Consider the following 42,955-nt stretch of genomic DNA (forward strand, 5'->3'; position numbering starts at 1 on the left):
CGACCGCCAAAGACATCCTGGCCCAGATCAAGGAGAAGGACGTCAAATACGTCGACGTGCGCTTCACCGACATCCGCGGAAAGATGCAGCACGTGACCTTCGACATCGACCTGGTCGATGACGACTTCCTGACCGACGGCACCATGTTCGACGGCAGCTCGATCGCCGGCTGGAAAGCCATCAACGAGAGCGACATGAAGCTGCGTCCGGACCTGGACTCCGCGATCATCGACCCGTTCTACCAGCAGACCACGATGGCGATCTTCTGCGACGTGGTGAACCCCGACACTGGGACCCCCTACGAGCGCGACCCGCGCTCCATCGCCAAGGCCGCGCTGAACTTCGTGAAGGCGTCGGGTATCGGCGACACGGTGTTCTTCGGGCCGGAAGCCGAGTTCTTCATCTTCGACGACGTGCGCTGGTCGGTTCAACCGAACAACACCGGCTACTCCTACGACTCCGTCGAGCTGCCGATCAACACGGCCAAGGAGTATGAAGAAGGCAACATGGGCCACCGCCCGGGGCCCAAGGGCGGCTACTTCCCGGTGAATCCGGTCGACTCGGCCCAGGACCTGCGCGGCGAGATGCTGGCGGTGATGGGCGATCTCGGCATGAAGCCGGAAAAGCACCACCACGAGGTGGCGCCGGCTCAGCACGAGCTCGGCCTGAAGTTCGACACCATGGTGGTCATGGCCGACCGGCTGCAGCTCTATAAGTACGTCATCCAGAACGTCGCCCACGCCTACGGCAAGACCGCGACCTTCATGGCCAAGCCGATGTTCGCCGACAACGGCTCGGGGATGCACGTGCACCAGTCGATCTGGGGCGGCGGCAAGCCGCTGTTCGCCGGCGACAAGTACGCGGGCCTCTCCCAGATGTGCCTCTGGTACATCGGCGGGATCATCAAGCACGCCAAGGCGATCAACGCCTTCTCGAACTCGACCACCAACTCCTACAAGCGCCTGGTGCCCGGCTATGAAGCCCCGGTGAAGCTGGCCTATTCGGCCCGCAACCGCTCGGCCTCAATCCGCATCCCGCACACCGACAGCCCGAAGGGCAAGCGCCTGGAAGCCCGCTTCCCGGACCCGATGGGCAACCCCTACCTGACCTTCACCGCCCTGCTGATGGCCGGTCTCGACGGCATCATCAACCAGATCGATCCGGGCGGCCCGGCCGACAAGAACCTCTATGACCTGCCGCCGCGCGAGCAGAAGAAGATCCCCGAGGTCTGCGGCTCGCTGAAGGAGGCCCTCGACAACCTCGACAAGGACCGCGCCTTCCTGAAGGCTGGCGGCGTCATGACAGACGACTTCATCGACAGCTACATCGAGCTGAAGATGGAAGAGGTGATGCGTCTCGCCCTGCACCCGCACCCGGTCGAGTTCGACATGTATTTCAAATGCTAAGGGCCCTCCCCGAAAGCTAAACTTGAAGGGCCGTGGGGCGAACCCGCGGCCCTTTTTTCGTCAGCCCTTCGGGACCTTGCACTTCCCCTTCGTCGCAACGTTCGCCCCAGCGCCGCTCGCCACGCAGGCGTTGCTGTAGGTCTTGCCGTCGCAACCGCAGACCGGCGCGAAAAGCTCCGGGCATATCTTGGGTTTGCGGGTGCACACGCCCTTAGCGTCGGCCACCTTGCACACCCCGGTCTTAGTCTTGCAGTAGTCGCCTTCGGAAGCGCACTTCAGGCCGGCGATCGTGCCGCATGTTCCACCTGTTGGAACCCCGGCGGCCGGGGCAGCCACGGCTGCCATGCCGGCGCTGGCGATGCCCAGGGCCGCAACGAAAGCGATGAGTCCCAATGATCTGGTCATGTCTCCACCCCTCGCGTGATCGTAATGGTTGTGTTTGTAGCGCCAACAACCATCGATGAATAGCGGTGTTCGCCGACCATAGCTCTTAGACGGATCGCACGAGGAGCGGCGCTTACAATCCGTCAGCTCGCACCCACCTTTGAGTCATGACTGCCTGGCTCGGCTATCTCCTGGCCCTCGCGGCTCTGATCGTCCTGGCGCCGCTGATCGGCTGGCTGGGTCACCAGCATGCCCGGTCGATCAAGGGCGGGGTGGCGCTGGCGTCGATCCTGCTGGGCTTCGGGGTCCCGATGGACCCGCCGAGCAAACATCTGATCGAGGCCAAGGAGAGCCGCGTCGCCGGCGACGACGAGAGCGGCGCCCCGCCCGATCCGGACATTGCACGGACGAAATCATCCGACGGTTGAGCTTTGCCTCAAACCGGCCCTAGATCGGGAAATCCTTTCCCGAATTGAGGTCGTCACCGTTGAAGCCAGCCCTGTTCGCCTGCGCCGCCGCCCTCGTGCTCGCCACGGCCGCCCCGACCTTCGCCCAGAGCCCGGGTCCGCAGCCCTACCCCATGCCGCCGAAGACCGAGACGCCGCAGGACACGCCCTATTCGGGGCTGCTGAAGGTGCAGGTGGACGCCACCGACCTCGACCATCACATCTTCCGCGTCCATGAGACGATCCCGGTCAGCAAGGCCGGGCCGATGACCATCCTCTATCCGCAGTGGCTGCCCGGCAATCACGCGGCCAGCGGCCCCTTGAAGAACATTGGCGGCATCGAGTTCCGCGCCGGCGGCAAGCCCGTTCCCTGGATGCGCGATCCGGTCGACGTCTTCGCCTTCCACATCGATGTGCCGGCGGGCGCGACCAGCGTCGACGTCGATTTCGATTTCCTCTCGGCGGTGACCGGCGACGAGGGCCGCATCGTCATGACGCCGGAGATGATGAGCCTGCAGTGGATCAACCTGGCCATGTACCCGGCCGGCCACTTCACGCGGCGTATCCAGATCGAGCCCAGCGTGCGCTTCCCCGAAGGCTGGACGCCCTTCTCGGCCCTGGAGACCAACGGGACCTCCGATGGCGTGACCCACTACAAGTCCGTGGATTTCGACGTGCTGGCTGACTCGCCGATGATCGCGGGCCGTTACGCCAAGCGCATCGACCTTGATCCCGGCGCCACGGTTCCGGTGCATCTCGACGTCATCGCCGACCGCCCCGAATTGCTGGAGGCCACGCCCGACCAGATCGAGAAGCACAGGGCGCTCGTGCAGCAGGCCTACAGGCTCTACGGCTCGCACCACTACAACCACTACGATTTCCTGTTCTCGCTGTCGGACCGCATGGGCGGCAGCGGCCTGGAGCACCACCGCTCCAGCGAGGACGGCACCATCCCCGACTACTTCACCGGCTGGGCCAAGAGCCCGGCCTCTCGCGACCTGCTGCCGCACGAATACACCCACTCCTGGAACGGCAAGTTCCGCCGCCCGGCGGACCTCTGGACCCCCAACTTCAACGTGCCCATGCGCGGCTCGCTGCTGTGGGTCTACGAGGGCCAAACGCAGTACTGGGGCTTCGTGCTGTCGGGCCGTTCCGGGCTCCTGACCAAGCAGGAGGCGCTGGACGCCCTGGCCGCCACCGCGGCGACCTACGCCAACCGCGTCGGCCGCGATTGGCGCACCGTCGAGGACACCACCAACGATCCGATCATCGCGTCCCGCCGTCCGCAGCCCTGGCTCTCCTTCCAGCGCAGCGAGGACTATTATTCGGAAGGCCAGCTGGTCTGGCTCGACGCCGACACGCTGATCCGCGAGAAGTCCGGCGGGAAGAAGTCCCTCGACGACTTCGCCAAGGCCTTCTTCGGCGTCGAGGACGGCAACTGGTCGGAGGTGGTCTACACCTTCGACGACGTGGTCGCCGCCCTGAACAAGGTCGAGCCCTACGACTGGGCCAAGTTCCTCAACGAGCGGATCAACCAGGTGGCGCCCAAACCGCCGCTCGACGGCCTGGCCCGCGGCGGCTGGAAACTGGTCTACACCGAGACGCCCACTGACTATTTCAAGTCGGCGGAAAGCCGCCGCCATGCCACCGACCTCACCTATTCCCTGGGTCTGGTGCTCGGCCGCGACGCCGACATCACCCAGGTGCAGTGGGACGGCCCGGCCTACAAGGCCGGGCTGACCGTCGGCGCCAAGCTCCTGGCGGTGAACGGCATCGCCTATGACGCCGATCGGCTGAAAGAGGCGATCAGCGAGGGCAGGAAGGGCGGCGGCCCGCTCAGTCTTCTGGTCAAGAGCGGCGACCACTACAAGACCGTGGCGGTCGACTACCACGGCGGCCTCCGCTACCCGCGCCTGGAGCGGATCGAAGGAACGCCGGACCTGCTGAGCGCGATCTACACGCCGAAGAAGTAGCCGGGGTCGACGCGCGCGGCCCTTACAGCGTCGGGGCCGCTCCGTCCGGCGCCAGGCCATAACGCCGAAACTCCGCGGTCATCGTCGGCGTGATGGCCAGCGCGGCCGCCAGATCGGCGTCGCCTTCGGTCTTCTGTCCCTTCTTCTGCTCCGCCAGCCCGCGGCCATAGAGCGCCCGCGGCGCCCGGGGTTGGGCCTTGATCGCCGCCGTGTACTGGACGATCGCCTCGTCCCACTTGCCGAGCCGGAGCAGTACGAGACCCCGGTTGACCATCACCTCCGCGGTGCGGTCGTGACGCAGCGCCTGATCGCAGTCGGCCAACGCGAGGTCCAGCTGCTGTCCCCACGCGGCGCGGGCGAAGCAGCGGGCGTTCTGCGCACGCGGCAGGTCCTCGTCCCTGGGGTGCGCGGCGATCCAGGTGTCCAGTTCACGGATTGCGCTCTCGTACTGGCCGGCCCGCGCATAGGCCATGCCCGCCTGGGCCACCAGGCTGGAGTCGGCCGGCGCCAGCTTGAACGCCGCGTCGAAGTCCGCCTTGGCGCGGGGGACGTCGCGGTTGGCGAGATAGAGTTCGGCGCGCCGCATCAGCGCCTCGGGGTCGTCCGGCTGACGCTTCAGGGCCTCGTCCAGATCCGCCATGGCCAGCACCGGCTGGCGGGCTTCCAGCCGCGCCATGGCCCGCGCGCGGTAGTGGCGCGGATCGTTGGGCTCCATCTCGATAGCGCGGCTGTAATCGGCGATGGCCAGCTGGAATTCATGCCGCGCCGCCTCCGCCGAGGCTCGTCTGGCGAACTCCCCGCCGGTCTTAGGCTCTTCGCCGGCGATCGCGGGCGCGGGCGCTGTCGCGGCTACCACGGCTCCGGGCGTCGCGCCGGGCGTCGCCACAGGCGCCGATCCGGCCTGCGCCTGCTGCTGACCTGCCTGGTCGAGCCGGAACACCGGTCCGCCGTTGTAGGTGAAATAGACCCGCTTCTGGCTGTTGGAGATCAGGATGCGGTGCGACAGGAAGAAGTCCGCGCCCAGGAGCATGTCGCTGGCCGGCAGGTCGATGTCGGCCACCCGCAGCCGGGTGTTCTTGATCTCCTCGTCGCCGATCGCAAAGCTGGCGAAGGGCGCGAGGAAGGTCTCCATGCCACGGCCGTAGATCCCGTAGGTCGTCCCGGAGCCGACGACCGTCTGGGCGCTGATTCCGATGCCGCCGCGCGCCGCGGCGTTTCGGCTCATCACCGAAACATCCGAGCCGGAGTCGAACGTCACCCGGATCGTATGGCCATCCACCTTGGCGTTGGTGATCACCTTGCTGATGATCTTGGTGGGTTCGATGAGTGGCAACCGCGAGACCGCCAAACCCTGCGACCAGTAGGCCAGATTGGTGTCATATCCGCAGCCATCCGCCTTGAAGTAGCGGATCGCGCCGTGAGCGAAGTCGTACTCCACGTCGAACGGACCCATCAGGTTTTCGCCGATGGCGCCGGCGATGCCCGCGCCGCCGATCCGGCCCAACAGCAGGAACTGGGTGTTGCGGAAGCCGACGCCGGCGAAGGTGAAATTGTCGGCCTCCACGGCCCGGATATCGCGCTTCTGGCCGCCCACGCCCTGCACCATCATGCCGAAGGGCGCGGATGAGCGTTTCATGCCGTACTTCGCCACCGTCTCCGGCGAGACCGCGCCAAAGAACGCGCCGGTGTCGATCAAGAATCTGGCGTCCTGGCCGTTGATCTGGGCTGTGATCGTCGGGCGCAGGCCTTCCATGGTCACCGCCACCTCGGCGAACTTCTGGAACTTGCACTCCGCCTGAGCCGCTCCAGCGGTCAGCAGGCCGCCCGCCACGAGGCCCGCAGCAAGCGCCGAAGTCGCGACGGAAGGCTTCATTCTACAACCCTTTGGCGAGATTGCCGGCGCAACACGTGGCAGTTATGGATTGCGGTCAAATTTCACCCACCCAGCTTGCCGTCCATCCACGCCCCGGCCGTGGCGATCGCCCGCCGCGCCGCCCCAAGCTGGCCGCCGAAGGCATGCCAGACGTGGATCATCTCGGGCCAGACCTCCAGGCGCACCTCGACGCGGGCATGGCCGGCGCGTTCGGCCAGCATCAGGCTGTCGCCCAGCAAGGTCTCCTCGGAGCCCACCTGGATCAGCAGGGGCGCGAGGCCCTCGAAATCTCCGAACACCGGCGAAGCCAGCGGATGCCTGGCGTCGGCGCCGCCCAGGTACTCCGCTGCGCTCTCGTTGCCCCGATCGCGGGCGATCATCGGGTCGTCGGCGGCCTTGGTGTCATAGGTGGCGTGGCTCTGGGTGAGGTCGGCCCACGGGCTGATGACGAACAGGCCCGCCGGCTGTGGCAGGCCCTCGTCCTTCAGCTTCAGGGCCACGCCCAGCGTCAGGCCGCCGCCCGCGGAGTCGCCGGCGATGATGGTCCGCTCTGGCCAGACGCCCTGGGCCATCAGGTCGCGATAGGCCTCTACCGCGTCGTCCACCGCGGCCGGGAACGGGTGCTCCGGCGCCAGGCGGTAGTCCAGCGACACCGCGGCCGAGCGCGCGGCGTCGGCCAGGCGCGCCACCAGGGGCCGGTGACTGCGCGGACTGCCGCCCACGTAGGCGCCGCCATGCAGATAGAGGATGCGGCGGCCCTCGATGGCGCTGACCGGCGCGATCCGTTCGGCCTTTACCCCACCGAGCGTCGTGGGCTCGTGCTGACAGCCGGGCGGCAGTGAGCCCATCTCGCCAAAGGCGTCCATCGCAGCACGCCGCTCCGCCCGGCTCGGCAGGGGCTCGCCCGGCGCCGGCCGGCGCGAGGCCAGCAGGGCGCGAACACCGGCGATCTCAGGGTCCTTCCAACTGGACATGCCCTTCCACCCTTTTTTCTTTGGATAGGAGCCCGGCCGTGAGCGACTGTCGAGGGGGATTGCGACCACGCCGCATTGCGTTCGCCTGCTGGGCGATTCATATCGGGCGGGCCCCAGGAATCGTCCCACCCTAGCGACCAGATGTCCCCGCCTTCCAAGTCCTCCGCCCAGCCGCTTCCCGACCTGTTCGACAGCGCGATGAATCCTGCGCCGGCGTCGCCGCTGGTCGAGAGCCATGAGCCGCGTCCGGCGCTTGCCGCGCCAACGGTGACGGGCGGCTATTCGGCCAAGGACATCGAGGTCCTCGAGGGCCTGGAGCCTGTGCGCAAGCGGCCGGGCATGTACATCGGCGGCACCGACGAACGCGCCCTGCACCACCTGTTCGCCGAGGTGCTGGACAACGCCATGGACGAGGCCGTGGCCGGCCACGCCAAACTCATCTCTGTCAGGCTGGACGCCGACGGGACGCTCACCGTCACCGACGACGGCCGCGGCATTCCCGTCGACCCACACCCCAAGCACCCGGGCAAGTCGGCGCTGGAGGTCATCATGACCGTCCTGCACTCCGGCGGGAAATTCTCCGGCAAGGCCTACGAGACCTCCGGCGGCCTGCACGGCGTCGGCGTATCGGTGGTCAACGCGCTCTCGGAGCGGGTCGAAGTCACCGCTTGGAAGGACGGCTTCGAGTGGCGCCAGGCCTTCACCCGCGGCAAGCCGATCGGCGGCATAGAGAAGCTGGGCGCGACCCGCAAGCACGGCACCGCCATCGCCTTCAACCCCGACCCGGTGATCTTCGGCGAGGGTGTGGCGTTCAAGCCGGCGCGCCTCTACCGCATGGCGCGGTCGAAGGCCTATCTTTTCGGCGGCGTCGAGATCCGCTGGTCCTGCGACCCCAGCCGCATCCACGACCAGACGCCCGCGGAGGCGACCTTCCGCTTCCCCAACGGTCTGGCCGATTTCCTGGCCGAGCGGATTAAGGACATCGAGACCGTCACGCCGGAGCCCTTCGCGGGCCGCTATTCCAGGCCGGGCGAGAGCGGCAAGGTCGAGTGGGCCATCGCCTGGACCCCGGCCGGCTTCGGCGAGGCCGACGGCTTCATGCAGTCCTACTGCAACACCGTGCCGACGCCGGAAGGCGGCACCCACGAAGCCGGCCTGCGCGCCGCCCTCACCCGCGGCCTGAAGGCCTATGCGGAGCTGACGGGCGAGAAGCGGGGCGCAATCCTCACCGCCGACGACGTGATCGCCCAGGCCGGCGCCCTGGTCAGCGTGTTCGTCCGCGATCCGGAGTTCCAGGGGCAGACCAAGGAACGCCTCTCTTCCGCCGAGGCCCAGCGGCTGGTGGAAAACGCCCTGCGCGACCCCTTCGACCACTGGCTGACCGCCCAGCCGAAGGTGGCCTCGGCCCTGCTCGAGTTCGTCATCGAGCGTGCCGAGGAGCGGCTGAAACGCCGCAAGGACAAGGAAGTCGCCCGCGCCAGCGCCACGCGGAAACTTCGCCTGCCCGGCAAGCTCGCCGACTGCTCCAACTCGGGCACGGAAGACAGCGAGATCTTCCTGGTCGAGGGCGATAGCGCCGGCGGTTCGGCGAAACAGGCCCGCAACCGCAAGACCCAGGCGATCCTGCCCTTGCGCGGCAAGATCCTCAACGTCGCCTCGGCCACATTAGATAAGCTCGGTCAAAACAAGGAGTTGAGTGATCTTCTTCTGGCGCTTGGCGTCCAGGGCGGGGCGAAGTTCAAGGAAGAGGACCTGCGCTACGAGCGCGTGGTGATCATGACCGACGCCGACGTCGACGGCGCCCACATCGCGAGCCTCTTGATCACCTTCTTCTACCGGACCATGCCCAATATGATCCGCTCGGGCCGGCTCTTCCTGGCCCTGCCACCGCTCTATCGCCTGAGCCACGGGACCAAGATCGTCTACGTCCGCGACGACGCCCACCGCGACGAACTGCTGGCCGGAGAATTCAAAGGCAAGACGCCGGAGATCAGCCGCTTCAAGGGCCTGGGCGAAATGATGCCGGCGCAGCTGAAGGAAACCACCATGGATCCTTCCAAGCGCACCCTGGCCCGCGTCACCCTGCCCCGCGCCGAGGAGCTCGTAGAGGAGCTGGTGGAGAACCTCATGGGCCGCAAACCCGAGAGCCGTTTCCGCTTTATCCAGGAAAACGCCGAGTTCGCCACGGCCGACCTCGACGTCTGAAGCGGCTTACCAAGCGTCAGGACCTCGGCTACCAATTCCCCGCTGAGCGGTGGGGATGTGTGAATGACGATCTGGCGGATGGCGATGGCCGCGGGCGTGCTCGCGGCGGCCCTGGTTGCGGGCGGCGTTCAGGCTCAGCCGCCGGCGCCCAAGCCGGCCCTCGCCACGCCGGCCCTATCGCCCGACGGCTCGGAGATCGCCTTCGCCTCGGGCGGCGACATCTGGACCGTGCCCTCCACCGGCGGCGTCGCGCGCCTGCTGGTCACCGACCCGGCCACCGAGGACCGGCCGATCTATTCGCCGGACGGCAAGCAGCTGGCCTTCACCTCGACCCGCAACGGTGCGGCCAACATCTACATCCTGACCTTGGCCACGGGTCAGATCCGCCGCCTGACCTGGTCGGACTCGGCTGAGCAGCTCGACGCCTGGTCGCGCGACGGCAAGTGGATCTACTTCTCCTCCAACGCCAATGACGTGCGCCGCACGACTGACGTTTTTCGCGTCGCCGCGACCGGCGGCACGCCGCTGGAAGTCAGCCGCGAGCGGTTCCTGTCCGAATTCAACGCCGCGCCCTCGCCCGACGGCCAGACCCTGGCGGTGATGGCCAAGGGCAACTCAGGCGTCCAGTGGTGGCGCAACGGCCACGCCCATATCGACGAGGCGGAGCTGTGGCTGAAGCCGGTGGCCGCCGGCGCGCGCTACCGCCGCCTGCTGGGCCCCGACGCCAAGCACCTGTGGCCCATGTGGAGCCCCGACGGAAAGACCGTCTTCTACATGAGCGACCAGAGCGGTTCGGAGAACCTGTGGCGCCTGCCCGCGGCGGGCGGCGCGCCAATCCAGATCACCCATTTCACAAGCGGCCGCGTGCTGTTCCCCGCCATCGCCCTGGACGGCTCGGCCATCGTCTTCGAACGCGACTTCGGCCTTTGGAAGCTCGACCTGAAGTCCGGCCAGGCGTCGCCGCTCTCAGTCACCCTGCGCGGCGCGCCGGCCTCGGCCGGCGACCGCCACCTGCGCGAGACCGAGTTCCAGCAGATGGCGCTCTCGCCCGACGGCAAGAAGGTCGCCATCGTCTCCCACGGCGAAGTCTTCGCCGCGCCCGCCAAGGACGGTGGCCCGGCGCAGCGGATCACCGACGCCGGCGGCATCCAGAGCGACCTCTATTGGGCCCCTGACAGCCGCCGGCTGGTCTATGTGGCCCAGCGCGGACTCTCCAGCCACCTGATGGCCTACGACTTCGCTGCGCGCCGCGAGCGCGCGCTCACCAAGGGCGAGGCCTATGACGGCTCGCCCTCCTGGTCGCCGGACGGCAAGTCCCTAGCCTATGTCCGGGGCCGCAAGGAGCTGCACATCATCGCCTTCAGCGAGGCCGGAGAGCCGCAGAAGGATGCGGTGATCTACACGGGCCAGATCGCCGGTTTCGGCGGTTCGGCCCTGGCCTGGTCGCCGGACAGCCACTGGCTGGCGTTCGCGATCACCGACGCCAAGTCGTTCCGCAATGTCCACGTGATCCCGGTTGCGGGCGGCGAGCCCAGGGCCGTCAGCTTCCTGGCCAATGGCGACACCGCCTCCTCCATCGCCTGGTCGAAGGACGGCAAATATCTGCTGTTCCCGACCTCGCAGCGTTCGGAGGACACCCACATCGTCCGTGTCGATCTGCTGCCGCACGTGCCGCGCTACCGCGAGGACGAGTTCCGCGAACTCTTCAAGTCACCGGAGAGCCCCGACCGCAAGGCCCCGCCCACGACCCCCGCGTCGACACCGGGCGCCCGGCCCGCCCCGGCCACGGGCCCCACACCGCCGACGCCGCCCGCGCCCACGGCCCAGGACACCGAAACCAAGCCGGCCGACGAAGCCGCCGCCGGCGACAAACCCGCGACACTAGGCGCCAAGCCCAAGATCGAGCCGGTGAAGATCGTCTTCGAGGGCATCCGCGAGCGCGCCACCTTCCTGCCGCTCGGCATGTCGGCGGACTCCCCAGTGATCAGCCCGGACGGCAAGACCCTGGTCTTCCGCTCCGACGTCGACACCCGCCACGCCATCTACAAGTACGACCTGGACGAACTGGCCAAGGAGCCGCCGACGCCGCAGCAGTTGGCCAGCACACGTCGCGCCAAGCGCTTCATCGCTTTCACCCCGGATTCCAAGCGGATCTACTATCTCGAGGGCGGCTTCGTGACCGCCACGCCGCTCGACACGCCGCGTCAGGAGTACGTCAACATCGCCGCCGAGATGGACGTCGCCTTCGACCAGGAGAAGCTGACGACATTCGACCAAGCCTGGAGCCTGCTGGACCGCAGGTTCTTCGACCCGAAATTCCACGGCCAGGACTGGGCCGCGCTGCACGACCGCTTCGAGCCTTATATCGAAGGCGCCCACACGCCCGACGAGATGCGCCGGATCACCAATCTGATGATCGGCGAGCTCAACGCCTCGCACTCCGGCATCAACCCGGCCAACCCTACAGCCCGCCGGGTCGCCGACCTGGGCCTGCGGTTCGACCGCGAGGCCTATGAGGCCGGCAAGGGCCTTGTGGTGCGCGAAATCATCAACCTGGGCCCCGCCTCCATCGAGGGCTCGATCAAGCCGGGCGATGTGCTGGTCGCCGTGGAGGGTCACGCCATCGGCCCCAGCGTCGATCTCGACCAGCTGATGCTCGACCGGGCGGAGAAACGCACCGTGCTGACCGTGCGCACGGGAAACGCGACGCGCCAGGCCGTGGTGCGTCCGGTGTCCTCCGCCGTCGCCTCGGGCCTGCTCTACCGCCACTGGATCGGGCAGCAGCGCGCCTATGTGGACCGCCTCAGCAATGGCCGCCTGGGCTACGTCCACATCGCCGACATGTCCTCTGACGCCCTGGACCAGCTCTATCTGGACCTGGACGCCCAGAACCAGGGCAAGGAAGGCGTGGTCGTCGATGTGCGCAACAACAACGGCGGCTTCGTGAACGGCTATGTCCTCGACGTCTTCACCCGCAGGAACTACCTGACGATGACCGGGCGCGGCGAAGCCGGCGTGCCGAGCCGCCAGGCCCTGGGGCAACGCGCGCTGGGGCTGCCGACGGTGCTGTTGACCAACGAGTCGTCGCTCTCCGACGCCGAGGACTTCACCGAGGGCTACCGCGCCCTGAAGCTGGGCAAGGTGGTGGGCGTGCCAACCGCCGGCTGGATCATCTTCACCAGCGACGTCCCGCTCGTGGATGGCGCCTCGGTCGTGCGCGTGCCGTTCTCCCGCATCCAGGGTGCGGCGGGCGACGACATGGAGCTGCATCCGCGGCCGGTGGACGTGACGGTGGAGCGACCGCTCGGCGAAAGCCTCACTGGCAAGGACGCCCAGCTGGAGGCCGCCGTCGCCGAACTGCTGAAGGGGCTGGGGCCGAAGCCGGCCGCCCACTGAGGCTTCGCTTGCCCCGCGTGAAATCCGCCCGCAATCTCACGGGCAAAGATTTCAAAGAAAAGCATTTCGGGGGAAGCGATTATGAGACCACCCATTTGGATGGCGGCGTTAGCCGCCCTGGCCTTGCCTGTGGCGGCGCCCCTGGCGGCTCACGCCCAGGACGCCGGCGAAGGCGTCTTCAACACCCGCTGCAAGGCCTGCCACGACCCCAATATCGACCGGGCGCCCAGCAAGGCGACCCTGGCGACGTATCCCGCGGCCCAGATCGTCGACGCCCTGACCAATGGCGTCATGAAGCCCATGGCCGCCGGTCTCTCGGACGTGGACAAGCAGGCGGTCGCCGCCTACCTGACCGGCGCCAGGCCCGCCCAGACCGCCGCGGCCGCGCCGGCCGGCCGTGCGGCGCCCGCGGCGGTCGGCATCGACGTGAAGTGCGCGGTCAATCCTCCGATCCACGCCACCGGCGGCGACTGGACCAGTGTCGGCTTCGACCCGACCTCGCACCGCTACCAACCCAAGCCGGGCCTCACCAAAGCCGACGTGCCGAAGCTGAAGGTGAAATGGTCCTTCGCCATGCCCGGCGGCATGCCCACGGTGATCGGTGACTGGCTGTTCGTCACCAACCGTTCGGGCAAGTTCTACGCCCTCGACGCCGCCACCGGCTGCGTGCGCTGGGTGGTCGAGGGCGCGGTCTCACGCACCACGCCGATGGTGGTGAAGTCCGACATTTCGCCCAGCGGTTGGCTGACCGTGATCGGCGAGCGCAACAAGACGGCGCGGGCCTTCGACGCCCAGACCGGCAAGGAGATCTGGCGCTCGGCCCCGCTGGAAGCCAACCCGGTGGCGGGGATCACCGGCGCGCCGGTGATCTCCGGCGATCAGGTCTTCGTGCCGCTCACCTCGGGTGAGGAAGGCGCCGCGCGTCAGCCCACCTATGCCTGCTGCAGTTTCCGCGGCTCGGTCGTCGCCCTCGATCTCAAGACCGGCAAGACCCAATGGCAAACCTATGTGATCGACCAGCCGCCACACCCGACTCATAAGAACTCCGCCGGGACCCAGATGCTGGGTCCCGCCGGCGGGGCGATCTGGTCGGCGCCCAGCGTCGACGCCAAGCGCGGCCTGGTCTACGTCGCCACCGGCGACAGCTACACCGAGGTCGACACCAAGGGCGCCGACGCGATCTTCGCCATGGATATGAAGACCGGCAAGGTTCGCTGGTCGAACCAGGTGACCGAGGCCGACAACTTCATCGTCGGCTGCAACGCGGCAACCAAGCCGGCCAACTGCCCGAGCCCCGATGGGCCCGACTACGACTTCGGCGCCTCGCCGATCCTGTTCCACCTCGCCTCTGGAAAGGACGTGGTGCTGTCCGGCCAGAAGTCCGGCGTCGCCTTCGGCATGGACCCCGACACCGGCAAGACGCTCTGGAGCCAGCGCGTGGGCTCCGGCTCCTCACTCGGCGGCATCGAGTGGGGCATGGCGGCGGACACGAGCCGCCTCTACGTCGCCAACGCCGACACCGTGAACCTCCTGGAAGAGAACCTGAAGAAGCTCGGCCGGTCAGCGGTGGCGACAGTGCTCGGGCCGCCGAAGCCCGGCCTCACGGCGATCGATCCCGCCACCGGAAAGGTGCTCTGGAACGTCCCCGCCCCAGTCGCGGACTGTCATTACGCCGGCGACCGGTCCCGTGATCGTGGCGGCGGCGCCTGTGTGCGGGCCCAGTCCCAGGCGCCCTCGGTGATGCCGGGCGTGGTGTTCTCCGGGACCATGGACGGCTGGCTGCGCGCCTACGACGCAGCCACCGGCAAGGTCCTGTGGGCCGACTCGACGACCGACCGCACCTACGACACCGTCAACCAGGTGAAGGGCCAGCCTGGCGGCAGCCTGGACGGCCTGGGCGCCGCCATCGCCGGCGGCCGGGTCTTCGTGATGAGCGGCTTCAACGGCGCGGCCAACACCGGCGGCAATGGCACGAACGTGCTGCTGGCCTATTCGGTCGATGGCAAATAGCCAGGCTTTCGGGCGCCGGTCCCGGCGGGACCGGCGTCAATTCCTACTAAAAGTTTAGTTGACGATTCCGCCTCACCGGGGCGATGACTCCGAAAGTCTTAGGAGTCCCAGCCATGGCGGCCTCGCCCCGCGCCAAATCGACCGGCGTGCTGACGCCCCTGGAGCTGCAGATCATGCAGGTCCTGTGGGACGCCGGCCCTAGCACGGTCTCCGCCGTGCAGGAGAAGCTGGGCTCGGACCTGGCCTACACCACCGTCCAGACCATGCTGAACGTGCTGCTGCGCAAGAAGAAGGTGCGCCGCGCCGCCGTCGGCCGCGCCTTCGCCTACCAGGCCGCGGTCAGCCGCGAACGCGCCGTCGGCACGGCGCTGAAGGACCTGGTCTCGCGGATGTTCGGCGGCTCCGGCGAGGCCTTGTTGATGGCCTTGATCGACGCCGAGCAGATCACCCCGGAAGAGATCGCGCGGGCCTCGAAGTTGGTGGCCCGCGACGACAAGACGGAGGACAAGTGATGCGCGACCTGCTCGTCGCCTACCTGCTGAACGCCGCCTGGCAGATCCCCCTGGCCGCGATCGGCGCGCCGCTGGTCTGCCGCTTCGCCGGCCTGACGCCCAAAGCCCGCAATCGCGTCTGGCTGGGCTTCCTGCTGGCCGCCACCCTGCTGCCGGCTTTCGTCTTCAAGGCCCCGGCGCCGCCCGCCGTCGCCGTGCAAGCCGCGTCCGACCCGGCGCGCTTCGCCCTGGTCGAGACCGCGCCGTCGCCCAGCCTGCTTTCCGAAGAGTGGCAGGCGCTCCAGGGCATGATCGCCGGCCTCACCGCCCACGCCGCCCCGTTCCTGATGGCCCTCTTCGCCCTGGCGGCTCTGATCGTCGGCGTGCGCCTGATGATCGCCGGCCTCGCCGCACGTCGTCTGCTGCAACGTTCGCGGCCAGCCACCCTGGCCGATGAGATCACGGCCGCGCTCGACGTGTTCGCCGCGTCGCACGGCCGCCGCGCGCCGCCGGTCCGCTGCTCCCCGGATATCCGCACCCCGGCCGTGGTCGGCGCGCTGAGACCCGTGATCCTGATCCCCGAGCGCCTGGCGGTCGGCCGCGAGGCGCTGCGCGCGGCCCTGCTGCACGAAGCCGCCCACGTGGTGCGCCGTGACTACGCCATCAACCTGGCCTGCGAGGTCCTCACCCTGCCGGTCAGCTGGCACCCGGCGCTGATCGCCCTCAAAGGCGGCGTGCGCCGCAGCCGCGAGCTCGCCTGCGACGCCATGGCCGCCTCTGCGATGACCTCCGACCAGGCCTACGCCAAATGCCTGCTCGCCCTCGCCCGCGCCCTCGGCGCCAACCCGCCTGTCCGTGACGCCGCCCTGCTGGTCGGCCTCTTTGGCCGCACCGACCTGGAAGACCGCGTCATGCATCTGATGAACCCCGCCCGCGCCGTGCGCGGCCCGCTCCATGCCGCGCGCCTCTGCGGCGCCGGCGTCCTCGCTACCGGCCTGCTGACCACGGCCCTCGTGCTGCACGTCTCGCCCGCCGCCGCCCAGCAGCCGGTGGTCAGCCGCACCGCCCTGCCCGCATCCGCCGCCGCGATCCCGGCCGCCGCCGTCGAAGCCGAGCCCGCGGAACCCGCGGCTCCGGCGGAACCCGCCAAGCCTTCGCCGAACCACCACCGCTCGGTGACCATTTCGCACCGCGGCGTGATCCTCAACGACGACGGCGGCTACGAGCGCCGCTGGACCTCCGCCAACGGCCGCGAGATCACCATCTTCACCAGGAGCGACAAGGACCTGACGCCGGACCAGAAGGCCCGCCTGGAAGCCTCCGTCGCCGAGGCCGAGAAGGAAGGCGAAGCGGCCCGCGCCCTGGTCGAAAGCCCCGAGTTCAAGGCCAAGATCGCCAAGGCGAAGGAGGCGGGAGAGGCCGCCCGCAAGTACACGGAGTCCGCCGAGTTCAAGGCGCAGATCGCCAAGGCCAGGGAAGCCGGCGAAGCGGCTCGGAAGCTGACGGAATCTCCGGAATTCAGGGCGCAGATCGCCGCCGCGCGGGCGGCCGGGGAAGCGGCGCGGGCGTCCGGCGACGCCGCGCGGGCCGCCGGCGAAGCCGCTCGCAAGATGACCGAGAGCCCCGAGTTCAAGGCCCAGATCGCGCAAGCCCGGCTATCCGGCGAGATGGCGCGCAAGATGACGGAATCCCCGGAATTCAAAGCCCGCATGGACGCGGCCCGCCAGGCCGGCGAGGCCGCCCGCCAGCTGACCCAATCGCCGGAGTTCAAGGCCAGCGTCGCCCGCGCCCGGGCCGCCGCCGAACGCCTGCAACACGAAGTCGACGAGCTGGACGAACAACCCTCCCGCGCCACGCCCTGATCACCGTCAGGGTGTCGGGCCGCCGCCGTTCTGGAATTCGAATGCCGGCTCCTTGGGCTTCCCGCCGCCGAACGACCAGCTGAAGCCGACGCGGAACTGGCGAGTGTCGAAGTCCGCCTTGGTCCGCTCGATCAACACCGGCGTGTCGGCGCGGTAGAAGCTGTAGAAGCTGTGGAACACGTCCTGGGCGGTGACCACCAGGAACAGCTTGTCGGTGAGCTTGCGGCGATAGCCGAGGTCGAAGCCCAGCAAGGGCGATTGCGCGCCCTGCGGGGTCAGCTCCTTGCCCTGCACGAAACCGTTGAACTGGACGAGGTCGTTCGGCGTCGCCTGCCAGGAGATGCTGCCGTGCCCCTCTCCGCTGACGAGCGAGCGCCGTGGCGCGAACATCGGTCCCAGGCTGTCGAGCTGGTTCCAGCGCAGGTTGACGCTCAGGTTGTAGCTGATCTTCGAGGTGATCTTGCCGCTAGCCACCTCTTCCACGCCGGCGAAACGGCTTTGCGCGGCATTGTCCCGTTCGTTCAGGAAGACGCCGCCGCCGAGGTCGTGCAGCACCTGGGCGAAGCCGTCGCGGTTCTCGCGATAGTAGAGGGTTGTGACCAGCACCAGCGGTGACTGCCGATACTCGTAGCCCAGCTCGAACGACTGGGTCTGCTGCGGCTTCAGATGTGCGTTACCGGATTGGAAATTCAGCGGGTCGAGTTCCAGGCGGAATGAATTGAACGCACCGGGGTCCGGACGCTGGATGCGGTGGCTATAGCTGGCGGTGAACTGCTGGGTGTCGGCGAGCTTCCAGCTCAGGTGCAGGGTCGGATAGGCCCGCAGGTAATCGATCTGGTTCTCCTGCCCGAGTGTCGCCTGGTCGAGATGGATCTGCATGTCCTCGACCCGCAGGCCCGCCAGCAAGGTCACCGGCCCCACCGGCCGCTCATAGGTCACGTAGGCCGCGGCGACCGTCTGGCGGAATTCAAAGAGATTGGTCAGCGTCGGATCGGGCGCCTCCGTATCCAGCGCGCCGCCCGCGAACCCGCGGTTGCGGTAGCTGTTGTCCACGTGGTCGACGTCGAAGCCGGCCTTGAGCTTCGACATATCCGCCAGCGGCTGGGTCCAGTCGCCCTTCAGTTCGATGTGGTGCTGGTGGTTGTTGATTGCCTGCCGGTCGAATTCCTCCGGTGCGGACGGGACCTGATCGAGGGTGTGGCCCGAGCGGGTGCGCGCGTCGTTGATCTCCTCGAGGCTCAGGCTCGTGGCGAAGTCGCCCTCGCCGGCCAACTTCTGGCGCAGGTTGACGCTCACCCCGCCCAGGGCCCGCTTCTGATGGATATCGAGGTCGCGCTCGAAACGCGCAGCGGGCGCGCCACCAGGGCCGAACTCGCCGATCCGCGAAGGCCCGTTCAGCAGGAAGTCCGTGAAGTTGCCGTGGGTCTCGAAGCCGACGCGGGTCTTAGGCGTCAGGTCGTAGTCGACGCCGAGCCGCGCGTTCACCGACTCCGCCAGGAAGTGCTGGACCTGCTCCTGATCGACGCCGTCGAAGCCGCCGGCCGGATCGGGCGTCAGCCGGTCGTCGGCCTGGTTCAGCTTCTGCTTGTCGCGCCGCACGCTGAGATCGCTGGAGACCGTCAGCTTGTCGGAATTGTAGCCCAGGCTGACCCCGGTGTTGGCGCGTAGCTCGTCGCCCACCGTGCCCCGCACAGAGCCGGTGAAGCCGAGGCCCTTCGAATGCTTGGTGATCAGGTTGATGATCCCGGCCGAACCGTCGCTCTGGAACTCAGCGGAGGGGTTGGTGATCACCTCCACCCGCGCGATGGAATCCGCCGGCAGCGACTGCAGCGCCTGGGCCTTGTTGTCGCCCTGGAACAGGCTGGAGGGCTTGCCGTCGATCAGGATCGTGACATTGCCATCGCCGCGCAGGCTGACGTTGCCCTGCACGTCGACCTGCACCGAGGGCACGTTGCGCAAGGCGTCGGTGATGGCCCCGGACTGAGCCTGCAGGTCCTTGGTCACGTCGTAGCTCTTGCGGTCGATGGAGGTCTGCACCGGGACCGCCGCCTCGCCGGTCACCACCACTTCGCCGACCGTCCGGCCCGCCGCCCCGTCCGCGGGCTTCGGTTTGGCGGGCGGCGTCGCGGACGGTTGAGCCGGCAGGGGCGCAGGCGCCTGCGGTGCGACCTCCTGCGCTGCGGCCAGCGACGGCAGGATGGCGGCGACCGCCACGGAGATGAGGCTCGTGCGCACGATTCATGTCCTCGAATTTACTGGCCGTCCCGGCCCGATGGCCTATGATACAGACGTATTCTAGATGAAAGTACACGTGTATTTTCGATAAGGTGCGGGAAGATGGCGGCGACGCGCATCTCGGGAGCCGAGAGTCAGATCATGGAGGCCCTCTGGGCCAAGGGGCCGCTGACGCCGGACGGAATCGTCGAGGCGGTCGGCGAAGCGCACGGCTGGGCGCCGGGCACGGTGAAAACCCTGATCACCCGTCTGCTGCGCAAGAAGGCCATCGAAGGCCGCCGCGAGGAGGGCGGCTACCTCTATCGCCCCCTGCTCAGCCGCGCGGACTATGTGCAGTCGGAAAGCCAGGGCCTGGTCGACCGCCTGTTCGGCGGCGAGGTCGCCCCGCTGGTCGCCCACTTCGCCGAGCACCGCGCGCTCACCGAGCGCGACATCAAGCTGCTGAAGAGCCTGATCGCGAAGCTCGAAGACGACGATGAGTGAGCTTCTCGGTCCCCTGCTGCGCCTGAACCTCGTGGCCGCCGCGGCGATCGGCATCGTGCTTGTCCTGCGCGTCCCGGTCCGGCGCCTGTTCGGCCCGCGCCTCGCCTATGGCCTCTGGACCCTGGCGCCGCTCGCGGTCGCGGCCATGCTGGCGCCGGCGCGGACGGTGTGGCTACCGGGCCCCACGAGCGCCGCGCCGACCGCTGGCCCGGACGTCCTGCTGATCGCCCACCCGGGATTCGCGCCCACCCTGCGCCTTGCATCCGCGCAGGGCTTGTCGACAGCGCTCGCCGTCATCTGGATCGCCGGCGGCCTGGCGGCCCTCCTGTGGCTGGCCTGGAGCCAGACGCGCTTCGACCGGGCGGTGCGCGCAGGCGCCGCCGGCCCGGCCGTCGTGGGCGTGGTGCGGCCCCGCATCGTTGTCCCGGACGACTTCGCCCAGCACTATTCCCCATCGGAGCAGCGGGTCGTGCTGGCCCACGAATCCACTCACATCCGCCGCCAGGACTCCCGGATCAACGCGCTCATGGCCCTCGCCCGCTGCGCCAGCTGGTTCAATCCGGCGGTTCATTTGATGGCCCACTACCTGCGGATCGACCAGGAGTTCGCGTGCGACGCCCAGGTGATGGCGCGGCATCCCCGGGCGCGGCGGACCTATGGCCAGGCGATGCTGAAGACCCAGCTCTCCCACCGGCCGCTGCCACTTGGCTGCTACTGGCCGGCGCAGGCGACCCATCCGCTGGTCGAGCGCGTCCGCCTGCTGTCGCGTCCGCGGCCGGGCGTCATGGGACGGAGCATCGGCCTCGGCCTCGTCGGCCTGATCGTGCTGGGCGGCGCGGCGACGGTCTGGGCCACGCGGCCGGCCCGCGTGGTGCTCGTCGCCGCGCCGCCAGCGACCGCCCGACCCGCCGCCGGTGAAAGCCTCGCACCGCGATCGGCGGTCGCCACCCTCGGCCCGCCAGCCAGGCTGCAGCGGATTTCGACCGAGCCCGAGCCCGAGCCTGAACCCGACCCCGTGGCCGAAGCCGCCGCCGAACCGCCAGCCAACGCCGGCATGACCGAAGCCACCGACGATCCCCAGAAGGCCGGCGCCGGCCGCCGACTGCTACCGCCGGGCTCCTTTGGCCCGCTGCGCCGCATCCGCGGCCTTGCCGACTGGTCTGCGGTCGAGCCGGGCGCGGCGGTCCGCGTCGTGGCGACCATGAAGGATCCGGATGGCGTCCCGCTGACCACCGACCTCACCGCGTTCGGGTCGCAGTCCCGCTACCGTCTGGGCTACATCGCCAACGCGCCAAGCCGCTATCGGCTGTTCACCAGCGTCACCCAACACGGCGAACGCCTGGCGGTCACCGCCGGCCTCAACCGCAGCTTCTCGCCCATGGTCTCCGGGACGATCGAGCTCGCGGCCGGCGAGACCGGGACCATCGCCCTGCCCAATGGCCTGCAGATCACCGTCACGCCCACCATCCGCTCCGAGACGCCCGAAGAAATCGCCGAAGCCCGGGGCCGCGCCCGCGTCGACGTGAGGCTGGCGCCGGGCCAGGCTTAGAGCGCGCAATTCTGCCCGCGAGGTGGCTGCAAAGCGGGCGCTGGCGCCGCTGCTGAACCGCAGAGGCAGCCAACGCGTTGACTTGACGGTCGCGGCCCGTATGTTCCGGCCCGTGCGACGATCTCCGTTCGCGCCGCCGCGGCGCGCCCGTCCATTCGTGGGCGGCCTCCCCGCACCTAACCGTACCGAATGACAGAATTTTCCGAACTTGGACTCTCGCCTGCCACGCTGCAGGCCGTCGCCGACACCGGCTACACCACCGCGACCCCCATCCAGGCCGAGGCCATCCCCTACGCCCTGGCCGGCCAGGACGTCCTGGGCATCGCCCAGACGGGCACGGGCAAGACCGCGGCCTTCACCCTTCCGATGATCGACCGGCTGAAGGCCGGACGTTCCAAGGCCCGCATGCCGCGCGCCCTGGTCATCGCGCCCACCCGCGAACTGGCCGACCAGGTCGCCATGTCCTTCGAGAAGTACGCCAAGGGGCAGAAGCTCAGCTGGGCGCTGCTGATCGGCGGGGTCTCGTTCTCCGACCAGGAATTGAAGCTCGACCGCGGCGTCGACGTGCTGATCGCCACGCCCGGCCGCCTGCTCGACCACTTCGAGCGCGGCAAGCTCTTGATGACCGGCGTGCAGATCATGGTGGTCGACGAGGCCGACCGCATGCTCGACATGGGCTTCATCCCGGACCTTGAGCGCATCTTCAAGCTGACGCCGGTGAAGAAGCAGACCCTGTTCTTCTCGGCGACCATGCCGCCGGAGATCACCCGCCTCACCAAGCAGTTCCTCAAGGATCCGATCCGGATCGAGGCCTCCCGGCCCGCCACCACTGCCGAGACCATCACCCAGTATCTGGTCCGCATCCCGACCCAGGATCACAAGGCCAAGCGCACGGCGCTGCGCATGCTGATCGACCGCGACGACGTGAAGAACGGCATCGTCTTCTGCAACCGCAAATCCGAAGTCGATATCGTCGCCAAGTCCCTGAAAACCCACGGCCTCGACGCCGCACCGATCCATGGTGACCTCGACCAGCAGACCCGCATGCGGACCTTGGCGAGCTTCCGCGACGGCAGTCTGAAGCTCCTGGTGGCCTCCGACGTGGCGGCCCGCGGCCTCGACATCCCCGATGTCAGCCATGTCTTCAACTACGACGTGCCGATCCACGCCGACGACTACGTCCACCGGATCGGCCGGACCGGCCGCGCCGGCAAGTCGGGCCAAGCCTTCATGCTGGCGACGCCGGGCGACGCGAAAAACCTCGACAAGGTCCTGAAGCTGATCGGCAAGCCGCCGGAAGAAATCGCCCTCGACATTGACTGGGCCAGCATCAAGGACGAACCCCGCAACAGCCGCGGCGGCGACCGCGGACGTGGTGGGCCCGGCGGCCGAGGCGGCGCCTCGTCCTCCAGCCGTGAACGCGACCGTGACCGCCGGCCGCGTCCCGTGCCGGTGCATGGCGAGGTCGCGGCCATGGCGCCCTTCGATCCCTCCACCGCCCCGCAACCCGCCGCCGGCGAAGCCGCGCCGCGCCCGGAACGCAGCGCGCGGTCCCCCGAACGCACGGGCCGCACCCGTGGCCGCCGCAGCGGCGGCGAACCGCGCCCCGAGCCGGAGGCCGCACCGACGCCGGCGCCGGCCGCCGCTGTCGAAGCCCGCGAACCCGAACGCGCGCCTCGCGAGCGCGGCGACCGCGACCGGCCGGCCCGGGCTCAGCCGGACCGGCCGCAGCAGCAGCAGCAGCACGACCGGCAACCGGACCGTGGGCAGGACCGCAACGAGCGCGGCCGCCGCGACCGGGACGACGGCGACGACGGCGTGGTGGGCTTCGGCCGCGACGTGCCGGCGTTCCTGTCGCGTCCGCCCCCGCCGCGCAGCGAAGACTAGGTTTAAATTCCTGGTGAAAGCGGGTGCGACAAGGTGCGCGCCTTAACGCTTAGTTGGCTGTTCCGGTCGTAAATTCCTTTCCGCTACAGGCGGTTCGCATAAGGCGGCCAGCCTCCTCGGGAAGACCAGCACATGTCGGTGGACGTCCAGACCGCGCTCCGCAGCCCCAGGTCCTATGAGCTCGCGCGTAAGGCGCTTGAGGTCATGGAAGCGCATCAGGTCTGGCCGACGGTGCGCAACTTCGAGCTTTGGGTGCACTACGTCGCCGAGAAGGAGAGCCCGCTCGCGCAGGAGATCGATCGCCTGCTGGCGGCTGGCGAGCCGATCACCGAAACCGTCGGCGAGGCGCTCGCCGCCCAGTTCCTGCCCGAAGCCAAGCTAAACGGCGACATCCTGGAAGCCGGCGATGTCCTGTCCAAGGAATTGCAATCGGTCACCGCCGCCATCGAGAGCGCCCAGCGGTCCAGCGAAGAGTACGGCCAGGAACTGGCCATCGCGTCCGGCCGCCTGGAGGGCGACGACGCCACGACCGTCAAATCCGTCGTCGAGGACCTGACCGCCGCCACCAAGAAGGTGCAGAGCGAAAACTCCCAACTGGAGAGCCAGCTCGCCGACACCACCGCCGAACTCGGCCGCCTGCGCGAGAGCCTGGATCAGGTGCGCCGCGACGCCATGACCGACGGCTTGACCAACCTGGCCAACCGCAAGGCCTTCGACGAGGGCCTGGAAAGCGCCTGCGACCACGCCGACGCCGCCAGCGAAGGCATGACGCTGGCCATCATCGACATCGATCATTTCAAGGGCTTCAACGACGCCTGGGGTCACCAGATCGGCGACCAGGTGCTGCGCTATGTGGCCAGCGTCATCGGCCGTATGGGCGCCCATCCGCGCATGGCGGCCCGCTATGGCGGCGAGGAATTTGCGATCATCTTCCCCGCCGAGAACGGCCGCGCCGCTAAGGCCGTGCTGGAAACGATCCGCGAGGAAGTCTCGTCGCGTTCGCTGAAGCGCCGCTCGACCAACGAGGACCTCGGCACCATCACCGTCTCGGCCGGCTACGCCGAGCGGATCGCCGGCGAAAGCACCATGAGCCTGGTGGAACGCGCCGATGCGGCGCTCTACGCCTCCAAGCACGCCGGCCGCAACCGCACCACCGCGGCCCCGCCCATGGCGGCCGTCGCCGCGGCCTGAGCTATATAAACCGCTCGTCCCGGCGAAGGCCGGGATCCAGATCTCAAATCTGGATGGCGGGTTGGCATGACTCCGAGATCAAAGAACCCACATCTGAGCTATCCCATCTGGGTCCCGACCTTCGCCGGGATGAGCGGGCGCCTGACGGCGCGCGCTTTCAGCTAGGCTTCCGCAAGGGTAAAGTCCTTTAGATCGGGCGAGACAGCTCGAGCTGGAGGAATTCCCATGGACGGCGCGCAATCGCCCGCAAAGGTCCGGACCGAGGTCCAGGGCAAGATCGGCATCATCACGCTCAACGATCCCGCGACCTTGAACGCGGCCGGAATAGAACTGATGGACGGCCTGACCGCCGCCTTCGACGGCTTCGTGGCTGATCCCGCCGTGCGCGCTATCGTGCTGACCGGCGAAGGCCGCGGCTTCTGCTCGGGCGCCAACCTCTCGGGCGGCGGTGGGCGGATCACCGAGAACCCGGGCGGCCCCAACCAGTCGCTGATCAAGGTCTACAACCCCTTCGTCAGCGCCGTGCGGAAATCGCCCAAGCCGCTGGTCGCCGCGGTCAATGGCGTGGCCGCCGGCGTCGGGGCCTCCCTGGCCCTCGTTTGCGACCTGATCGTCGCCGCCGAGAGCGCCTATTTCCTGCAGGCCTTCCGCCGCATCGGCCTGGTGCCCGACGGCGGCGCGACCTACCTGCTGCCGCGCCTGGTGGGCAAGGCGCGGGCCATGGAGCTGACCCTGCTGGGCGAGAAGCTGCCGGCCGGGACCGCCCTCGAATGGGGCCTGATCAACCGCTGCGTGCCCGACGCCGAGCTGATGCCGACGGCGATGGCGCTGGCGACCCAGCTCGCCGAGGGTCCGATCTCACTCGGCTACACCCGCAATCTGATCTGGGCCTCCATGGACGCCGCCTGGCACGAACAGGTGGAGGCCGAGGCCTACGTCCAGGGCGACGCCTCGCGCACCGAGGACGCGCGCGAAGGCATCATGGCCTTCGTCCAGAAGCGCCCCGCTGAGTTCAAAGGCCGTTAGGGTCGTCCACGAACTACACGAACGGGCTCGCTTCCGAGGCTCCGCGCAGCGGAGGCTCAGTCTTCCAGCCACGGAAAACACGGAAAGATCACGGAAGACGCCGATGCTTTCCGTGTTTTCCGTGGTTCCAATTGGAAGGCGCCCGCTGCGCGGGCCTCGCAGGACGTGGCCCGTTCGTGGAGTTCGTGTGGTTCGTGGACGGTTTCCCTTCTAGAACCGCGCCATGACCTTCGAGCGGCCCCGGGCGGTCTTCGCCTACGATTTCGACGGGACCCTCGCGCCCGGCAACATGCAGGAGCACGGCTTCATCCCCGGCGAACTGGGGATCGCCAATCACCAGGACTTCTGGGACGAGGTGACGGTCCTCGCCAAGACCCAGCGTGGCGACCCGATCCTGGCCTACATGCACCTGATGCTGGCGAAGGCCCGCGAAAAGGGTATCGACCTCACTGAGGCCAGTTGGCGCCAGCGCGGCGCCAACCTGCCGCTGTTCCCCGGGGTCCTCGACTGGTTCGACCGCCAGAACACGCGCGCGGCCAATCTGGAAATGGACCTCTCCCACTTCATCATCTCGTCGGGCAACCGTGAGCTCATCGAGGGCTCGCCGATCGCGCGTCATTTTACGAAGATCTACGCCTCGGCCTTTATGTTCAGTGAGGCTGGCGACGCCATCGGTCCAGCGCTGGCGGTCAACTACACCTCCAAGACCCAGTTCCTCTTCCGCATCAACAAGTGGACATTGGACGAATGGGACGACGTGGCCATCAACAAGGTGATGGCCAAGGACGACCGGCCGGTGCCCTTCGACCGCATCGCCTTCTTCGGCGATGGCCTCACCGACATTCCCACCATGCGCCTGGTGACCGACCAGGGCGGCTCGGCGGTGGCGGTCTACAATCCCGATAGCCCCCACAGCATGGCCGCGGCGCGGGAGCTGCGCGATGACGGCCGCGCCCACATGGCCGGCCCCGCCGACTATGCCGACGGATCGCCGCTCGATCAGCTGGCCCAGGCGTTGTTGACCGAAATGGCCGCCCGCGCTCACGCGCGCAATCTGGTGCAATGGCCAAACGAGCCCGGCTGATCTAGCGCAGGCGCACGACGGCGACCGCGATGGCGATCGCCACCAGGCACAGGACCAGCACGATCGCGGCGCTGCGCAACGCCAGCTTCAGCAGGCTGAGCTGCAGCGCCCATTTGGGCCAGGGCCCATGGACCACGCGATATTCCGCGTCGATGTCTGGCGGGCGTTCCGGGTCCATAACCCATGATGGCGGGGTCCGCCTCGCAAGTCACCGCCTTGCGAAAGACATCGGTGCTTTTCATTATTTGCGTTGCGTCAAGGGTTTGTGGCGTGAGAATGGACAGATTGTCGCACTACGACACAGTGGCTTCCCCTCGGTTCTCCATGACGGATTCTCGCCCCGGCCGACACGCCCTCATCATCGAAGACGAGATGCTGATCGCCCTTGAAGTGGAAAGCCTGCTGTACGACTTCGGATTCGAGAGCTGCGACATCGTCGACAATCCCGCCGACGCGGTGAAGAGCGCGCTGGCTCACCGCCCGGATCTGGTCACCGCCGATATGCGTATCCTGGGCGGCACCGGGGTCGAGGCAGTCACGGCCATCACCGCGCAGCTGGGTCCGGTGCCGCACATCTACCTGACCGGTAACCCCGACATGCTGGCCGGCCAGACAGCCGCCCCGGTGGTCGACAAGCCCTTGACCCGCCGCGCCCTCGCTGAAGCCTGCGAACGCGCCTGCGCGGCCTGAGAGCCCTTATTCCTCCGCGGCCAGCTCGCTCACGAAGTCCGGCAGCCAGGGATTGCGGCCGGGCTTCATCCGCTCGGCGCGGTAGATGTGAATCAGATCGGCGTAGGCCCGGTCGAAGTCCTTGTTGACGATCACGTAGTCGTACTCGCCCCAGTGGGCGATCTCGCGCTTCCCGAGCGCCAGGCGCTGGTCGATGATCGCCGTCGAATCCTGCGCCCGCGCATGCAGCCGCCGCGCCAGGTCCGACCAGGACGGCGGCAGCACGAAGACCCGCACACTGTCGTTCGGGGCCTTCTCGGCCACCTGCCGCGCGCCCTGCCAGTCGATGTCGAACAGCACGTCCTTGCCGGCCTCCATGGCCGCGATCACCGGCGCCTTGGGCGTGCCGTAGAGATTGCCGTTCACCTCGGCCCATTCGAACAGCTCGCCGGCGGCGATCATCGCCTCGAACTCATCGCGGCTCTTGAAATAGTACTCCCGCGCCTCCTCCTCGCCGGGCCGGGCTGGCCGTGTGGTCGCCGAGATCGAAAGCACCATGTCGGCGTAGTCGGCCACTAGCCGGCGTGACAGCGAGGTCTTGCCGGCGCCGGCGGGGCTCGACATCAGCAGCAGCAGGCCACGGCGGGTCGTTTCCCAGGGCTTGGAGTGGTCGTCGGCGGCGGTGGTCACCCGGGATCACTCCACATTCTGCACCTGCTCGCGGAACTGCTCGATGGTGGCTTTGAGGTCCAGGCCGACCGCGGTCAAGGCGCCCGAGGCGGACTTCGAACAGAGCGTGTTGGCCTCGCGCATGAATTCCTGGGTCAGGAAGTCGAGCTTGCGCCCCACGCCGCCGTCCGCGGCCAGCAGACCGCGCGCGGCCTCCACATGCCCGCGCAACCGGTCCAGTTCCTCCTGCACATCGGCCTTCACCGCCATGGCGGCCGCCTCCTGCAGGATTCGCTCCTCGCTGGCGGCTTCGCCGGCGAGTTCGGTCAGGCGCTTTTCGAAGCGGGCCTTGATCAGCACAGGCTGGCCCTCCGCCAGGGCCGAGGCCTTGCCGGTGAGGTCGCCGATCCGCGCCACCAAGCCGTCCAGCACCCCGCTCAGGGAACGGCCTTCCTCGGCGCGCCCTTCCGCCAGACCATCGAGCGCCAGGCTGATGGACGCGGCCATGGCGGCTTCCACGGCCGCCTGGGCGTCCGGATCATCGACAGTGTCGGCGGTCTCGATGACGCCTCTGAGGCTGAAGAGGCCGTCCAGGGTCGGGGCCGTGACCATACCGGTCGCCACATAGGGCCCGCCGGCTTTCAGGTACTGTTCCAGTTGCTCGATGTTGACGTGGACCGCGCCGCCACTGTCGGCGCGCTTGGCCTGCACGCCCAGGGTCACCTGCCCGCGCAGGAAACGGCTCTGGGCGCCTTCCCGAGCGGCGCGCTCCAGCCCCTCGAACCCTGGCGGACCGCGAAAACGGACCTCCAGGTTGCGGCCGTTGACGCTGCGGGCCTCCACGGCCCAGCTCCAGGCCCCCAGAGCGCCCTCGGCGCGGCCGAAGCCGGTCATGCCGCTGATCATCGTCATCCCTCCCCGTGCCGGGGAGGGATAGGCCGCAAAGCGGCCAGGGTGGGGCAGTCGCGTTCAAACTCTGACTCGGCGCTCCGGCCCACACTTCCCCACCCGTCCCGAGCTTCGCTCGGTCCACCCTCCCCGAAACGGGGAGGGATGATCTTGGCCCTTTTCATTTCGCTCGCGCCCGCTCGATAGCCCGCCACTTGGCCACGTTCGCCTGATGCTGCGCGAAGGTCGAGGCGAAGACGTGCCCACCGGTGCCGTCGGCCACGAAGTACATCTCGTCGGACTTCGGCGGATTGAGCACCGCGGCCAGCGACGCGCGGCCCGGATTGGCGATCGGCGTCGGAGGCAGGCCCACGATCCGGTAGGTGTTATAGGGCGTCGCCGTGACCAGCTCCTTCATGGTGATCCCCCGGCCCAGCGGGCGGCCCTTGGTGATCCCGTAGATGATGGTCGGGTCGCTCTCCAGCTTGATCCCGGCGCGCAGCCGGTTCTCGAACACCGCGGCGATCCGCGGCCGCTCGGACGGGATGCCCGTCTCCTTCTCGACGATGGAGGCGAGGGTCACCGCCTCTTCGGGCGTCTTCAGCGGCAGATCCGGCGCGCGGCCGGCCCAGAGCTGGGCCAAGAGGGCGTCGCGGGCGCCCATCATCTTGGCGATCACCTCCCCGCGGTCCTCGCCACGCTGGATCTGATAGCCGTCCGGCAGGATCGATCCCTCCGGCGGGGTCTCGATCGCGCCGGTCAGCACCGGCTGGGCGCGCACCGCGTCGGCGACCATCTCGCTCGTCCAGCCCTCCGGGGCCACCACGAAGCGTCGGACCACCCGGCCCTCGGCGATGTCGTTCAGGACCTCGGCCATGGAGGCGCCGCTTTTGAACTCGTATTCGCCAGCCTTCAGATGGCGGCCGGAGCCGCTCAGCTTGGCGGCCAGGTAGAAGATTTCCTTCGAGCCGATCACGCCTGCGGCCTTCAGGTCGCTGGCGATCTGGCCGACGCCGACGCCCTTGGGCAGGATCACATCGGTGAGGCCGTCGGCCCGCGCCGCAGGCCCCGGGCCGCGGTAGGTCCAGATCACCCAGCCGCCGCCGAGCACCGCAAGGAGGAACAAGGTGGACAGCACGCGGCCCGCGGTCCGGAACATGCCCTGGTCCTTCCGGACCGGCCTGCGCCAGCGGAACCTGCGGCTCACGAGACCTTCTTGAACACCACTGACGCGTTGGTCCCGCCGAACCCGAAGGAGTTGGAGAGCGCGACGTCGATCTTCATCGGCTTGGCCTTGTTGGGCACCAGGTCGATCTTGGTCTCGACGGACGGATTGTCGAGATTGATGGTCGGCGGCGCGATCTGGTCGCGGATCGCCAGCACCGAGAAGGCGGCCTCGATCGCCCCGGCCGCGCCCAGGAGGTGCCCGGTGGCCGACTTGGTAGAGCTCATGGTCGCCTTGTCGGCCGCATCGCCCAGCAGGCGGGTGACCGCGCCCAGCTCGATCTCGTCGCCGAGCGGCGTCGAGGTGCCGTGGGCGTTGATGTAGTCGACGTCGGCCATCTCGATCCCCGCATCCTTCAGCGCCGCCTTCATGGCGCGGAAGCCGCCGTCGCCGTCATCGGCGGGCGCGGTGATGTGATAGGCGTCGCCCGCCAGGCCGTAGCCCACGACCTCGGCGTAGATCTTCGCGCCGCGCGCCTTGGCGTGCTCGTACTCTTCCAGCACCAGGACGCCGGCGCCCTCGCCCATGACGAAGCCGTCGCGGTCCTTGTCGTAGGGCCGGCTGGCCTTTTCCGGCGTGTCGTTGAAGCCGGTCGACATCGCCCGCGCGGCGATGAAGCCCGCCATGCCGACCGGGCAGATCGCCGCCTCCGCGCCGCCCGCCAGCATGACGTCCGCGTCGCCGTATTTGATCAGCCGGGTTGCGTCGCCGATGGCGTGGGCGCCGGTGGCGCAGGCCGTCACCACGGCATGGTTGGGCCCCTTGAAGCCATAGCGGATCGAGACCTGCCCGCTGCCCAGGTTGATCAGGGCCGAGGGGATGAAGAAGGGGCTCACCCGGCGAGGGCCCTTCTCGTGCATCTCGATGGAGGTCCGCTCGATGGTCGCCAGGCCGCCGATGCCCGAGCCGATCATCACCCCGGTGCGCTCGCGGCCTTCGGTATCGTCCTCGCCGGGTCGCCAGCCCGAATCCTTCACAGCTTCGTCGGCCGCGGCGATGGCGTAGAGGATGAAATCGTCCACCCGGCGCTGGTCGCGGGTCGAGAGCGTCTGGTCGGGATCGAACGATCCGGGGACGTCCGGCCCGCCGCCGCCGCGCCCGTCGACGCGAGGCACCTCGCCGGCCACGCGGCAGGCGTATTCCTCGGACATCTCAAAGGTGGTGACGCGGCCAATGCCGGACTTGCCGGCCAAAATCTTGGCCCAGGTGATCTCCGTCCCCTGGCCCAGGGGCGTGATCAGGCCGATACCGGTGACGACGACTCGACGCATGGCGATCAGCGGTCCTCAAAGGAAGACCGCCGGAGCCGGGGCGAAACCCCGACCCGGCGGTCTGAAAACCTTAAGCCGAATCAGGCGCTTAAGCGCCCAGCTTCTCAGCGATGAACTTCACGGCGTCGCCGACCGTCTGGATATGCTCGGCCGCGTCGTCGGGGATTTCGATGTCGAATTCTTCCTCGAAAGCCATGACCAGCTCGACGTTGTCGAGGCTGTCAGCGCCCAGGTCGTCGATGAAGCTGGCCTTCTCGGTCACCTTCTCCGGATCGGCGTCCAGGTGCTCGATGACGATCTTGCGGACGCGTTCTAGGACGTCGGACATTAGGTAGGTCCCTCTAAGTTCAGGCTTTGCATCGGCGAGCCGGGCCTTGAAGTCAACCGCAAGGGTCAGGCTCACCAAGAGTCATTCGGGCGTTAGCATGTTCCCATGTGGGAAGGCGAGGCCTTCAAATCACCTCTGCTAGATCATCGCCATGCCGCCGTTCACATGCAGGGTCTGTCCGGTGACATAGGCCGCCTCTTGCGAGGCGAGGTAGACGCAGGCCGCGGCGACATCGGCGCCGACGCCAAGCCGGCCCGCCGGGATGGTCGCCATGATCTGCGCTTTCTGGGCGTCGGTCAGGGCGTCGGTCATCGGGCTTTCGATGAACCCCGGCGCCACGCAATTGACGGTGATGCCCCGCGTCGCGACCTCGGCCGCCAGGGCCTTGGAAAAGCCGATCATGCCGGCCTTGGAGGCGGCGTAGTTGGCCTGGCCGGGATTCCCGGTGACGCCGACCACCGAGGTGATGCCGATGATCCGGCCATGGCGGCGGCGCATCATGCCCTTGGTCGCCGCGCGGCTCAGCCGGAAATAACTCTCCAGATTGACCTTCAGCACCTCGGACCAGTCTTCGTCCTTCATTCGCAGCAACAGACCGTCCTTGGTGATCCCGGCGTTGGCCACCAGGATATCGAGCGGCGCCCCGGCCGCCGCCTCCGCGGCCTCCACCAAGCCATCGACGGCCGCGGGATCGGAGAGGTTGGCCGGAACCGCCGAGACCCGCGCGCCGAACTCCGCCGCACGCTCCTGCAACACCGCCTCGCGGGTGCCGGACAGCACGACATGCGCGCCCTGGGCGTGCAGGGCCGCGGCGATGGCTGCACCGATGCCGCCGGTCGCGCCGGTGACGAGGGCGGTCTTGCCGGTCAGGTCGAACATCGGCTCTCCTTTAGAGGCTCTTGGCGAAGGCTTCGAGGTCGGCAGGGCCGTTCAGCGGGGTCGCCTCGGCGTCCGGGGCGATCCGCTTGGCCATGCCCGACAACACCTTGCCGGCGCCCGCCTCGGCGAAGCGGGTCACGCCGCCCTCGCCGGCCAGCCAAGTCATGCTCTCGCGCCAGCGGACACGTCCAGTGACCTGCTCGACCAGCAGGCCGCGGATCAGCTCCGGATCCAGGGTCGGGCGCGCCGTCACATTGGTCACGATCGCGGCCCGGGGCGCGAGGATCGTGGCGGTCGCCAGGGCCGCGGCCATCTCGTCGGCCGCCGGCTGCATCAGCGGGCAGTGGAAGGGCGCCGAGACGTTCAGCAGGATGGCCCGTGCGCCGAGTTCCTTGGCCTTCTCGATGGCCAGGTCGACGGCGGCCTTGGCGCCGGAGATCACCACATTGCCGGCGTTGTTGTCGTTGGCCACCACGCAGACCCCGACCGCCGAGCCGGCCGCCGCAGCCTCTTCCGCCAGCGCCACGTCGGCCTTGGGGCCGATCAGGGAGGCCATGGCGCCCTCGCCCACCGGCACGGCGCGCTGCATGGCCTGGCCGCGCAGCTTCAGGAGGCGCGCGGTGTCGGCCAGGCTGATCGCGCCCGCCGCGGCCAGCGCTGAGTATTCGCCCAGGCTGTGGCCGGCCACGAAGGCCGCCTTGCCGATCCCGACGCCGAACTCCTTCTCCAGGGTGCGCATCACCGCCAGGCTGACCGCCATCAGCGCCGGCTGGGCGTTCTCCGTCAGGGTCAGCTGATCCTCAGGCCCCTCGCGCATCAGCTTGAAGAGCTTCTGGCCGAGCGCATCGTCGACCTCCTGGAAGACCTCGCGCGCGGCGCTGAAGGCCTCGGCCAGGTCGGCGCCCATGCCCACGGCCTGGCTGCCCTGGCCGGGGAAGAGGAAAGCGAGGCTCATGCGGTTGGCTCCGAAAGCTTGGGATCGGGGGGCTCTATCGATTCCGAGCGGCGAGGGTTACGGAATAAGGAAAGCCCCGGCAAGGCGGCGAAATCCAGGGACGAACGCGATGCGGGCGGTGGTGCGGCGCAACAAGCAACTGGTCTGCGACGAGATCGCCGATCTGGAGCCGGCGGCCGGCCAGGTGCTGGTCAAGACGCTCGCCTGCGGCATCTGCGGCTCCGACCTGCACGCCCTGCATCACATGGAGCACATGATCGAGCTCGGCCGGCGTGGCGGAGGCGGCGACAACGGCTTCGATCCCGGCGCCGACACCGTCTTCGGCCACGAGTTCTGCGCCGAGATCCTTGACCACGGGCCGGGTTCGCCCAAGACGCTGAAGGCCGGGACCCGCGTGGTCAGCGTGCCGGCGACCCTGACGGCCACAGGCGCGGAGATGCTCGGCTTCTCCAACCGCCTGCCCGGCGGCTTCGCCGAGCGGATGATCCTGAGCGAGGCGCTGATCCTGGAGGCGCCGAACGGCCTTTCCACCGAACATGCGGCCCTGACCGAGCCCTTCGCGGTCGGCTTCCATGCGGTGGCCAAGGCGCGGATGGACGCCAACTCGGTGGCCCTGGTGATCGGCTGCGGGCCCGTGGGCCTGGCGGTCATCGCGGCGCTGAAGGCGGCCGGCCACGGCCCGGTGATCGCCGCCGACTTCTCGCCTCGCCGCCGCGCCGCCGCGGAAAAGCTGGGCGCCGACGTCGCCCTCGATCCGGCAAGTGAGTCCCCGCACGACCGCTGGGAAGCCCTGGGCGTGCCCAAGACGCGCGCCGCCCAGCAGATGATCCGTATGATGGGCGGGAACTTCGGACGTCCGGTGATCTTCGAATGCGTCGGCGCGCCGGGCGTCGTCCAGAGCCTCATCGAGGCCGCGCCGGCCGGCGCTCAGATCGTCGTCGCCGGCGTCTGTATGGAGACCGACCGCATCGAGCCCTCGATCGCCATCACCAAGGAGATCGAGCTGACCTTCGTCTTCGGCTACACGCCCGAGGAGTTCGCACGCACCTTGCGCAACATCGCCGAGGGGGTGATCGACGTCTCCGGCCTGGTCACCGGCCGAGTCGGCCTGGAGGGCGTCGCCGGCGCCTTTACCGCCCTGGGCGACCCGGAAGCGCATGTGAAAATCCTGGTGGAACCCGCGTCCTAAGGCCGCACCGCGCGTCGTCGATGGGAGGCAGATTGTCGCGATCCGCAACCCCTGGTGGCCGCGCTCCGGGCGACCCCACCTGGCTGCGGTTGCATCCGCCGCCGGCAGACGCCTCCGCAACGGTTAAAGGCGGCGCTGTGGGTGACAAATCAGCTTCGCGGAAGCCCCCGGGGCCGCCATCAAAGCAGTTACTATTCCCCTCCGAGGGAAGAATGGAAGTCAAGGGAGGTCGACGTCTTTGGCTTAACTTGAGGAAATTCCATCATCGACATTCAAGACTGTTGCAACCTGGACGATTGGCTGCGTTTCCACCCGGATTGCTTGCATTGACACTAGGATATCGTGGATTTAAGTGACACTCCTAATGCCACGTTAAGCTTGATGCGTCGACGCCAAGTTCGACGCCTTATCCGGGGGATTTCATGACTATCCGCAACGCCCTGCTCGCGGCCGGCTCGATTGTCGCCCTCTCCGCGCTGGCCGGCAACGCGCTTGCCGCCGGCAGCGTCCAGGCCACGGCCAACGCCAGCGTCACGGTCGTGTCGCCCACCAACCTGACCAAGACCCAGGACATGGCCTTCGGTACGGTCACGCGCCCATCGACCGGCACCAACACGATCGTGCTCTCCGGCGTGGATGACTCGGTGAGCAAGACGGGCGCCGGCGACGCTAGCCTGGTCGCCAGCACCACCAGCGCCGCGAAGTTCAGCCTCGCGACCGTGGCGGCGATCAACTACACGACCACCCAGAGCCTGACCTTCACCCAGACCGGCCTGACCAACATCGCGGCCGGAAACCCGGTGGCCGGCAGCGGCACGCTCGGAACGGTGCCGGCCAACGGAACCCAGGTGCTGAAGATCGGCGGCCAGTTCGACATCAGCTCAGCGACCACCGCCCAAGCCTACACCGGCACCCTGACGGTCACGGTCAACTACAACTGAGCCCTGGCCGCCCCGCAAGGGGCCCAAGCCTGCCTCGGGGTGCGACCTTACGGCGCCCGCAAGCTATGGAGCCGCAAAAGGGGCGTTAACTCTAAACAGCCAAGGTTCCGACTCGCTGAAGCCCGATTCTGGGCCCGGCCGGCAGGACGATCCGTCGCACGGGCCTGAGGCCGGAACAGAGCTTGCGAGCTAGACCGTCGCCAATGGATACCGCCCACGCTCAAGCGCTCCGCGCGCCCGGCCTCCGCCCCGTACCGGCGTCACATCCATGAAACCCCGCACCCTGCTGACCGCGCTGATGTTTCTGGCGACCCTGGGGGTTGGCGCGGCGTCCGCTCAGCCTGCGGCGGCGCCGGCCGAGCCCGTGCGCGGCGCACCGGTCGTCTCCACCCAGGCCAGCGGCGCCAACCTGAACATCTCGCCCAAGCGGGTGACCTTCGACCGCGGCCATCGCTCGGCGACGGTTTTCGTGTTCAACCAGGGCTCCGCGCCGGGGACCTTCGACATCTCGCTGGTGGACCGCGTGATGCTGCCCGATGGCCAGATCCTGCCGATCACCGACGCCCAGGCGACGCCCGAGACCAAGGCGGTCGCCGACCGCGTGCAGTCGGCGCAGGGGATCCTGCAGATCTCGCCCCGCCGCGTGACCCTGAACCCCGGCCAGGGCCAGATCGTGCGCCTGCGGGTGACCGGCGCGGCCGCCGACGCCGGCGTGGTCGAACTACGAAGCCACCTGACCATCGCCACGCTGCCCCCGCGGGAAAGCGGCACGACGGCAGAGGCCGCCGCGGCCGACCGTCCGGCGGGCCAGCTCAGCTTCCAGATCAACGCCCTGCTGGGCCTCAGCATCCCGGCGATCGTGCGGCTGAACGATCCGGACATCCGCGCCCGCATCGAGAACGCTCATGTCACGCTTGAGGCCCTGAACGGCCCGAACGCGCCGCCGACGCCGACCCTCAGCCTCGAGCTGGTGCGCGCGGGCGTGAACTCCCTGTTCGGCAATTTCGAAGTCCGCTCGGCCGGCCAGCCGAAGAGCCCCGTGCTCGGCGCGTCGCGCGGCGTCGGGGTCTATACTGAGATCGATCGTCGCTCGATCCGCATCCCCCTCACCCGCGCGCCGGTCCAGGGGGAACATCTGGAGGTGACTTTCACCGACGACGACACATCGCCGGGAAAAGTCCTTGCGAAGCTCACGCTCTAGCCGCGCGGCGCTGTTCGCGACCGCAGCGGTCCAGGTCTGCGCCGTCGGCCCGGCCCGCGCGCACACGCCCGACCCGGAGGCGATTGCGAAGCTGATGCTGGGCGCGCCCGGGCCGCTCGTCGGCCCGCCCGGCGGCGGCGAGGCGATCGCCCGGTTCCTGATCCGGGGCGCGCCGCCCCACGCCGTCGCGCGCGCGGCGGCGGTCGCCGCCGCAAACCCCGTGCGGCTGGCCCAGGTAAGTCCGCCGCCCGCCACATCCTTTACCGGGCCTCCGCCCGCGCCCGCGCCGGCCCGGGCGCCGCCTCAGACCAGCCGCAGCACAGAGCGCGTGCTGGCCGTCGACCCGCGCTTCCCCGCGCCCGACCCGCAGACCTTGCTGCTGCTGCTCGTCCAACTGGACAACCTGACGCTCACCGATGGCTTGACCGCCTATGGCTCGCCGGACGATCCCCTGCTGCCGGTCGGCGAGCTCAGCCGCCTGCTCGAACTCGATGTTGAGGTCAGCCCGACCGACGGGCGTGTAACCGGCAGCCTGGGCGAGGCCCGCCGCGCCCTGCTGATCGATTTCCTGACCAACACCGCCCGGATCGGTCCGGTGGCGGTCCCCCTGAAGCCCGGGGACATCGCCGTCGACCCGGCGGAGATCTATGTGCGCGCCTCGGTGCTGGCCCAGCTGCTGCCGCTCACCTTCGCCGTCGACGCGCCCAGCCTGCAGATGAAGCTGACAGCCACCGAGGTGCTGCCGATCCAGAGCCGGCTGCAACGCCTGGCGCGCCTGCGCGACGGCGGGCCCAAGGCCAATACCCCGGTGATGCGGGTCGATACGCCGTACAAGCTGTTCACGCCGCCGTCCTTCGACGTGGCGCTGGGCCTGGGCGCCCAGACCATCAGCCCCAGGGCCCAGACCCAGTACGACATCCGCCTGGGCGGCGACCTGCTCTACGCCGGCCTGCAGGCCTATTTCGGCTCCGACGACACCGGACGGCTGACCACCAGCCGCGTCCTCTTGGAAAAACGCTCTCTGGAGGGCGACCTCCTGGGCCCGCTCCACGCCCGCGACGTCAGCGTCGGCGATGTCTTCACGCCGGGACTTTCGATCGGCCCGAGGAGCCTGGGCGGGCGCGGCTTTGCGCTGTCCACCGTGCCGCTGGACCAGACCAACGTCTTCAACCGCGTCGACCTGCGCGGCGAGCTGCCGATCGGCGACGACGTCGAGCTCTACGTCAACGACGTGCTGCAGGGCGCCCAGCAGCAGGCGGTCAACGGCCGCTACGAGTTCCTCAACGTGCCCCTGACCCAGGGAATCAACATCGTCCGCATCGTCACCTATGGCCCGCGGGGCCAGCGGAGCGAGGAGACGCGGGTGATCAACGCCAGCGGCGGCCTTTTGCGCCCGGGCCAGGTGACCTTCGAATTTGGCGCGGTCGACCAGAACGAGCCGTTGCTGCGGATCAACGACGTCAATCCCTTTGTCATCGACCGCGCGACCGGCAAGCCGCGGGTGGTGGCCAATATCAACTATGGCCTGACGCAATATCTGACGGCCACCGTCGGCGCCGCGACCTACACCGACCAGCTGGGCGTGCAGCGCGACCTCTATACCGGGGGTCTGCGGACCTCGATCGCCGGTGTCGCCACGGAAGTGGACGTGGCCGGCGACAACCGGGGCGGCCAAGGCGTCTCGGTGGACATCGCCGGACGGCTGTTCGGCGCCAACGCCGTCTTGCGCCAGTCGGCGTACCGCGGTGGTCTGCTTGACGAGAACAATTCCGAGGCCGATCTCGACCGGCCGGTGAAAAGCCGCACCGAGCTCAATCTCGACCAGAACTTCCGCTTCGGGACCCAGGTGATCCCGCTGTCGGTGCGGGCGCTGCGCGACATCTACGCCGACGGGGGCGACGCCTGGATCGGCCAGGTCCGCGGCTCGGCCTCGCTCGGCAGCATCCTCTATTCCACCGGCTTCGAATACGACCGCACCACCGTCGCGACCGGCCAGACCAGCGACATCCTGCGCGGGTTCTTGGGCGTCTCGACTTACCGTGCCTACAAATGGCAGGTCCGCGCGACGTTGGACTATGAGGCCCTGCCCGACTTCCGCGTGAGCGGGGTGGAAGTGCTGGTCGACCGGCCGATATCCAACACCTGGTCGCTGCGCTTCGGGGCCACCGAACGGCTGGACACGCCGAAGGACCTCTCCCTCGTCGTCGGCAGCACCACCAAGACCAGGTTCGGCGACCTGGCGATCACCGGGCAATACGACACCAACCAGAACACCTGGCGCTTCGGGGCGCAGATGAACTTCGGCCTCGGCTATAACCCACAGGCGCACAGTTACGAGCTGACCCGGCAGGGGCCCGGATCGGGCGGCTCGGTGCTGTTCCACGCCTTCCTGGACGCCAACGGCAACGGCAAGTTCGATCCGGGCGAGCGGCCGGTGCAGGGCGTGACCATCGAAGGCGGCGAGTACAAGACGGTCACCGACGCGCAGGGCGAGGCCTATGTCAGCGGCTTCGGCGCGGGGCCGACCGCGCGGCTCATCGTCGGCATCAGCCAGGTTGAGAACCAGGCGGTCAAAACGCCCCCGACCGTCATCGAGTTCGTGCCGCGGCCGGGCGGCGTGACCCAGGTCGAGTACCCGATGCGTCCCACCGGCGAGGTCATGGTCAACATCAGGCTGCGGCGGCCGGATCAGCAACGCGTGGGGCTGTCGGCGACCCGCGTGCGGCTGGTGGACGACAAGGGCGTCGCGGTGGAAGGCGTGACCGAGTTCGACGGCTCGGTGAACTTCCAGGACCTGCCCGCCGGGACCTACCGCCTCGAACTCGACAAGGACCAGGCGGCGCGGCTGCGCATGCGCCTGCTGGCCCCCGTCACCGTCACGATCCGGCCCGACGGATCGATCACGCCGGACGTCGCCGCGGAGGTCGAATTCGAGCCCCGCGCGGATAGTCCCGCCCAGCCGCCTGGCCAGCCTGCGGCAAGGCCGCCGCTGTGATAGACTGGCAATCCTTGCGGTTGGGGCGCGTGCGTTCAGCAGTGGCTATGATCAGGCTCTTCACGCCGAGGTGGATTTGGCGGGGCGCGCGGACGCTGTCCCTGGCTCTGATCCTCCAGGGGTTGGCCTTCGCCGCCCAGGCCGCCTCCAGCTACACCGTGCAGGCGACCACCAACGTCGACCTCGGCGTCATCACCTCCGGGGCCACCGGCGACACCGTCTTCCGCATCGACCCGACGACGGCCGCGGTGACGATCGTATCGGGAACGGCGACGCGGGCGACCAACAGCTCCACACGCGCCATGGTGACCATCAGCTGCGCCGCCACCGTGGCCGGCGACTGTACGAACACGGTCACCGTCAGACTGGCTTCGGCAGGTTCGCCCACCGGCCGCGCGCGCGCGCTGTCCCGCATCAGCTTCACCATGGGCACGGCCGCTTTGTCTGGCCCGCCGGGCCCGCCGGGCTCTGGGACCTTCACCATCGCCGCGATCGGGGCGAATTCGTCGAAGACCTTCTTCGTCGGGGCCGACATGGGGATAGGCGGCGACGATTCCGGCCTCGCGACCGGGCTTGCGGAGGCCGACTTCAGCGTCAACACTACCGAGGCCACGACCGGCGCTGTCGGCGCCGGCACAGGCCGGTTCCTGGCGACGGTCATCCGCTCCATCGCGATCTCCAAGATCTCGGACCTGGTCTTCGGCCGGGTGGCCACGCCGGCCAGCGGCTCCGGCGTGGTGGTGATCGACGCTGCGACCGGCGCCCAGTCCAGCACCAACGGCGTCGCCACCTTCGCAAACCCGGCCCCCAGCCGCGCGGCCTTCAATGTCACCGGCGAGGGCGGCCAGGCCTTCAGCGTTACAGTGCCTGCGAGCTTCGTGATGAGCGGGCCGCAGAGCATGACGGTGACCACCACCAGCTCGGTCACCGGCTCGCCGCTGCTCAGCGGCAGCCTGGGCTCCGCCGGGTCCTTCACCTTCGGTGTGGGCGGCTCGGCGCCGATCAGTTCGACGACCCTGAACGGCGATTACGCCGGCAGCTTCACCGTTACGGTCGCCTACAATTGACCTAGCGGAAGCTTGCCGCGACAATCTGTCAGGGCCGGTGTAGAACGCCCGTCGAACCGAGTGGAGACCACATGAAGAACCTGATCGTCGCTGCTGTCGCCGGAAGCCTCATCGCCGCCGCCCTGGCCACGTCCGCCGCCGCCGAACTGAAGGCCGGGGACAAAGCCCCCGACTTCTCGGCCCCCGCCTTCCTGGCCGGCCAACAGTTCAACTACAAGCTCGCCGACGCCCTGAAGAAGGGCCCCGTGGTCGTCTATTTCTTCCCGGCCGCGCACACCCAGGGCTGCAACATCGAAGCCCACCTGTTCTCCGAGGCCATCGACCAGTTCAAGGCACAGCACGCGACGGTCATCGGGGTGACCGCCGGCAACGTCGACCAGCTCGCCGACTTCTCCAAGGAGACCGAGCATTGCGGCGGGAAATTCCCGGTCGCCGCTGATCCGGGCGCGAAGATCGCCCAGCAATATGACTCGATCCTGGCCAAGAAGCCCGACTGGTCCAATCGCACCTCCTACGTCGTCGCCCAGAACGGCACGATCGCCGACGTCTATTCGTCGCTGGACCCCTCCGACCACGTCAACAAGACGCTGGCCGCGGTGAAGGCGCTCAAGAAGTAGGATCTCGAATCCGCGCCGCTCAGGTCTTGGGCCTGGGCGGTGCGCTCATCTTCGAGCAATCGGTTTTCGAGCAGAGCCGCCGCAACACGTCGGCGGTCATTGCCGGCATCAGTTCGGTCATGGTCGGCCCGATCTGGCTCATCATCACAGGCATCTTGTTGAGCACTGCCTGACCGCTGGGGCTGTTGTAGAAGTTCACCACGTCCTGCAGCTCCTTCTCCGTGAAGGTGCTGGCGTAGAGCGGTATGAATTTGTCGGTGATCTTGCCCAGCATGTCGGCAGTGGATTCCGTGACGGCCTCGGTCATCGCCGCCGCCTGTTCGTCGGTCAGCGATGGGTTGGCCTTGCGCGCCTGGGCCATCATCGCCGGGACCATGGACTTCATCATCTGACCCACCATCTGGTCCATGTGCATCTCGGCGAACAGCTGCCGCGAAAGCTCCAGGCTGTGGGCGCTGGGCGGCGCGTCGGCCGAGATGGCGGGCGTGGCGGCGGCGATGGCGCCGGCCGCGGCTAGGCAGGCGACGAGGCGGCGAACGGACGGCATGGAGGCTCCCCTGGGGTTTGGACAGCGCGAGGCTGCGCGCCGCCGGGGCGTCTGACAAGGCGCTGACTCTTGCTTCCCAGGCGTTTTTCCCCTATCAGCCCGCCTCTTCACGGAGAGCGGTCTCTCGCGGAACACCAAAGGGTTCGGGAAACTCCCGGCCGCCGCGCCAGAGATCCATCGCGTCCAGCGGACCTTCCGCCGCCGGACGCGCCGCCCTCCAAGCCGGAAGAAGGAACCTATGGCGCTCTACGAGCACGTTGTTATTTCGCGGCAGGATATTTCGCCGCAACAGGCCGAAGCCCTCAACGACACCCTGAAGCACCTGATCGAAGAAGGCGGCGGCAGCGTCGCCAAGATCGAGTACTGGGGTCTTCGCAACCTGACCTACCGGATCAAGAAGAACCGCAAGGGTCACTATTCCCTGCTGGCCATCGACGCCCCGCCTGCGGCCGTGCAGGAGATGGAACGCCAGCTGTCGCTCAACGAAGACGTGCTGCGTCACCTGACCGTGCGCGTCGAAGAGCTGGAGCTGGAGCTCTCCCCGATCCTCGCCCGCCGCGATCGCGACCGCGAACGCCGCGATGACTTCCCGGCCAAGGAAGGAGCCTTCTGATGACCGACGAAACCACCATCGATGACGCCCCCGCCGCTGGCGGCGCCTCGGGCGGCGCGCGCCGTCCCTTCTTCCGTCGCCGCAAGGTGTGCCCGTTCTCCGGCGCCAACGCCCCGAAGATCGACTACAAGGACGTGAAGCTGCTGCAGCGTTACGTCTCCGAGCGCGGCAAGATCGTACCCTCGCGGATCACCGCGGTGTCGGCCAAGAAGCAGCGTGAGCTCGCCAAGGCGATCAAGCGCGCCCGCTTCCTGGCGCTCCTCCCGTACGTCGTGAAGTAAGGGAGCCGCACAGATGAAAGTCATTCTGCTCGAACGGGTTGAAGGCAAGGGCGGCCTCGGCGACGTGGTCACCGTGAAGGACGGGTACGCCCGGAACTTCCTGCTGCCGCGCTCCAAGGCGCTGCGCGCCAACGCCGCCAACCTG

36 protein-coding genes and 1 pseudogene are annotated in these 42,955 nt (G+C 68.4%); 24 read left to right on the plus strand and 13 right to left on the minus strand.

Annotation, left to right across the window (positions count from 1 at the left end):
• Window positions 1-1,406: type I glutamate--ammonia ligase (gene glnA / locus VHS75_RS13905; protein WP_329639213.1), on the plus strand; the 1,406-nt coding region annotated here is incomplete at its 5' end.
• Between the two features lie 60 nt (window positions 1,407-1,466).
• On the opposite strand, the gene VHS75_RS13910 is transcribed toward glnA, so the two are convergent.
• Complete coding sequence (locus VHS75_RS13910; RefSeq protein ID WP_329639214.1) at window positions 1,467-1,811, minus strand: Kazal-type serine protease inhibitor domain-containing protein; 345 nt, start codon at window positions 1,809-1,811, stop codon at window positions 1,467-1,469.
• 146 nt (window positions 1,812-1,957) lie between these two features.
• Between VHS75_RS13910 and VHS75_RS13915 the strand changes: the two genes are divergently transcribed.
• Window positions 1,958-2,218, plus strand: coding sequence for a hypothetical protein (locus VHS75_RS13915; protein ID WP_329639215.1), 261 nt, complete (start codon window positions 1,958-1,960; stop codon window positions 2,216-2,218).
• 59 nt (window positions 2,219-2,277) lie between these two features.
• Window positions 2,278-4,209, plus strand: a complete 1,932-nt coding sequence (locus tag VHS75_RS13920; RefSeq protein ID WP_329639216.1) for a peptidase M61 — start codon at window positions 2,278-2,280, stop codon at window positions 4,207-4,209.
• 22 nt (window positions 4,210-4,231) lie between these two features.
• On the opposite strand, the gene VHS75_RS13925 is transcribed toward VHS75_RS13920, so the two are convergent.
• On the minus strand, window positions 4,232-6,082 hold the full coding sequence (locus VHS75_RS13925) for an aspartyl protease family protein (RefSeq protein WP_329639217.1): 1,851 nt from the start codon (window positions 6,080-6,082) through the stop codon (window positions 4,232-4,234).
• A gap of 62 nt (window positions 6,083-6,144) precedes the next feature.
• Entirely contained in the window at window positions 6,145-7,056 is a 912-nt protein-coding gene (locus VHS75_RS13930) for an alpha/beta hydrolase (RefSeq protein WP_329639218.1), read from the minus strand.
• A gap of 141 nt (window positions 7,057-7,197) precedes the next feature.
• Between VHS75_RS13930 and parE the strand changes: the two genes are divergently transcribed.
• The 5 genes from parE to VHS75_RS13955 all read left to right on the plus strand — a co-directional run bounded on the left by parE (window position 7,198) and on the right by VHS75_RS13955 (window position 17,020).
• Window positions 7,198-9,261, plus strand: coding sequence for a DNA topoisomerase IV subunit B (parE, locus tag VHS75_RS13935; RefSeq protein ID WP_329639219.1), 2,064 nt, complete (start codon window positions 7,198-7,200; stop codon window positions 9,259-9,261).
• A gap of 63 nt (window positions 9,262-9,324) precedes the next feature.
• Window positions 9,325-12,657 (plus strand): S41 family peptidase, encoded by a 3,333-nt coding sequence (locus VHS75_RS13940; protein WP_329639220.1) that lies wholly within the window; start codon window positions 9,325-9,327, stop codon window positions 12,655-12,657.
• An 81-nt stretch (window positions 12,658-12,738) separates the two neighbouring features.
• Window positions 12,739-14,667: a PQQ-binding-like beta-propeller repeat protein gene (locus VHS75_RS13945; RefSeq protein ID WP_329639221.1), complete on the plus strand. Its 1,929-nt coding sequence runs from the start codon at window positions 12,739-12,741 to the stop codon at window positions 14,665-14,667.
• Window positions 14,668-14,780: 113 nt separating this feature from the next.
• Entirely contained in the window at window positions 14,781-15,179 is a 399-nt protein-coding gene (locus tag VHS75_RS13950) for a BlaI/MecI/CopY family transcriptional regulator (protein WP_329639222.1), read from the plus strand.
• Window positions 15,179-17,020 carry a M56 family metallopeptidase gene (locus VHS75_RS13955; protein ID WP_329639223.1) on the plus strand — a complete coding sequence of 614 codons (1,842 nt, stop codon included), beginning with the start codon at window positions 15,179-15,181 and terminating at the stop codon, window positions 17,018-17,020. Before VHS75_RS13950 ends, VHS75_RS13955 begins: the two co-directional genes overlap by 1 nt.
• A 6-nt stretch (window positions 17,021-17,026) precedes the next feature.
• Here the strand turns inward: VHS75_RS13955 and VHS75_RS13960 are convergent, their stop codons facing one another.
• Window positions 17,027-19,255 carry a TonB-dependent receptor domain-containing protein gene (locus VHS75_RS13960; protein ID WP_329639224.1) on the minus strand — a complete coding sequence of 743 codons (2,229 nt, stop codon included), beginning with the start codon at window positions 19,253-19,255 and terminating at the stop codon, window positions 17,027-17,029.
• A 102-nt stretch (window positions 19,256-19,357) separates the two neighbouring features.
• Between VHS75_RS13960 and VHS75_RS13965 the strand changes: the two genes are divergently transcribed.
• From VHS75_RS13965 to VHS75_RS13990, 6 genes are all read left to right on the plus strand, one after another.
• Window positions 19,358-19,738, plus strand: coding sequence for a BlaI/MecI/CopY family transcriptional regulator (locus VHS75_RS13965; RefSeq protein WP_329639225.1), 381 nt, complete (start codon window positions 19,358-19,360; stop codon window positions 19,736-19,738).
• Complete coding sequence (locus tag VHS75_RS13970; protein ID WP_329639226.1) at window positions 19,731-21,287, plus strand: M56 family metallopeptidase; 1,557 nt, start codon at window positions 19,731-19,733, stop codon at window positions 21,285-21,287. Before VHS75_RS13965 ends, VHS75_RS13970 begins: the two co-directional genes overlap by 8 nt.
• A 189-nt stretch (window positions 21,288-21,476) precedes the next feature.
• Entirely contained in the window at window positions 21,477-23,174 is a 1,698-nt protein-coding gene (locus VHS75_RS13975) for a DEAD/DEAH box helicase (RefSeq protein WP_329639227.1), read from the plus strand.
• Window positions 23,175-23,306: 132 nt separating this feature from the next.
• A complete protein-coding gene (locus VHS75_RS13980) occupies window positions 23,307-24,365 on the plus strand; it encodes a GGDEF domain-containing protein (protein ID WP_329639228.1) in 1,059 nt (352 codons plus the stop codon).
• Between the two features lie 225 nt (window positions 24,366-24,590).
• Complete coding sequence (locus VHS75_RS13985) at window positions 24,591-25,391, plus strand: enoyl-CoA hydratase/isomerase (protein ID WP_329639229.1); 801 nt, start codon at window positions 24,591-24,593, stop codon at window positions 25,389-25,391.
• A 223-nt stretch (window positions 25,392-25,614) separates the two neighbouring features.
• Window positions 25,615-26,475: a haloacid dehalogenase-like hydrolase gene (locus VHS75_RS13990; RefSeq protein WP_329639230.1), complete on the plus strand. Its 861-nt coding sequence runs from the start codon at window positions 25,615-25,617 to the stop codon at window positions 26,473-26,475.
• Window position 26,476: 1 nt separating this feature from the next.
• On the opposite strand, the gene VHS75_RS13995 is transcribed toward VHS75_RS13990, so the two are convergent.
• Complete coding sequence (locus VHS75_RS13995; RefSeq protein ID WP_329639231.1) at window positions 26,477-26,611, minus strand: hypothetical protein; 135 nt, start codon at window positions 26,609-26,611, stop codon at window positions 26,477-26,479.
• Between the two features lie 188 nt (window positions 26,612-26,799).
• Between VHS75_RS13995 and VHS75_RS14000 the strand changes: the two genes are divergently transcribed.
• A complete protein-coding gene (locus tag VHS75_RS14000; RefSeq protein WP_329639232.1) occupies window positions 26,800-27,165 on the plus strand; it encodes a response regulator in 366 nt (121 codons plus the stop codon).
• 6 nt (window positions 27,166-27,171) lie between these two features.
• On the opposite strand, the gene gmk is transcribed toward VHS75_RS14000, so the two are convergent.
• From gmk to fabD, 7 genes are all read right to left on the minus strand, one after another.
• Window positions 27,172-27,768: a guanylate kinase gene (gene gmk / locus VHS75_RS14005; RefSeq protein ID WP_329639248.1), complete on the minus strand. Its 597-nt coding sequence runs from the start codon at window positions 27,766-27,768 to the stop codon at window positions 27,172-27,174.
• 72 nt (window positions 27,769-27,840) lie between these two features.
• Window positions 27,841-28,725, minus strand: coding sequence for a YicC/YloC family endoribonuclease (locus tag VHS75_RS14010; RefSeq protein WP_329639233.1), 885 nt, complete (start codon window positions 28,723-28,725; stop codon window positions 27,841-27,843).
• Window positions 28,726-28,882: 157 nt separating this feature from the next.
• Window positions 28,883-29,860 (minus strand): endolytic transglycosylase MltG, encoded by a 978-nt coding sequence (gene mltG, locus VHS75_RS14015; RefSeq protein WP_329639234.1) that lies wholly within the window; start codon window positions 29,858-29,860, stop codon window positions 28,883-28,885.
• Between the two features lie 44 nt (window positions 29,861-29,904).
• Window positions 29,905-31,197: a beta-ketoacyl-ACP synthase II gene (gene fabF / locus VHS75_RS14020; RefSeq protein ID WP_329639235.1), complete on the minus strand. Its 1,293-nt coding sequence runs from the start codon at window positions 31,195-31,197 to the stop codon at window positions 29,905-29,907.
• Between the two features lie 88 nt (window positions 31,198-31,285).
• Window positions 31,286-31,525 carry an acyl carrier protein gene (locus VHS75_RS14025; RefSeq protein ID WP_329639236.1) on the minus strand — a complete coding sequence of 80 codons (240 nt, stop codon included), beginning with the start codon at window positions 31,523-31,525 and terminating at the stop codon, window positions 31,286-31,288.
• Window positions 31,526-31,663: 138 nt separating this feature from the next.
• On the minus strand, window positions 31,664-32,404 hold the full coding sequence (gene fabG / locus VHS75_RS14030) for a 3-oxoacyl-[acyl-carrier-protein] reductase (RefSeq protein WP_329639237.1): 741 nt from the start codon (window positions 32,402-32,404) through the stop codon (window positions 31,664-31,666).
• 10 nt (window positions 32,405-32,414) lie between these two features.
• On the minus strand, window positions 32,415-33,359 hold the full coding sequence (gene fabD / locus VHS75_RS14035) for an ACP S-malonyltransferase (protein WP_329639238.1): 945 nt from the start codon (window positions 33,357-33,359) through the stop codon (window positions 32,415-32,417).
• Window positions 33,360-33,468: 109 nt separating this feature from the next.
• Here fabD and VHS75_RS14040 point away from each other — a divergent pair, with 109 nt between their 5' ends.
• The 6 genes from VHS75_RS14040 (at window position 33,469) to VHS75_RS14065 (ending at window position 41,369) form a co-directional block, all read left to right on the plus strand.
• Window positions 33,469-34,548, plus strand: coding sequence for a zinc-binding dehydrogenase (locus VHS75_RS14040; RefSeq protein WP_329639239.1), 1,080 nt, complete (start codon window positions 33,469-33,471; stop codon window positions 34,546-34,548).
• A 422-nt stretch (window positions 34,549-34,970) separates the two neighbouring features.
• Window positions 34,971-35,489, plus strand: coding sequence for a DUF4402 domain-containing protein (locus VHS75_RS14045; RefSeq protein ID WP_329639240.1), 519 nt, complete (start codon window positions 34,971-34,973; stop codon window positions 35,487-35,489).
• A 268-nt stretch (window positions 35,490-35,757) separates the two neighbouring features.
• Window positions 35,758-36,690 carry a hypothetical protein gene (locus VHS75_RS14050; protein WP_329639241.1) on the plus strand — a complete coding sequence of 311 codons (933 nt, stop codon included), beginning with the start codon at window positions 35,758-35,760 and terminating at the stop codon, window positions 36,688-36,690.
• The gene (locus tag VHS75_RS14055) at window positions 36,671-39,685 is read left to right on the plus strand and encodes a hypothetical protein (RefSeq protein WP_329639242.1); all 3,015 of its coding nucleotides are present in this window, start codon (window positions 36,671-36,673) and stop codon (window positions 39,683-39,685) included. The genes VHS75_RS14050 and VHS75_RS14055 overlap by 20 nt, the downstream gene beginning before the upstream one ends.
• A gap of 47 nt (window positions 39,686-39,732) precedes the next feature.
• The gene (locus VHS75_RS14060; RefSeq protein WP_329639243.1) at window positions 39,733-40,752 is read left to right on the plus strand and encodes a DUF4402 domain-containing protein; all 1,020 of its coding nucleotides are present in this window, start codon (window positions 39,733-39,735) and stop codon (window positions 40,750-40,752) included.
• 71 nt (window positions 40,753-40,823) lie between these two features.
• A complete protein-coding gene (locus VHS75_RS14065; RefSeq protein WP_329639244.1) occupies window positions 40,824-41,369 on the plus strand; it encodes a peroxiredoxin in 546 nt (181 codons plus the stop codon).
• Window positions 41,370-41,388: 19 nt separating this feature from the next.
• Here VHS75_RS14065 and VHS75_RS14070 read toward each other — a convergent pair whose 3' ends face one another.
• Window positions 41,389-41,916 (minus strand): DUF2059 domain-containing protein, encoded by a 528-nt coding sequence (locus tag VHS75_RS14070; RefSeq protein WP_329639245.1) that lies wholly within the window; start codon window positions 41,914-41,916, stop codon window positions 41,389-41,391.
• A 238-nt stretch (window positions 41,917-42,154) separates the two neighbouring features.
• Between VHS75_RS14070 and rpsF the strand changes: the two genes are divergently transcribed.
• The 3 genes and pseudogenes from rpsF to VHS75_RS14085 all read left to right on the plus strand — a co-directional run.
• Window positions 42,155-42,529 carry a 30S ribosomal protein S6 gene (gene rpsF, locus VHS75_RS14075; RefSeq protein WP_329639246.1) on the plus strand — a complete coding sequence of 125 codons (375 nt, stop codon included), beginning with the start codon at window positions 42,155-42,157 and terminating at the stop codon, window positions 42,527-42,529.
• Window positions 42,529-42,810: a 30S ribosomal protein S18 gene (gene rpsR, locus VHS75_RS14080; RefSeq protein WP_329639247.1), complete on the plus strand. Its 282-nt coding sequence runs from the start codon at window positions 42,529-42,531 to the stop codon at window positions 42,808-42,810. Before rpsF ends, rpsR begins: the two co-directional genes overlap by 1 nt.
• Window positions 42,811-42,823: 13 nt before the next feature.
• Window positions 42,824-42,955: pseudogene (locus VHS75_RS14085) on the plus strand (bL9 family ribosomal protein); the annotation flags it as partial.

The organism is Phenylobacterium sp. (assembly GCF_036264965.1).
In the GTDB taxonomy this organism is placed as follows: domain Bacteria; phylum Pseudomonadota; class Alphaproteobacteria; order Caulobacterales; family Caulobacteraceae; genus Phenylobacterium.

What these genes read in the sequence shown, in the direction of transcription:
- gmk (WP_329639248.1), bottom strand. Translation starts at nt 27,768, where the DNA reads ATGTCGAGCCCCGCCGGCGCCGGCAAGACCTCGCTGTCACGCCGGCTA.
- VHS75_RS14045 (WP_329639240.1), top strand. Translation starts at nt 34,971, where the DNA reads ATGACTATCCGCAACGCCCTGCTCGCGGCCGGCTCGATTGTCGCCCTC.
- VHS75_RS13950 (WP_329639222.1), top strand. Translation starts at nt 14,781, where the DNA reads ATGGCGGCCTCGCCCCGCGCCAAATCGACCGGCGTGCTGACGCCCCTG.
- VHS75_RS13985 (WP_329639229.1), top strand. Translation starts at nt 24,591, where the DNA reads ATGGACGGCGCGCAATCGCCCGCAAAGGTCCGGACCGAGGTCCAGGGC.
- VHS75_RS13990 (WP_329639230.1), top strand. Translation starts at nt 25,615, where the DNA reads ATGACCTTCGAGCGGCCCCGGGCGGTCTTCGCCTACGATTTCGACGGG.
- VHS75_RS13930 (WP_329639218.1), bottom strand. Translation starts at nt 7,056, where the DNA reads ATGTCCAGTTGGAAGGACCCTGAGATCGCCGGTGTTCGCGCCCTGCTG.
- VHS75_RS13940 (WP_329639220.1), top strand. Translation starts at nt 9,325, where the DNA reads ATGACGATCTGGCGGATGGCGATGGCCGCGGGCGTGCTCGCGGCGGCC.
- VHS75_RS13980 (WP_329639228.1), top strand. Translation starts at nt 23,307, where the DNA reads ATGTCGGTGGACGTCCAGACCGCGCTCCGCAGCCCCAGGTCCTATGAG.
- VHS75_RS13910 (WP_329639214.1), bottom strand. Translation starts at nt 1,811, where the DNA reads ATGACCAGATCATTGGGACTCATCGCTTTCGTTGCGGCCCTGGGCATC.
- fabF (WP_329639235.1), bottom strand. Translation starts at nt 31,197, where the DNA reads ATGCGTCGAGTCGTCGTCACCGGTATCGGCCTGATCACGCCCCTGGGC.
- VHS75_RS14010 (WP_329639233.1), bottom strand. Translation starts at nt 28,725, where the DNA reads ATGACGATGATCAGCGGCATGACCGGCTTCGGCCGCGCCGAGGGCGCT.
- VHS75_RS14050 (WP_329639241.1), top strand. Translation starts at nt 35,758, where the DNA reads ATGAAACCCCGCACCCTGCTGACCGCGCTGATGTTTCTGGCGACCCTG.
- VHS75_RS13925 (WP_329639217.1), bottom strand. Translation starts at nt 6,082, where the DNA reads ATGAAGCCTTCCGTCGCGACTTCGGCGCTTGCTGCGGGCCTCGTGGCG.
- parE (WP_329639219.1), top strand. Translation starts at nt 7,198, where the DNA reads ATGTCCCCGCCTTCCAAGTCCTCCGCCCAGCCGCTTCCCGACCTGTTC.
- VHS75_RS13955 (WP_329639223.1), top strand. Translation starts at nt 15,179, where the DNA reads ATGCGCGACCTGCTCGTCGCCTACCTGCTGAACGCCGCCTGGCAGATC.
- VHS75_RS14000 (WP_329639232.1), top strand. Translation starts at nt 26,800, where the DNA reads ATGACGGATTCTCGCCCCGGCCGACACGCCCTCATCATCGAAGACGAG.
- VHS75_RS13945 (WP_329639221.1), top strand. Translation starts at nt 12,739, where the DNA reads ATGAGACCACCCATTTGGATGGCGGCGTTAGCCGCCCTGGCCTTGCCT.
- VHS75_RS13975 (WP_329639227.1), top strand. Translation starts at nt 21,477, where the DNA reads ATGACAGAATTTTCCGAACTTGGACTCTCGCCTGCCACGCTGCAGGCC.
- fabD (WP_329639238.1), bottom strand. Translation starts at nt 33,359, where the DNA reads ATGAGCCTCGCTTTCCTCTTCCCCGGCCAGGGCAGCCAGGCCGTGGGC.
- VHS75_RS13915 (WP_329639215.1), top strand. Translation starts at nt 1,958, where the DNA reads ATGACTGCCTGGCTCGGCTATCTCCTGGCCCTCGCGGCTCTGATCGTC.
- VHS75_RS14070 (WP_329639245.1), bottom strand. Translation starts at nt 41,916, where the DNA reads ATGCCGTCCGTTCGCCGCCTCGTCGCCTGCCTAGCCGCGGCCGGCGCC.
- mltG (WP_329639234.1), bottom strand. Translation starts at nt 29,860, where the DNA reads ATGTTCCGGACCGCGGGCCGCGTGCTGTCCACCTTGTTCCTCCTTGCG.
- VHS75_RS14025 (WP_329639236.1), bottom strand. Translation starts at nt 31,525, where the DNA reads ATGTCCGACGTCCTAGAACGCGTCCGCAAGATCGTCATCGAGCACCTG.
- VHS75_RS13970 (WP_329639226.1), top strand. Translation starts at nt 19,731, where the DNA reads ATGAGTGAGCTTCTCGGTCCCCTGCTGCGCCTGAACCTCGTGGCCGCC.
- VHS75_RS14065 (WP_329639244.1), top strand. Translation starts at nt 40,824, where the DNA reads ATGAAGAACCTGATCGTCGCTGCTGTCGCCGGAAGCCTCATCGCCGCC.
- VHS75_RS14040 (WP_329639239.1), top strand. Translation starts at nt 33,469, where the DNA reads ATGCGGGCGGTGGTGCGGCGCAACAAGCAACTGGTCTGCGACGAGATC.
- VHS75_RS14060 (WP_329639243.1), top strand. Translation starts at nt 39,733, where the DNA reads ATGATCAGGCTCTTCACGCCGAGGTGGATTTGGCGGGGCGCGCGGACG.
- VHS75_RS13965 (WP_329639225.1), top strand. Translation starts at nt 19,358, where the DNA reads ATGGCGGCGACGCGCATCTCGGGAGCCGAGAGTCAGATCATGGAGGCC.
- rpsF (WP_329639246.1), top strand. Translation starts at nt 42,155, where the DNA reads ATGGCGCTCTACGAGCACGTTGTTATTTCGCGGCAGGATATTTCGCCG.
- rpsR (WP_329639247.1), top strand. Translation starts at nt 42,529, where the DNA reads ATGACCGACGAAACCACCATCGATGACGCCCCCGCCGCTGGCGGCGCC.
- fabG (WP_329639237.1), bottom strand. Translation starts at nt 32,404, where the DNA reads ATGTTCGACCTGACCGGCAAGACCGCCCTCGTCACCGGCGCGACCGGC.